This window comes from Streptococcus sp. DD13 (genome assembly GCF_001578875.1).
Classification (GTDB): Bacteria; Bacillota; Bacilli; order Lactobacillales; family Streptococcaceae; genus Streptococcus.
Window position 1 is genome coordinate 1 of sequence record NZ_KQ969509.1, and the last position, 47,235, is coordinate 47,235.

54 protein-coding genes, 4 tRNA genes and 2 pseudogenes are annotated in these 47,235 nt (G+C 42.3%); 1 reads left to right on the top strand and 59 read right to left on the bottom strand.

The features are described 5' to 3' along the window. Positions 1-200 precede the first annotated feature (200 nt). The 41 genes from rplQ to purD form a co-directional block, all read right to left on the bottom strand. Positions 201-587, bottom strand: coding sequence for a 50S ribosomal protein L17 (gene rplQ, locus STRDD13_RS07735; protein WP_000331493.1), 387 nt, complete (start codon positions 585-587; stop codon positions 201-203). Between the two features lie 14 nt (positions 588-601). Continuing rightward, positions 602-1,540, bottom strand: coding sequence for a DNA-directed RNA polymerase subunit alpha (locus tag STRDD13_RS07740; RefSeq protein WP_067103696.1), 939 nt, complete (start codon positions 1,538-1,540; stop codon positions 602-604). Between the two features lie 47 nt (positions 1,541-1,587). Continuing rightward, positions 1,588-1,971 (bottom strand): 30S ribosomal protein S11, encoded by a 384-nt coding sequence (gene rpsK / locus STRDD13_RS07745; RefSeq protein ID WP_067103698.1) that lies wholly within the window; start codon positions 1,969-1,971, stop codon positions 1,588-1,590. Positions 1,972-1,988: 17 nt separating this feature from the next. Further along, the gene (rpsM, locus tag STRDD13_RS07750; protein ID WP_067103700.1) at positions 1,989-2,354 is read right to left on the bottom strand and encodes a 30S ribosomal protein S13; all 366 of its coding nucleotides are present in this window, start codon (positions 2,352-2,354) and stop codon (positions 1,989-1,991) included. 17 nt (positions 2,355-2,371) lie between these two features. After that, positions 2,372-2,488, bottom strand: coding sequence for a 50S ribosomal protein L36 (gene rpmJ, locus STRDD13_RS08325; RefSeq protein ID WP_001808836.1), 117 nt, complete (start codon positions 2,486-2,488; stop codon positions 2,372-2,374). Between the two features lie 22 nt (positions 2,489-2,510). After that, positions 2,511-2,729, bottom strand: coding sequence for a translation initiation factor IF-1 (gene infA / locus STRDD13_RS07755; protein WP_002936627.1), 219 nt, complete (start codon positions 2,727-2,729; stop codon positions 2,511-2,513). Between the two features lie 122 nt (positions 2,730-2,851). Further along, complete coding sequence (locus tag STRDD13_RS07760; RefSeq protein WP_067103701.1) at positions 2,852-3,487, bottom strand: adenylate kinase; 636 nt, start codon at positions 3,485-3,487, stop codon at positions 2,852-2,854. A gap of 94 nt (positions 3,488-3,581) precedes the next feature. Beyond that, positions 3,582-4,892, bottom strand: coding sequence for a preprotein translocase subunit SecY (gene secY / locus STRDD13_RS07765; protein WP_067103703.1), 1,311 nt, complete (start codon positions 4,890-4,892; stop codon positions 3,582-3,584). A 13-nt stretch (positions 4,893-4,905) separates the two neighbouring features. Next, entirely contained in the window at positions 4,906-5,346 is a 441-nt protein-coding gene (gene rplO, locus STRDD13_RS07770) for a 50S ribosomal protein L15 (protein ID WP_067103705.1), read from the bottom strand. A gap of 131 nt (positions 5,347-5,477) precedes the next feature. Further along, on the bottom strand, positions 5,478-5,657 hold the full coding sequence (gene rpmD / locus STRDD13_RS07775; protein ID WP_000057245.1) for a 50S ribosomal protein L30: 180 nt from the start codon (positions 5,655-5,657) through the stop codon (positions 5,478-5,480). A gap of 13 nt (positions 5,658-5,670) precedes the next feature. Continuing rightward, a complete protein-coding gene (gene rpsE / locus STRDD13_RS07780) occupies positions 5,671-6,165 on the bottom strand; it encodes a 30S ribosomal protein S5 (protein ID WP_067103707.1) in 495 nt (164 codons plus the stop codon). A 17-nt stretch (positions 6,166-6,182) separates the two neighbouring features. Further along, positions 6,183-6,539 (bottom strand): 50S ribosomal protein L18, encoded by a 357-nt coding sequence (gene rplR / locus STRDD13_RS07785; RefSeq protein WP_067103708.1) that lies wholly within the window; start codon positions 6,537-6,539, stop codon positions 6,183-6,185. An 86-nt stretch (positions 6,540-6,625) separates the two neighbouring features. Further along, positions 6,626-7,162: a 50S ribosomal protein L6 gene (gene rplF, locus STRDD13_RS07790; protein ID WP_067103710.1), complete on the bottom strand. Its 537-nt coding sequence runs from the start codon at positions 7,160-7,162 to the stop codon at positions 6,626-6,628. A 303-nt stretch (positions 7,163-7,465) separates the two neighbouring features. Then, positions 7,466-7,864, bottom strand: a complete 399-nt coding sequence (rpsH, locus tag STRDD13_RS07795; protein WP_067103712.1) for a 30S ribosomal protein S8 — start codon at positions 7,862-7,864, stop codon at positions 7,466-7,468. A gap of 212 nt (positions 7,865-8,076) precedes the next feature. Then, positions 8,077-8,262, bottom strand: a complete 186-nt coding sequence (locus tag STRDD13_RS08330) for a type Z 30S ribosomal protein S14 (protein ID WP_001085699.1) — start codon at positions 8,260-8,262, stop codon at positions 8,077-8,079. A 14-nt stretch (positions 8,263-8,276) separates the two neighbouring features. Then, positions 8,277-8,819 (bottom strand): 50S ribosomal protein L5, encoded by a 543-nt coding sequence (gene rplE, locus STRDD13_RS07800; protein ID WP_067103713.1) that lies wholly within the window; start codon positions 8,817-8,819, stop codon positions 8,277-8,279. A gap of 23 nt (positions 8,820-8,842) precedes the next feature. Beyond that, positions 8,843-9,148 carry a 50S ribosomal protein L24 gene (gene rplX / locus STRDD13_RS07805; RefSeq protein ID WP_067103715.1) on the bottom strand — a complete coding sequence of 102 codons (306 nt, stop codon included), beginning with the start codon at positions 9,146-9,148 and terminating at the stop codon, positions 8,843-8,845. 71 nt (positions 9,149-9,219) lie between these two features. Next, positions 9,220-9,588 (bottom strand): 50S ribosomal protein L14, encoded by a 369-nt coding sequence (gene rplN / locus STRDD13_RS07810; RefSeq protein WP_067103717.1) that lies wholly within the window; start codon positions 9,586-9,588, stop codon positions 9,220-9,222. 24 nt (positions 9,589-9,612) lie between these two features. Further along, positions 9,613-9,873 carry a 30S ribosomal protein S17 gene (rpsQ, locus tag STRDD13_RS07815; RefSeq protein WP_000440801.1) on the bottom strand — a complete coding sequence of 87 codons (261 nt, stop codon included), beginning with the start codon at positions 9,871-9,873 and terminating at the stop codon, positions 9,613-9,615. Positions 9,874-9,896: 23 nt separating this feature from the next. Next, complete coding sequence (gene rpmC, locus STRDD13_RS07820) at positions 9,897-10,103, bottom strand: 50S ribosomal protein L29 (RefSeq protein ID WP_067103719.1); 207 nt, start codon at positions 10,101-10,103, stop codon at positions 9,897-9,899. Between the two features lie 9 nt (positions 10,104-10,112). Continuing rightward, on the bottom strand, positions 10,113-10,526 hold the full coding sequence (rplP, locus tag STRDD13_RS07825) for a 50S ribosomal protein L16 (protein ID WP_067103720.1): 414 nt from the start codon (positions 10,524-10,526) through the stop codon (positions 10,113-10,115). Between the two features lie 3 nt (positions 10,527-10,529). Then, complete coding sequence (gene rpsC / locus STRDD13_RS07830; protein ID WP_067103722.1) at positions 10,530-11,183, bottom strand: 30S ribosomal protein S3; 654 nt, start codon at positions 11,181-11,183, stop codon at positions 10,530-10,532. A 12-nt stretch (positions 11,184-11,195) separates the two neighbouring features. Then, the gene (gene rplV / locus STRDD13_RS07835; protein WP_067103724.1) at positions 11,196-11,540 is read right to left on the bottom strand and encodes a 50S ribosomal protein L22; all 345 of its coding nucleotides are present in this window, start codon (positions 11,538-11,540) and stop codon (positions 11,196-11,198) included. Between the two features lie 17 nt (positions 11,541-11,557). Further along, on the bottom strand, positions 11,558-11,839 hold the full coding sequence (gene rpsS, locus STRDD13_RS07840) for a 30S ribosomal protein S19 (protein ID WP_000533766.1): 282 nt from the start codon (positions 11,837-11,839) through the stop codon (positions 11,558-11,560). Positions 11,840-11,940: 101 nt separating this feature from the next. Then, the gene (gene rplB / locus STRDD13_RS07845; RefSeq protein WP_067103725.1) at positions 11,941-12,774 is read right to left on the bottom strand and encodes a 50S ribosomal protein L2; all 834 of its coding nucleotides are present in this window, start codon (positions 12,772-12,774) and stop codon (positions 11,941-11,943) included. 17 nt (positions 12,775-12,791) lie between these two features. Further along, positions 12,792-13,091 carry a 50S ribosomal protein L23 gene (locus STRDD13_RS07850; RefSeq protein WP_067103727.1) on the bottom strand — a complete coding sequence of 100 codons (300 nt, stop codon included), beginning with the start codon at positions 13,089-13,091 and terminating at the stop codon, positions 12,792-12,794. Further along, complete coding sequence (rplD, locus tag STRDD13_RS07855) at positions 13,091-13,714, bottom strand: 50S ribosomal protein L4 (RefSeq protein ID WP_067103729.1); 624 nt, start codon at positions 13,712-13,714, stop codon at positions 13,091-13,093. The genes STRDD13_RS07850 and rplD overlap by 1 nt, the downstream gene beginning before the upstream one ends. 24 nt (positions 13,715-13,738) lie before the next feature. Further along, a complete protein-coding gene (gene rplC, locus STRDD13_RS07860) occupies positions 13,739-14,365 on the bottom strand; it encodes a 50S ribosomal protein L3 (protein ID WP_067103731.1) in 627 nt (208 codons plus the stop codon). A gap of 60 nt (positions 14,366-14,425) precedes the next feature. Continuing rightward, positions 14,426-14,734, bottom strand: a complete 309-nt coding sequence (gene rpsJ / locus STRDD13_RS07865; RefSeq protein WP_067103733.1) for a 30S ribosomal protein S10 — start codon at positions 14,732-14,734, stop codon at positions 14,426-14,428. 621 nt (positions 14,735-15,355) lie between these two features. Continuing rightward, complete coding sequence (locus STRDD13_RS07875; RefSeq protein ID WP_067103736.1) at positions 15,356-16,930, bottom strand: glycosyltransferase family protein; 1,575 nt, start codon at positions 16,928-16,930, stop codon at positions 15,356-15,358. A 58-nt stretch (positions 16,931-16,988) separates the two neighbouring features. Continuing rightward, positions 16,989-18,236 (bottom strand): bifunctional folylpolyglutamate synthase/dihydrofolate synthase, encoded by a 1,248-nt coding sequence (locus tag STRDD13_RS07880; RefSeq protein WP_067103738.1) that lies wholly within the window; start codon positions 18,234-18,236, stop codon positions 16,989-16,991. 124 nt (positions 18,237-18,360) lie between these two features. Then, positions 18,361-19,287, bottom strand: a complete 927-nt coding sequence (locus tag STRDD13_RS07885) for a helix-turn-helix domain-containing protein (protein WP_067103740.1) — start codon at positions 19,285-19,287, stop codon at positions 18,361-18,363. Between the two features lie 158 nt (positions 19,288-19,445). Further along, positions 19,446-20,447, bottom strand: coding sequence for a Holliday junction branch migration DNA helicase RuvB (gene ruvB, locus STRDD13_RS07890; protein ID WP_067103742.1), 1,002 nt, complete (start codon positions 20,445-20,447; stop codon positions 19,446-19,448). A 255-nt stretch (positions 20,448-20,702) separates the two neighbouring features. Continuing rightward, positions 20,703-22,001: an adenylosuccinate lyase gene (purB, locus tag STRDD13_RS07895; RefSeq protein ID WP_067103743.1), complete on the bottom strand. Its 1,299-nt coding sequence runs from the start codon at positions 21,999-22,001 to the stop codon at positions 20,703-20,705. Positions 22,002-22,236: 235 nt separating this feature from the next. After that, complete coding sequence (locus STRDD13_RS07900; protein ID WP_067103745.1) at positions 22,237-22,476, bottom strand: hypothetical protein; 240 nt, start codon at positions 22,474-22,476, stop codon at positions 22,237-22,239. Next, positions 22,457-24,010: a DUF262 domain-containing protein gene (locus STRDD13_RS07905; protein WP_067103747.1), complete on the bottom strand. Its 1,554-nt coding sequence runs from the start codon at positions 24,008-24,010 to the stop codon at positions 22,457-22,459. The genes STRDD13_RS07900 and STRDD13_RS07905 overlap by 20 nt, the downstream gene beginning before the upstream one ends. Positions 24,011-24,048: 38 nt before the next feature. Beyond that, positions 24,049-24,282, bottom strand: a complete 234-nt coding sequence (locus STRDD13_RS07910) for a phosphoribosylaminoimidazole carboxylase (RefSeq protein WP_067103748.1) — start codon at positions 24,280-24,282, stop codon at positions 24,049-24,051. Between the two features lie 9 nt (positions 24,283-24,291). Beyond that, positions 24,292-25,242: a ketopantoate reductase family protein gene (locus tag STRDD13_RS07915; RefSeq protein ID WP_067103750.1), complete on the bottom strand. Its 951-nt coding sequence runs from the start codon at positions 25,240-25,242 to the stop codon at positions 24,292-24,294. Further along, on the bottom strand, positions 25,243-26,334 hold the full coding sequence (gene purK / locus STRDD13_RS07920) for a 5-(carboxyamino)imidazole ribonucleotide synthase (protein WP_067103752.1): 1,092 nt from the start codon (positions 26,332-26,334) through the stop codon (positions 25,243-25,245). Continuing rightward, complete coding sequence (gene purE / locus STRDD13_RS07925) at positions 26,321-26,809, bottom strand: 5-(carboxyamino)imidazole ribonucleotide mutase (protein ID WP_067103753.1); 489 nt, start codon at positions 26,807-26,809, stop codon at positions 26,321-26,323. The genes purK and purE overlap by 14 nt, the downstream gene beginning before the upstream one ends. Positions 26,810-27,158: 349 nt before the next feature. After that, positions 27,159-28,421, bottom strand: coding sequence for a phosphoribosylamine--glycine ligase (gene purD, locus STRDD13_RS07930; protein ID WP_067103756.1), 1,263 nt, complete (start codon positions 28,419-28,421; stop codon positions 27,159-27,161). A 303-nt stretch (positions 28,422-28,724) separates the two neighbouring features. Between purD and STRDD13_RS07935 the strand changes: the two genes are divergently transcribed. Then, positions 28,725-29,504: a CHAP domain-containing protein gene (locus tag STRDD13_RS07935; RefSeq protein WP_443031073.1), complete on the top strand. Its 780-nt coding sequence runs from the start codon at positions 28,725-28,727 to the stop codon at positions 29,502-29,504. Between the two features lie 157 nt (positions 29,505-29,661). Here STRDD13_RS07935 and purH read toward each other — a convergent pair whose 3' ends face one another. The 18 genes and pseudogenes from purH to STRDD13_RS08025 form a co-directional block, all read right to left on the bottom strand. Beyond that, positions 29,662-31,209 (bottom strand): bifunctional phosphoribosylaminoimidazolecarboxamide formyltransferase/IMP cyclohydrolase, encoded by a 1,548-nt coding sequence (purH, locus tag STRDD13_RS07940; protein ID WP_067103760.1) that lies wholly within the window; start codon positions 31,207-31,209, stop codon positions 29,662-29,664. Positions 31,210-31,517: 308 nt separating this feature from the next. After that, positions 31,518-32,063: pseudogene (gene purN / locus STRDD13_RS07945) on the bottom strand (phosphoribosylglycinamide formyltransferase); the annotation flags it as partial. A 184-nt stretch (positions 32,064-32,247) separates the two neighbouring features. Further along, positions 32,248-33,270: a phosphoribosylformylglycinamidine cyclo-ligase gene (gene purM / locus STRDD13_RS07950; RefSeq protein ID WP_067103762.1), complete on the bottom strand. Its 1,023-nt coding sequence runs from the start codon at positions 33,268-33,270 to the stop codon at positions 32,248-32,250. 244 nt (positions 33,271-33,514) lie between these two features. Then, positions 33,515-34,954 carry an amidophosphoribosyltransferase gene (gene purF, locus STRDD13_RS07955; RefSeq protein WP_067103764.1) on the bottom strand — a complete coding sequence of 480 codons (1,440 nt, stop codon included), beginning with the start codon at positions 34,952-34,954 and terminating at the stop codon, positions 33,515-33,517. Positions 34,955-35,109: 155 nt separating this feature from the next. Further along, positions 35,110-38,835, bottom strand: coding sequence for a phosphoribosylformylglycinamidine synthase (locus STRDD13_RS07960; RefSeq protein ID WP_067103766.1), 3,726 nt, complete (start codon positions 38,833-38,835; stop codon positions 35,110-35,112). Between the two features lie 63 nt (positions 38,836-38,898). Then, positions 38,899-39,606, bottom strand: coding sequence for a phosphoribosylaminoimidazolesuccinocarboxamide synthase (purC, locus tag STRDD13_RS07965; RefSeq protein WP_067103782.1), 708 nt, complete (start codon positions 39,604-39,606; stop codon positions 38,899-38,901). A gap of 201 nt (positions 39,607-39,807) precedes the next feature. Beyond that, positions 39,808-40,047: a phosphopantetheine-binding protein gene (locus STRDD13_RS07970; RefSeq protein WP_067103768.1), complete on the bottom strand. Its 240-nt coding sequence runs from the start codon at positions 40,045-40,047 to the stop codon at positions 39,808-39,810. After that, positions 40,047-41,048 carry a phosphate acyltransferase PlsX gene (plsX, locus tag STRDD13_RS07975; protein WP_067103770.1) on the bottom strand — a complete coding sequence of 334 codons (1,002 nt, stop codon included), beginning with the start codon at positions 41,046-41,048 and terminating at the stop codon, positions 40,047-40,049. Before plsX ends, STRDD13_RS07970 begins: the two co-directional genes overlap by 1 nt. Next, a complete protein-coding gene (gene recO, locus STRDD13_RS07980; RefSeq protein WP_067103772.1) occupies positions 41,029-41,817 on the bottom strand; it encodes a DNA repair protein RecO in 789 nt (262 codons plus the stop codon). Before recO ends, plsX begins: the two co-directional genes overlap by 20 nt. After that, the gene (locus tag STRDD13_RS07985; RefSeq protein ID WP_067103774.1) at positions 41,817-42,983 is read right to left on the bottom strand and encodes a pyridoxal phosphate-dependent aminotransferase; all 1,167 of its coding nucleotides are present in this window, start codon (positions 42,981-42,983) and stop codon (positions 41,817-41,819) included. Before STRDD13_RS07985 ends, recO begins: the two co-directional genes overlap by 1 nt. Before the next feature lie 110 nt (positions 42,984-43,093). Further along, a complete protein-coding gene (locus STRDD13_RS07990) occupies positions 43,094-44,050 on the bottom strand; it encodes a ribose-phosphate diphosphokinase (RefSeq protein ID WP_067103776.1) in 957 nt (318 codons plus the stop codon). Positions 44,051-44,139: 89 nt separating this feature from the next. Beyond that, positions 44,140-45,386 (bottom strand): annotated as a pseudogene (gene pcsB, locus STRDD13_RS07995) (peptidoglycan hydrolase PcsB). Between the two features lie 88 nt (positions 45,387-45,474). Next, complete coding sequence (gene mreD / locus STRDD13_RS09015; RefSeq protein WP_067103778.1) at positions 45,475-45,984, bottom strand: rod shape-determining protein MreD; 510 nt, start codon at positions 45,982-45,984, stop codon at positions 45,475-45,477. A gap of 1 nt (position 45,985) precedes the next feature. After that, positions 45,986-46,819 (bottom strand): rod shape-determining protein MreC, encoded by an 834-nt coding sequence (mreC, locus tag STRDD13_RS08005; protein ID WP_067103780.1) that lies wholly within the window; start codon positions 46,817-46,819, stop codon positions 45,986-45,988. A 56-nt stretch (positions 46,820-46,875) separates the two neighbouring features. Further along, positions 46,876-46,963, bottom strand: a tRNA-Ser gene (locus tag STRDD13_RS08010). A 14-nt stretch (positions 46,964-46,977) separates the two neighbouring features. Further along, positions 46,978-47,051 (bottom strand) — tRNA-Ile (locus STRDD13_RS08015). A gap of 28 nt (positions 47,052-47,079) precedes the next feature. Next, positions 47,080-47,150, bottom strand: a tRNA-Gly gene (locus STRDD13_RS08020). Between the two features lie 11 nt (positions 47,151-47,161). Then, positions 47,162-47,234 (bottom strand) — tRNA-Phe (locus tag STRDD13_RS08025). Position 47,235: the final 1 nt, after the last annotated feature.

The following is a 47,235-nucleotide window of genomic DNA, read 5'->3' on the forward strand; positions in this document are numbered from 1 at the left end:
TAGTTTTCCAGGCCAACAGGACATTTATGTCATGGTAATAAAAAAATACAATAGATTAGATAAATAGTTTCCTGCTACTGCTTATCTAATCTATTGTAAAAATATGATGAGTGTTACCGCCGAAAAAAATCGGCGGTAGACCAGAGCTAGACTAAGAGCGAGATGCTCCATCATCATAACACTCAACAAAATTGATGATTTTAAACTAATTCAATAATTGCCATTGGGGCAGCATCACCACGACGTGGTTCTGTTTTCAGAATACGTGTGTAACCACCATTGCGCTCTGCATAACGAGGTGCAATTTCAGAGAACAATTTTTGAAGGGCTGTAGTTGATGTGTATTTATCAGTAGCTTCATCATAGTTTTCTGATGCAATTTCGTTACGTACAAATGCTGCAGCTTGACGACGAGCGTGTAAATCGCCACGTTTACCAAGAGTAATCATTTTTTCAACAGTTTTACGGATTTCTTTTGCACGAGCTTCAGTAGTCACAATAGATTCGTTGATCAATAGATCAGTTGTCAAATCACGTAGCATTGCCTTACGTTGTGAGCTAGTGCGTCCTAGTTTACGATATGCCATTATTTCCTCCTATTTTATTTATCTTTTTTCAGACCCAAGCCTAAATCAGCCAATTTTACTTTGACCTCTTCTAAACTCTTGCGTCCAAGATTACGAACCTTCATCATTTCAGGCTCAGTTTTTTCAGTTAGATCTAACACCGTATTGATTCCAGCACGTTTCAAACAATTATATGAACGAACAGATAAATCTAATTCCTCAATTGTACGATCCAGCATTCTGTCATCAGATGAACTCTCAGACTCTTTCATTACTTCAGCAGATTTCGCCACTTCTGTAAGATCAGTAAATAGTCCTAAGTGTTCCATTAAAATACGAGCGGATAGTCCTAACGCATCCTCGGGAACAATCGTTCCGTTTGTCTTAATTTCAAGGGTTAATTTATCAAAACCATCATTGCTACCAACACGAGCTGGTTCAACTTGGTAATTAACCTTGCTAACCGGTGTATAGATAGAATCTACAGCCAATGTTCCTACTGGAGCACCATCTTTTTTGTTTCCTTCTGCAGGAACATACCCTCGCCCAGTATTTACAGTTAGAGTGGCTCTAAATACTGCACCTTCAGCGATAGTAAATAGGTAGTGATCTGGATTTACAATCTCAATGTCACTATCTGTTAAAATATCTCCGGCTTTTACTTCTGCTGGACCTGAAACTTCAAGTTCAACCGTTTTTTCACCTTCGACATAAGATTTTACAGCGATTCCTTTTACGTTAAGAATAATCTGCATAACGTCTTCGCGTACACCTGATACGGTATCAAATTCATGTAATACCCCATCAATTTTTATAGATGTCACAGCTGCACCTGGAAGAGACGCTAACAATACACGGCGTAGTGAATTGCCTAGAGTTGTACCATATCCCCTTTCAAGAGGCTCTACTACAAATCTACCAAAATCTTTATTTTCATCAATTTTTGTTATAGTTGGTTTTTCAAACTCAATCATGTATAGTTACTCCCTCTGAAACGAAAAGCAGTGTATTGCTATCACGATTATACACGGCGACGTTTTGGAGGACGAGCACCATTGTGCGGCACAGGAGTCACATCACGGATAGCAGTCACTTCTAGACCAGCTGCTGCAAGCGCGCGAATAGCTGATTCACGACCTGAACCTGGACCTTTAACTGTTACTTCAACTGATTTCAAACCGTGTTCTTGAGCTGATTTAGCAGCTGCTTCTGAAGCCATTTGAGCTGCAAATGGTGTTGATTTACGAGAACCTTTAAAGCCAAGCGCACCAGCAGAAGACCAAGCAAGAGCATTACCATGCACATCAGTAATCATAACAATAGTGTTATTAAATGTTGCGTGAATATGAGCAATACCAGATTCGATATTCTTTTTCACACGACGTTTACGTGTTGGTTTAGCCAATTTTTTTACCTCCTATTTTATTTTTTCTTACCTGCAATCGCAACAGCTTTACCTTTACGAGTGCGAGCATTGTTTTTAGTGTTTTGTCCACGGACAGGAAGTCCACGACGGTGACGAATCCCACGGTATGAACCGATTTCCATCAAACGTTTGATATTCAAGTTTACTTCGCGTCGAAGATCTCCTTCAACTTTGATTGCATCTACTTCACGACGGATAGCATCTTCTTGATCGCTTGTCAAATCTTTCACACGGACATCTTCTGAAATACCTGCAGCTGCAAGAATTTTCTTAGACGTTGCGAGACCGATACCGTAGATGTAAGTCAATGAAATCACTACACGTTTGTCATTTGGAATATCAACTCCAGCAATACGAGCCATGTTTTCTCCTTTCTATTTTATCCTTGACGTTGTTTGTGTTTTGGATTTGCCGGGCAAATTACCATAACACGACCATTACGACGAATTACTTTACAGTATTCGCAGATAGGTTTGACCGATGGTCTTACTTTCATTTTTTCCCTCCAAGTATTTCGACTATTTAAAGCGGTAAGTGATGCGTCCTCGAGTCAAGTCATATGGACTTAATTCCACAGTCACTCGATCACCAACCAAAATCCGAATGTAATTTTTACGGATTTTACCTGAGACAGTCGCAAGGACCTGATGGCCGTTTTCTAATTCGACTGTAAACATTGCGTTTGGCATCGTATCAACTACTTTACCCTCGATTTCAATCACATCTTCTTTTGCCATGCAAAAGCTTCCCTCCCTAAATTTCGATTTAATTTCCTCTGAATCAGAGGTAACAATTATAAGTCAGACTAGAGTATTTTACCACTTTCATCCATAAATTGCAAGCCTAGCGTTGCATTGATTTACAGACTCTTTAAATAGGCTTCCACTTCCCCGAAGACTGCATCAATCTCTTGATCGCCATTGATTTCATGAACCAAGCCAAGCTCTTGGTAATAATCAAGAATCGGTTGTCCTTGAGCGATATTAACTTCTAACCTACGTTGAACACTTTCCGGCTTATCATCTTCTCGCTGGTAATAGTCTTCTTCTTTATAATCAACAGGTGGATTAAAGATTTTATGAAAACTTTCTCCAGTTTCTTTGTGAATAATCCGGCCACTAAGTCGATCCAAGAGAATATCGGGGTTAACGGCAATATTGAGGACTCCATCCAGTTTCAACTGTAGCTCTTCCAGTGTCTTGCTTAAAGCATGAGCTTGTTCAAGAGTTCTAGGGTAGCCATCTAATAGAAAGCCGTTTTCTTTGATATCGTCTTGAGACAGTCGTTCTTTTACAATACCATTTGTAACTTCGTCTGGAACAAGATCTCCTTTATCCATAAATTCTTTTGCTAATTTCCCCATTTCTGTTTGATTAGAAATGGCCGCACGAAACATATCTCCGGTTGAAATATGTGACACACCGAAGGTTTCAACAATTTTGACTGCTTGCGTGCCTTTACCGGCTCCTGGCAAGCCCATGATAAGAAGGTTCATGGTGTACTCCTTTATTTTGTTTTCACATAAATTCACCAACAACTGGCAAACTTATCTGGAAACAAAATAGAAGGTTGACTAGGTCAACCTAATTCTATTTCGCCTTTTCCATAAATCCGATATACTTGCGTTTCAATAGGAATCCTTCCAATTGTTTTACACCTTCAATACTTGTCATAATGATAATGATCAAACTTGTCCCTAAGAAAGCTACACGACTACTTAAACCTAAGGTGTTTTGAGCTAAGATAGGGAGGAGGGCTACCGCTCCTAGGAAGAGGGAACCCACGGTTGACAAGCGACGCAAAAGATGAGAAATATATTTTTCTGTTCCATTTCCTGGTCGCACGCCATGGATATAAGCTCCACTTTTCTGCAGATTCTCAGCAGCTTTTTCTGGATTGATCTGGACAAAACTATAGAAGAATGTAAATAAGACAATTAGCAAGCCGTATACAAGAGCTCCTTCGGTTTTTGTATAATCAAAGTAAGCGCTAATGCTATTCAGCCAACCTATCGATCGGTTTTGGGTTGCTAAAAACTGAATTATAGAAGTAGGGATTGCTGTAATAGATCCCGCAAAGATAACCGGAATGACCCCAGCCGGGTTCAACTTGAGTGGTAAATAAGAGCTAGATGGCGCCCCTTGTGCACGTTTTGTGTATTGAATCGGAATTTTATACTCAGCCTGTTGAATATAGGTTGTGAGGTATACAATCACTAACACTGCGACAACAAGAGCTGCAGCGATAATATAGGACCGTGTCAATTGAGAAGAATCGACGTTTACAAAGTAGTCCTCATAGAACTCCTGAATTGTTCCTGGTAAGGATGCGACGATCCCCGCAAAAATAATCATGGAAGTTCCATTGCCATAACCCTTATCTGTAATCTGTTCGCCCAGCCAATTCACAATCATCGAACCCGTCGTAAGGATCGCTCCGATTACTAGATAAACTTTCCAGGTCAAAGGCGTCGTTGTCAAATTGAAACTTGACAATGTACTAAACCCAGCAGTAATTCCGATGGATTGAACAAACGCTAAAACCAATGAGATATAGCGGGTTGCTTGGTTGAGTTTTCGACGACCAACTTCTCCTTGTTTTCCCCACTCCACAAATTTGGGTAGGATATCCATTTGTAATAGTTGGACGATAATGGAGGCTGTAATATAAGGGCTGACACCTAAAGCAAAAACAGAAAAGTTACTTAAGGCATTCCCTGATACTAAGCTCAACATATTCAAAAAGGGAAGATCCTGCAGGTTTTTCAATGCAGCTGCATTGATGCCCGGTACAGTAATTTGAGTCCCAATTCGAAAGACTAAAACGATAAAAATTGTAAAAAGAATTTTCTTTCGAACATTTCTTACCTTTAGTGCGTCAAGTAATAATTTAAAAAACATAGACGGCCACCTCTTAGATGACTTCTACTGAGCCACCTTTAGCAGTGATTGCTTCTTCTGCTGTTTTAGAGAATTTCGCTGCTTTCACTGTTAATTTTTTCGTCAATTCGCCGTTACCAAGAATTTTAACACCTGACTTTTCAGCTTTCACGATACCAGCTTCAATCAAAACAACTGGTGTAACTTCAGCACCGTCTTCAAAGACGTTCAATTGATCAAGGTTTACAATAGCGTATTCTTTCGCGTTGATGTTTGTAAATCCACGTTTTGGAAGACGACGGAACAATGGAGTTTGTCCCCCCTCAAAACCTGGACGTACGCCACCACCGCTACGAGCTTTTTGACCTTTTTGTCCGCGTCCTGAAGTTTTACCATTACCTGATGATGTACCACGACCTACACGGTTACGAACTTTACGGGAACCTGTTGCAGGTTGTAATTCATGAAGTTTCATTTATTTTCTCCTTATGTGTAAAATGCTAGCGCCTGCTCATCCAGTAAGGACTCGATGGGCAAACTCGCCTATACAAATGCAGATGAAGTCGCAAAGTATTCTTTACGACTCATCTCTTATCAATGTGAAGCTTATGCTTCTTCGACAGTTACCAAGTGTGAAATAGCATTCACCATTCCACGGATAGCTGCATTGTCTTCTTTAACGACTGAGCTGTTCAATTTGCCAAGACCAAGGGCAACAACAGTTTTACGTTGCTCTGGCTTGCGACCGATTGGAGACTTCGTCAAAGTGATTTTAATTTGAGCCATGAGTTCTCCTTTCTTATGCCAAATCAGAAACTGAGATGCCACGAAGTGCCGCAACTTCCTCAGCGCGTTTCAGTTGTTTCAATCCTTCAACAGTTGCACGAACAATGTTGATAGGAGTGTTTGATCCAAGTGATTTTGAAGTCACATCTGCGATACCTGCCAATTCGATAACGGCACGAGTTGCACCCCCAGCAGCAACCCCAGCACCTTCTACAGCTGGTTTCAACAATACACGAGCTCCTGAAAATTCTGAGCGAACTTCATGAGGAATTGTTGTCCCAACCATTGGTACTTCAATAAGGTTCTTTTTAGCAGCTTCTACTGCTTTACGAATTGCTTCTGGAACTTCTTGAGCTTTACCGGTACCGAAACCTACACGACCATTGCGATCACCAACAACTACAAGAGCTGCAAAACGAAGACGACGTCCTCCTTTTACAACTTTTGTAACACGGTTGATGGCTACGACGCGTTCTTCAAATTCAACTGCATTATCTTTAAATGCCATTCTTAGTGTCCTCCCTATTAGAATTTCAATCCGTTTTCACGAGCTGATTCAGCCAATGCCTGCACACGTCCGTGATATAGATATCCACCGCGGTCGAACACCACTTCAGAAATACCTTTAGCAACTGCACGTTCTGCAACAAGTTTACCGACAACAACGGCTTGTTCTGTTTTTGTTCCCTTTGAAACTTCTTTATCAAGAGTAGAAGCGCTTGCGAGCGTTACACCCGCTACGTCATCAATCACTTGAGCGTAGATGCCTGTATTAGAACGGAAAATGTTCAAACGTGGGCGAGCAGCAGTTCCAGAGATTTTTCCGCGTACACGACGATGGCGTTTTTGACGGAGTTTGTTTTTATCTGGTTTTGAAATCACAATTTTCACCTCTTACTTTTAAATCTTGTCATTAGACAAATGATAAAGTAATAGCGATTCGTGGCCTGAACCACAAATACCAACTATTATTTACCTGTTTTACCTTCTTTGCGACGAACAAATTCACCAACGTAGCGAATCCCCTTACCTTTATACGGTTCTGGAGCACGCAAGCCACGAATATAGGCAGCTGTTTGTCCAACAACTTCTTTGTTGATTCCAGATACAACGATTTGAGTCGGTGTAGGAAGTTCAAAGGTAATTCCTTCTGGAGCTTCAACTTCATCTGGGTGTGATTTACCAACTGATAGAGTCAATTTGCTTCCAGCAAGTTGCGCACGGTATCCAACCCCGCGCATTTCAAGTTCTTTTTTGAACCCTTCAGAAACACCAACAACCATATTATTGAGGTTAGCACGAGTAGTTCCATGAATGGTTTTCATTTCTTTTGAATCGTTTGGACGGTGAAGGGTCACTTCGTTTCCGTCTACACGAATTTCAATATTTTTTGAGAACTCACGAGTCAGTTCTCCTTTAGGTCCTTTTACAGTTACAACATTGTTGTTGTTGGTAAGTTCAACACCAGCAGGCAACACGATAACTTTATTACCAATACGTGACATGTAGATTTTCTCCTGTTAAATTGTCAGGCCGTTTAGACGACCAGTTTTCACGGGGGGATTATGATACAAAGGACCTAGAAAGCAAAGTAAAAATAGGAAAATCGGTGACGGCTCGATGAGCCAAGACGATTTTATCTTTTTTACACAGCTTTCAGTCCGTGTTCAAATCAAGATACCTGATTGTGTACCATATTTGAGTTCGAGCTAAGAATTCGGTGAAAAAGATAAGTTTGTCTTGGAGCATCGCTCCTGCTACAAACTCCCTATTTTCACTGCATTCTTTTAACGCTCTCACATCATCAATTACCAAACGTAAGCGATAACCTCACCACCAACATTCTTTTGGCGTGCTTCTTTGTCTGTCAACAAGCCTTCAGAGGTTGAGATAATTGCGATTCCTAATCCGTTAAGGACTTTAGGAATATCTTCACGTTTTGAGTAGACACGAAGACCTGGTTTTGAAACACGTTTCAAGTTGGTGATTACTTTTTCACCATTTGGTCCGTATTTCAAGAAGACACGGATTACTCCTTGTTTGTCATCTTCGATAAACTCAACATTTTTCACAAATCCTTCGTTTTTAAGGATTGTAGCAATGCCTTTTTTAATATTTGATGCAGGCACTTCCAACACTTCATGATTCGCTTGATTTGCGTTACGAATACGTGTCAAAAAGTCTGCGATTGGGTCTGTCATAACCATATTCTTTTCTCCTCTTACTAGCAGTTTGCCCAATGCACTTGCTAGTTAATGATTGAGCTAGGCTCAGAAAGTTTTGATACATACAAACGAGATTATACTCATTTGAACACGAGCTACAACCCGGGCAAAAAAGAGAGATTTAATTAGGAGCAGCGCTCCTGTCCCGTATCTCCTATTTTTGCTGTGGTTGTGACGCTCTTTGTATCATAATATTACCAAGATGCTTTTGTTACACCAGGAATTTGTCCTTTGTAGGCTAACTCGCGGAAGCAAACACGGCACAGTTTGAACTTACGGTAAACTGAGTGTGGACGTCCACAACGTTCACAACGTGTATAAGCTTGAGTCGAGAATTTAGCTGGGCGTTTATTCTTAGCAATCATTGATTTTTTAGCCATTTATTCTCTCCCTATTATTTTGCAAAAGGCATTCCAAGGCCTGTAAGTAGCGCACGTGATTCTTCGTCTGTATTAGCAGTAGTAACAATTACGATATCCAAACCACGAGTCTTATCTACATCATCAAAGCTAATTTCAGGGAAGATCAATTGTTCTTTCACACCAAGTGTGTAGTTCCCACGACCGTCAAATGATTTTGTTGGAACACCGTGGAAGTCACGCACACGTGGAAGTGATACTGAAACCAATTTATCCAAGAATTCGTACATCCGTTCACCACGAAGGGTAACTTTAGCACCGATCGCAACACCTTCACGAAGACGGAAGCCGGCGATAGATTTCTTTGCCTTAGTAATCAGTGGTTTTTGTCCTGAAATTAATGCCAATTCTTCAGCAGCTTTTTCCAGATTTTTTGCGTTAGAGACAGCATCCCCAACACCCATGTTCAAAACAATCTTATCCACTTTTGGCACAGCCATTACAGATGAATAGTTGAATTGCTCTGTCAAGGCAGGAACAACTTCATTTAGGTATTTTTCTTTTAAACGATTAGCCATTATACTTCTCCTTTCCTTCGTGATTAGTCAAGCACTTCGCCTGATTTTTTGTTGTAGCGTACTTTTTTGCCATCTTCAAAACGGTAACCCACACGGCCAGCTACACCATTTTTATCCAAAACTTGAACGTTTGATGCATGGATTGGAGCTTCCTTTTCAACGATTGCCCCTTGAGGGTTTTCGTTGTTAGGTTTTTGATGTTTCTTGACAAGGTTAACCCCTTCAACGATAACTTTGTTTACTTTTGGCAATGCAACAAGAACTGTTGCTTCTACGCCTTTATCTTTACCAGTAATAACGCGAACTTTGTCGCCTTTTTTTACAAACATATTTTCTCCTATATTCTTACGCCTGAACAGGCACCCTTGCTTGCGCAAGGGGACTTTCGTTTGTGATTGAATTAAAGTACTTCTGGCGCTAATGAAACGATTTTCATGAAGCCACCTTCACGCAATTCACGGGCAACTGGGCCAAAGATACGTGTTCCGCGTGGCGTTTTGTCATCACGAATAATGACAGCAGCGTTTTCATCAAACTTAATGTATGAACCGTCTGGACGACGAGCACCTGATTTAGTACGTACGATAACAGCTTTAACAACGTCACCTTTTTTAACTGCACCACCAGGAGTAGCTTGTTTTACTGAAGCAACAATCACGTCACCGATGTTGGCGAATTTACGACCTGAACCACCCAAAACTTTGATTGTCAAAATTTCACGTGCGCCAGAGTTATCCGCAACTTTTAAACGAGTTTCTGATTGAATCATGCTTTATTCTCCTTTCTGGCTTAATTAAATGATAACAGCTTCTTCCACAACTTCTACAAGACGGAAACGTTTTGTAGCTGAAAGTGGGCGAGTTTCCATGATACGAACGATATCCCCTTCTTTGGCAACATTGTTTTCATCATGAGCTTTGTATTTTTTAGAGTAGTTAATACGTTTACCATAGACTGGGTGGTTCCGTTTCGTTTCAACTACAACTGTGATGGTTTTGTCCATTTTGTCAGACACGACACGCCCAACAAGAACTTTACGATTATTGCGTTCCATTGAAATTCTCCTTCCCTAGTCTATTAGTTGTTTTCAGATTGCACAGTTTTGATCCGCGCAATTTGTTTTTTCACTTCGTTCAAACGAGCAGTTTGCTCAAGTTGGCCTGCAGCAGCTTGAAAACGAAGATCAAACAATTCCTTTTTGAGTTCATTTTCGCGTTTTGCAAGTTCTTCCTGAGAAAGTCCACGAAGTTCTTTAACAAAATCTTTAATTTCTTGAAGTTTCATGTCTTCTCCTTATTCTGCTTCGCGTTTTACGAATTTCGTTTTAACTGGTAATTTGTGGCTAGCCAAGCGAAGCGCTTCACGAGCTACTTCTTCAGATACGCCAGCGATTTCAAACATCACTTTGCCACGTTTAACTGGTGCCACCCAACCTTCAGGTGCCCCTTTACCAGATCCCATACGTACCCCGATAGCTTTAGCGGTGTATGATTTGTGCGGGAAAATTTTAATCCATACTTTACCACCACGTTTCATATAACGTGTCATGGCAATACGGGCAGCTTCGATTTGACGGTTTGTAATCCAGTGGCTGGTTGTTGCTTGAAGACCGAATTCTCCAAATGTCACTTCCTTACCACCTTTAGCTTCACCGCGCATTTTTCCACGAAACTCACGACGGTGTTTAACACGTTTAGGTACTAACATGTGTTATTTACCTCCTTTTTTGTTTTTACGAGCTGGAAGAACTTCCCCACGGTAAATCCAAACTTTCACACCTAGTTTACCATAAGTAGTATCTGCTTCTTCCCAAGCATAATCAATATCTGCACGCAGTGTGTGCAACGGAACAGTTCCTTCAGAATACCCTTCTGCACGAGCGATATCTGCACCGTTCAAACGACCAGAAACCTGAGTTTTGATCCCTTTTGCACCGGCACGCATTGTACGTTGAATAGCTTGTTTTTGAGCACGACGGAAAGCAACCCGTTGTTCCAATTGACGAGCGATAGACTCCCCAACTAAATGAGCATCCAAATCTGGAGATTTGATCTCAATAATATTGATGTGTACTTGCTTACCTGTCAATTTGTTTAATTGTGCACGAAGCGCATCAACGTTGCTTCCGGATTTCCCGATTACCATACCTGGTTTCGCTGTATGAATTGAAACGATAACCTTATTCACGGCACGTTCAATTTCAATCGTTGATACAGATGCTTCAGCCAATTCTTTTTTGATGAAGTTGCGGATTTTCAAATCTTCATGAAGGTAATCCGCGTAATCTTTTTCAGCATACCATTTTGCATCCCAATCGCGGATGATGCCGACACGCATTCCAATTGGATGTACTTTTTGTCCCACGTTTTTACCTCCTTATTTTTCTTCCACAACTACAGTGATGTGCGCTGTGCGTTTGTTGATTGGCGATGCTGAACCTTTCGCACGAGGACGGAACCGTTTCATGGTTGGGCCTTCGTTTGCGAACGCTTCAGATACGACCAAGTTAGCCTTTTCCAAACCAAAATTATTTTCTGCATTGGCCACAGCTGAATTCAATACGTTCAGGATGATGCCAGCAGCTTTATTTGGCGTGAAAGTCAAGATTGCAATTGCGTCTGCTACACTTTTGCCACGGATATTATCCAAGACAAGACGTGATTTACGAGGTGAAACACGTACTGTGCGAGCAGTTGCTTTAGCTGAAGTAATTTCTGCCATTGTGTTTTCCTCCTAAATTATTTACGACGAGTTTTCTTGTCGTCTGCAGCATGACCTTTGTAAGTACGCGTTGGCGCAAATTCACCAAGTTTGTGACCTACCATGTCTTCTTGAATGTATACTGGTACATGTTTACGACCATCGTAGACTGCAATAGTATACCCGATGAAACTTGGGAAAATCGTTGAACGACGTGACCAAGTTTTGATTACTTTTTTCTTTTCGTCATTAGCTTGAGCTTCAACTTTTTTCATCAAATGCTCATCGACGAAAGGTCCTTTTTTAAGACTACGTCCCATTATGTAGTATTCTCCTTTAAAATAAGTACCACAACGGCTTGTGCTCGAACGAGCACTACCGAGTTGGCGGATGTTAAGCGATCAAGTCAAAAACTTTGATCTTATTTTTGGTTGCGACGACGAACGATAAGTTTGTCAGATTTCGCTTTCTTGTTACGGGTTTTAAGACCAAGCGCAGGTTTACCCCAAGGAGTAGATGGCGCTTTACGTCCTACCGGTGCTTTACCTTCACCACCACCGTGTGGGTGATCATTCGGGTTCATTACAGAACCACGAACAGTAGGGCGAACACCTTTCCAGCGGTTACGTCCAGCTTTACCAAGGTTCACAAGAGATTGTTGTTCATTTCCGACAACCCCAACAGTCGCCCGGCAAGTACCAAGGATCATGCGAACTTCGCCTGATTGAAGACGTACGAGAACATACTTCCCTTCTGCACCCAATACTTGAGCAGAAGCCCCTGCTGCACGAACCAATTCTCCGCCTTTTCCTGGTTTCAATTCAATGTTGTGCACCAAAGTACCAACTGGGATATTTGCTAGTGGCAATGCATTCCCCACTTTGATATCCGCTTCTGGTCCCGAAACGATGCGTTGTCCAATTTCTAGGCCTTTTGGCGCAAGAATATAGGCTTTCACACCATCCGTATAGTGAACAAGTGCGATGTTTGCTGTACGGTTTGGATCGTATTCGATCGTTTTTACAACTGCTTCAACATTGTCTTTTTGACGTTTGAAGTCGATGATACGATAGTGACGTTTATGTCCGCCACCTTGATGACGTACAGTGATACGACCGTTGTTGTTGCGACCCGCTTTGCTCTTAAGAGATACCAACAAACTCTTTTCAGGAGTACTTGTTGTGATTTCTTCAAAATCCAAAGAAGTCATGTTACGACGGCCATTTGTCGTTGGTTTATAAACTTTAATACCCACGTTTCTTCCTCCTTTGTTTATTCTGCGTCAGCTGAAGCGAACAACTCGATTGCTTTTGAATCAGCGGTTAAGGTTACAATCGCTTTTTTGACTTTGTTTGTGCGACCAACGTAACGTCCGACACGTTTTGCTTTTGGTTTCACATTGATTGTGTTTACGTTTGCTACTTTTACACCTTCAAAAGCTGCTTCAACAGCTTGTTTAATGAGGAGTTTATGTGCACGCGTGTCCACTTCAAATACATATTTACCTGCTTCAAGTTGGCCCATTGAGCTTTCTGTGATAACAGGTTTTTTGATAACGTCATACAAGTTCATTATGCAAGAACCTCCTCGATGTTAGAGATAGCTGCTTGAGTCACAAGAAGTTTGTCGCTATTTACGATATCCAAAACACTTGCAGTTGTTGCTGTTGCAACCTTAACGTTCGGAAGGTTACGAGCTGAAAGCTCAGCGAATTGATTTCCTTCTTCGATGATCACAAGCACTTTTGATTCAATACTCAAGGCTGAAAGAACCTTTGCGAATTCAGCAGTTTTTGGAGCTGAAAACTCAAGAGAATCAACTGCCACAAATTTGTTTTCCGCAACTTTTTCTGAATAAACAGACTTCAATGCAAGACGACGGACTTTTTGAGGCAATTTGTAGCCATAAGAACGTGGAGTTGGTCCGAAGACTACACCACCGCCACGCCATTGTGGAGAACGGATAGACCCTTGACGAGCGCGTCCAGTTCCTTTTTGGCGCCATGGTTTACGTCCACCACCACGAACTGCTGAGCGATTTTTCACCGCATGAGTTCCTTGACGAAGACTTGCACGTTGACTGATGATAACATCAAAAACAACAGATTCATTTGGCTCAATGCCAAAGATTGCATCATTAAGAACTACTTCTCCGGCTTCTTTACCAGTTTGGTCAAATAATTTAACGTTTGCCATTAGATATCAATCTCCTTTCTGTTGTTATTTCGCTGCTTTAACAGCTGATTTGATAGTGATAAGAGATTTCTTAGCACCTGGAACATTTCCTTTGATTAGGATAACGTTCTTTTCTGGAACCACTTGAACCACTTCCAAGTTTTGAATCGTTACGCGGTTGCCACCCATGCGACCCGCCAAGTGTTTGTTCTTGAACACACGGTTTGGTGCAACTGGTCCCATTGAACCAGGACGACGGTGGTAACGAGAACCGTGAGCCATAGGTCCACGTGATTGTCCATGGCGTTTGATAACCCCTTGGAAACCTTTCCCTTTGGTTGTTCCGGTAACGTCTACGATGTCTCCAGCTTCGAAAGTTTCGACAGTGATTTCTTGTCCGACTTCTAAGCCTTCAACGTTTTTGAATTCACGAATGAAGCGCTTAGGAGCCGTGTTTGCTTTAGCAGCATGGCCTTTGGCAGGTTTGTTACTCAATACTTCACGTTTGTCGTCAAAACCAACCTGAACAGCTTCATAACCATCTGTTTCGACAGTTTTCACTTGAAGCACAACGTTTGGAGTCGCTTCGATGACAGTTACAGGGATAAATTCACCTGATTCAGTGAAAATTTGAGTCATTCCCACTTTTTTCCCTAAGATTCCTTTTGTCATGAGAAAAAATTCCTTTTCTATAATTTTTAAAAGTTTTTAACGAGCGTTTTTGTGCTCAGATTACAATTTGATTTCTACGTTTACACCACTTGGTAAATCAAGTTTCATCAAAGCGTCAACTGTTTTTTGAGTTGGGTTGATGATGTCAATCAAGCGTTTGTGTGTACGCATTTCAAATTGTTCACGAGAATCTTTGTATTTGTGCGTTGCACGGATGATGGTGTAAAGGCTACGTTCTGTCGGAAGCGGAACTGGTCCTGCCACTTGAGCACCTGTACGTGTTGCAGTTTCTACAATCTTCTCTGCCGCTGTATCAAGCGTACGGTGTTCGTAAGCTTTCAAACGGATACGGATTTTTTTGCTTGCCATCTTTTTCTCCTTTTCGTCTATTTAAGATAATAGGCTAGCTCCACAAGAAAACCGACCTGCCGCTGCGTGGCAATGCAGCCGTGCGTGTCGCAACCTCTTGCATCAAAGCTAAAGCCGTTTTTTAACGGCACCATAGTAGTATAACAGAATCTTACCCCCTTTGCAAGCATTTTGGAAGTAAATTATCGTTTTAAACCATTGCCCCTTCGCACAGTTACTTTTTCGCTTGGATTTCTGAGCTGAGATGCGAACTCCAAGGATTGTGTGGATGGGGATGGGGATTGGTTTTTTAGACTATCCTCCTCTTGTTCTTGATAGAGGAGGCTCTAAGAGCAACTGTAATATGAAAGAAACTTTGGTCACCTCCTATAAAAAGACTCCTAATAATGCAGAAAAGAGGCTGGGACAAAAGTCCCAGCCTCTCAATTGTTTTTGGATTGTCGAGCAAGACGCAGTGGTTGAGTGGGGTCTACTAGGCTGATTTCATCCGCTTTTACAGCCCGACTCAACTGGGCGGAGGTGGGGCGACGAAATCGAATTCTAATGAATTCCCGATTTCTGTCCTACTCTCTTTTCTAACAAATATAAGAAGGGGCTCTTCGTCCCTTTTGATCTTTTTTGCTATTTCTTCTTATATAGTGTTAGGATTTGGGTGCCTGTTTGAACTTGCGTATAGTTTTCACGTATATTTTCCATCACATTAGTTGGCATAGAAACCTGCTTGTTGATTGCGATGTATTGAGCATTATTTTGCCCCAGATTATAGGCCACCAGAGTTTTATTTTGTTCAATATCTAAATAAGGTTCTGGGGTTATGACACGAGAAACAGATATTCGATTGGTTTTCAAATAAATCATAGCACTACTGTCCCACACATATATCCGACCATTTACTTGCTGATCTTGATTGATGACTTGTGCAATTTGTTCTCGTTCCTGAGTCAACTGACCATCAAGAATCGAACGACCAAGGCTGTACGCCGGCAACAAACACAAGGCGACTAGCGGGAGAAAATAGTGACTTCGCAAGTAACTCTTCCTCCTTGGCTCTAGATGTTGGGTGTCCGGTTGCGCCACTTTTTGAACCGCTAAAGTCATCCCTAACGGCAACAAGAGAAGCAGCTGGTTTAACTCAAAATAGCGCCCTCCTATCATAAAGAATAATTGAACGAGAAAAGCAATAAGGGCAATTGTCGTAATCTCTTCGTTTTTCTTTGTCCGAAAGTGACGAAACAGAGAAGTAACAAAGGTCTGCAACAACCCTGTCCCAGTCAGGCAAAGCAAAAGACTGACCAAGCTCCAGAAAATAGCCGACCGACCGAAATTCATCGCTAAAAATCCATAGACAATGGACTGAGGGATCAGAAAGGCAACAATTTGACTGTCTAAAATATAGTAACCAACGAGATAGCCAACTAGTAAAAAACCAAACAAACAAGCCAAAAATTGATAGAAGCCACGCGCTTTTCGTTTGTTTTTAAGATTATGACCAAGCAAATAGAAGCCTGCCACTAACCAAAACAAAATGGTACTCGGCTCAATCAAGCAACCGATAGCAAGGTAGAGGCCAAATCGAATAAAGGCTTCATCTTTTAGATGACCGTCAAAGTATTTGATTAAGAACCAAACGCTTGCAAGCAAGCAAGGTAAAGCAAAAACAGCCGCGTAAAACCCTCCAAAGGCGAGACTCCAAAGAAGCAAATAAAACCACATCAGGTAATTGCCCACTGTCTTTCTATCCCTTGCGTAGTAATTAGCGATTTTTGAATAGAAGAAACCACTCAAGGTAAGGACGACCAACTGAAGAAGAGCTAACCCAACCCGACTACCGAAGAAGGTCCCAAGATAAACCAAAAGATAATACAGGACTCCATCGGATCCAACAAAATTCAAATAAGGTGCCTGTCCAGAGTGCATCGCTAGACCCGCGTATAAATCTTGTGTTTGGGAATTGGTCGCAAAATTGATTAAGAAAGGATTGACCAAACTAAAGATGGTCAGTAGCAAACTCCATAAGAAGGACGCTCCTAATCGCCCGCCAACCGGACCAGACAAGCGTTTTGTCTGGTCTAGGGCTCGCTCTTCTGTGACGCGTCCATCTTGTTGTTCTTCATTCATTTGACGACTTCCACGAATTCGCTTCCCTCTATACCGGCGGGAGCGTCGTGTCCGCTCGAGATGGTGTTCATCAGTCATATCGTTCTCCTTTTTCCTATTTATTATACCAAATCAAAAAGACTCTGTCATATCTCACTTAAAGGACCTTTTCGAAAAGGTAAGGACGGATATCCGAGATGAAATAGAGAGAACCCGTGATCATCAACAAATCATCTGCTTTCGCTTGATTCTGCCACCAATGAAGATAGGAGCGATAATCTGGCTCATAGGGGATCCCATCGAAATCCTCGGATGTGATCACCCCCTCATGAGCGAAATTCGTAAGCACTAACTGACAAGCAGGGAGATTCTTTTGAAGATAGGCTACCATGTCTGTATAGTCTTTACGCTTCAATGCGGAAAAAAGAATCGTCACCTGTGATTTGTTCTGCGCTTTTACAAATTCAACCAGGCGCTCGATGGCCGGCAGATTGTGAGCTCCATCTATATAAATATCCGGCATCTGAGAAACTTGTTCCAATCGCCCAGGCCATGTCGTTTCCTGGAGGGAGACCCTTACTTGGTCCCAATCAATGACTTGTCGAGCATCATCTTGCCACAAGCAAAAGACTTCCAAAGCCACCGCCGCATTTTGCTCTTGATAGGCCCCTTTTAAGCCTAAAAAAGGGATTTCTTGCCGAAAGAGTGCATTGGTAAACACTCCTCGTTCCAGCTGAAAATCCGAACCATCACAAAAAGCCAGCGCTTCCATTTCCTGAGCCAAACCGAGACACACACGAAGACATTCCTCACCCATTGGACCAAGAACGACGGGGGTTTTTCGTTTGATAATTCCTGCTTTTTGGGCCGCAATCTCCGATAAGGTCGTCCCCAACATGTCCTGGTGATCCAAACCAACTGAAACGATACAAGACACGACCGGATCAATGACATTGGTTGTATCCAGGAGGCCTCCAATCCCGACCTCGATGACCGCAACGTCCAGGTGTGCTCGACTAAAATACAAAAACATGGTCAGTGTCATACTCTCAAAAAAGTTAAAGGGCTCATACCGTTCAGCTACTTTTTCTTCCAATTGCACCACTTCTTGTAGGATGTCATAAAACTCATCTGCTGGAATAGACCGTCCATTAATCGCAATTCGATCATAAACCGCTTCAAGATGCGGGGAAGTAAACGTCCCCACTCGATAGCCATGTCCTTGTAGGAGTTGCCTTAAAAAAGCCACTGTCGAACCTTTTCCATTGGTCCCTGCAACGTGAATAGCAGAAAAAGACCGCTCAGGATTTCCCAAGAGATCGAGGGCAAAGCGTATCTTTTCCATCTTATAGCGGTAGGTTTTCCCTTGTTTCGAAAACAGCCATTGGTCCAGTTTTTCGTTCATTATATACTTCCCCAACCCATAAATTTTTCCCAGTCAGTAGGTATTGCATCCATATGTCCCCTCCTTGTTTTATTGATGAAATAATTTTACCAATAGAACAAGGACTTGGTCTATGAAATAAATGTCACAAATCTTTTTTAGTATCTTTCTCCCAAACACTCTCGAGCAAAGCCTTTAAATGGGCATCTCCTAGCAGTTGGGTTAATTGGAGGGCGTCCTGGTAGCAGCGGTAGGCCTCCTCGTAATTGTCCTTCACTTTCAAATAGTAGGTCCATTTTAACTGCAGTAACACTGGTTTTTTCTGTAGGTCATGACTTTCTTCCATGATGTCCTCCACGACATCAAACAATTCTGGCAGTTTCTCCAATTTTAATTGAAAGCGTCCCATTTGGATAATCAAGTTGATCAGGAGATCCCTCAACACAAACACTTCTTCTAGGTCATAGTTGTCTCGCTGTTTGGGCAACTTTTCTGCTAAGTTTTCCAAATAAACCATGTTTTTCGACACATCGTTGGTTTGTTGCTGATGAGAAGTATCCAACCAGATGATGAAAAGCCGAATCACAATCAAGTCATTGATGGTATAAAATTCCTTCTCATAGATCTCGTAAAAATGACGATGGATGATTTCATTTCCATAAACGGCATCCTCGGTTCGCAGTATATCCAAACCAGATGAATAGGCATCAATGGCCATCTGTTCTTCCACTGGAAGATTATCATAATAGTCGTCGTAAATCTCTCTAAAAACTTGATCTTTCTTTTCAAGAAGCTCTTCGTTTCCATATGTCGGCCGACGCAACATATCATATTTTAACCGTCTATATGCCGACGGAAGCGCGACGTAATCTGGCATTAATTCATAGGTTGAGTAACCTAGCCGTTTCGCTATATAACTGATACTTTTCAAGGTAGGCTTAGAGCCGCCCGCTTCAATACGCGCTAGTTGCCTAGACGTTAACTCTTCTTCTGCAAGACAGAACTCTTCTCGTGTGAGCCCTTGTTCTTGCCGCAGCTGCTTGACCCTTAATCCAAATTCCTTTTCATTCATACGAATCCCTTTTTTTAGAAATAATTCTCATTATATCATATCTCAAGGTATTTTTGTATTTTTATTTTACAGTCTAGAATAAAGCAAAACATCTCCCTTTTCAGCTTTACTACCAGGGAGATGTCATAAATAAGTTTTTTTGATATTCAGAATATTGTTTATTTATTCTGATAAGGCAATCCCAGATGCTGATAAGCTTTCTCTGTCGCTACTCGCCCAGACCGCGTCCGAAGGATAAAGCCCTTTTGAATCAGATAGGGTTCGTACATATCCTCTACCGTTTCTCGCTCTTCAGAGATATTGACTGAAAGGGTGGCTAGGCCAACCGGACCACCACCATATAGCTCAATCATGGTCCGCAATATTTTTTGATCCACGTAATCGAGTCCTTCTTTGTCCACATCTAACATGGTTAGCGCTCGACCTGTGATCTGATCGTCGATTATTCCATCTCCAATAATCTGTGCAAAGTCCCGAACACGCTTCAATAATCGATTCGCAATACGAGGGGTTCCTCTAGACCTTCTCGCCAGCTCAAAAGCCGCTTCTTCTGTAATCTCTATTTCAAAGATATCCGCCGTTCGAAGGACGATTTCTGCCAAATCCTCTATCTCGTAATACTCCATGTGACCTGTGATCCCAAAACGAGCCCGCAAGGGGTTGGACAACATCCCGGCTCGGGTCGTCGCGCCAATCAAGGTAAAGGGAGGCAATTCTAAATGAACTGCTCGAGAAGCCTCTCCGGTCCCGATCATGATGTCAATATAGAAATCCTCCATCGCACTATACAAAACCTCCTCGATGGCCATCGGCATCCGGTGGATTTCATCAATAAAAAGGACATCTCCAGGTTCTAGATCATTTAAAATAGCTACAAGGTCTCCAGGTTTTTCAATGGCAGGACCAGATGTCTGCTTGAGATGAACCCCGAGCTCATTCGCGATAACAAAAGCCATGGTAGTTTTTCCTAGACCAGGCGGCCCAAACAAGAGCGTATGATCCATCGCTTCATCACGCAATTTAGCGGCTTCGATAAAAATTTTTAATTGATCTTTCACCTTATCTTGACCGATATACTCATCTAAGCGTTGGGGACGAAGCGTCCGCTCCACCATCTCCTCATCACCTAGTAGTTGGCTATCTAACATTCTTGAACTCATAGGATTATTTTACCATAAATTACACGAAACAAAACAATGAAAAAGAGAGTGGGACAGAAATCGGTCGTTCGTTAGAATTCGATTTGGTCGCCCCTCTTCCGCACAGTTGAGTCGGGCTGTAAAAGCGGATGAAATCAGCCTAGTAGAGCCCACTCAGCCACTGCGTCTTGCAGTTAGTCTTATCAAACATCAAAGGCTGGACAGTTTTTGCCCAGCCTCTTTCGTCTATTTTTCAAATTCCCTTTTTCATTACGATTAGTCACCCAAACCGATGCGTTCGAAGATTTCGTCGACCCGTTTGGTGTAGTAAACTGGGTTGAAGATTTCGTCGATTTCTTCTTGCGTGAGACGAGAAGTTACTTCTGGATCGGCTTCAAGAAGCGGTTTGAAGTCCACTTGGTTGTCCCAAGACTCAGCAGTCTTTGGTTGCACAAGGTCGTAAGCTTGCTCACGGGTCATCCCTTTTTCAATCAAGGTCAACATAGCTCGTTGGCTGAAGATCAAACCAAAAGTAGAGTTCATGTTGCGGATCATGTTTTCTGGGAAGACTGTCAAGTTCTTAACGATGTTTCCAAAACGATTGAGCATGTAGTCAATCAAGATGGTCGTATCTGGTGTGATAATCCGCTCAGCTGATGAATGGGAAATATCACGCTCATGCCAAAGAGCGACGTTTTCGTAGGCTGTCACCATGTGACCACGGATGACACGCGCCAGACCGGTCATGTTTTCAGAACCGATAGGGTTGCGTTTGTGAGGCATGGCTGAAGACCCTTTTTGCCCTTTAGCAAAGAACTCTTCCACTTCCCGTTGTTCTGATTTTTGAAGACCACGGATCTCAGTCGCCATCCGCTCGATAGAAGTTGCGATGCTCGCAAGAACTGCAAAGTACTCCGCATGAAGATCACGAGGAAGGACCTGTGTAGAGATTTCTTGAGCACGGATACCCAATTTATCGCAGACGTATTTTTCAACGAATGGTGGGATGTTGGCAAAGTTCCCAACCGCACCAGAAATCTTACCAGCTTCCACACCAGCAGCTGCGTGCTCGAAACGCTCGATGTTGCGTTTCATTTCGCTGTACCAAGTCGCTAATTTCAAACCAAAAGTAGTCGGCTCAGCGTGCACACCGTGGGTACGCCCCATCATGATCGTGAACTTGTGTTCACGCGCTTTGTCCGCAATGATGTTGAGGAAGTTTTCAAGGTCTTTGCGGATGATGTCGTTGGCTTGTTTGTAGAGGTACCCATAGGCCGTATCGACAACGTCAGTAGAAGTCAAACCATAGTGAACCCACTTACGTTCTTCACCAAGTGTCTCAGAAACCGCACGTGTGAAGGCCACCACATCGTGACGAGTCTCCTGCTCGATTTCCAAAATCCGGTCGATGTCAAAGTCCGCCTTTTCACGAATCAAAGCCACATCTTCCTTAGGGATTTCCCCCAACTCAGCCCATGCCTCGTCAGCCAAGATTTCCACCTCAAGCCAAGCACGGTATTTGTTTTCTTCAGTCCAAATGTTCGCCATCTCAGGGCGAGAGTAACGTTCGATCATTGTTTATGATACCAAGGACGACCAGAAAGCGACTGAAGTTTAGGAACCCAACGCAGGATGTTTACGTCCAAGTCCAAGGCGGGTTATCTATATTCAAAGCTTTCCATCAGGGTTCAAATTATTGGAACCTGGCGTCCTTTCCTTTCTAGTTTTCATTTTTCTAGTTTAAATTTTAAGGAAGTCCGTAGCCCGTATTTTTCTACAAAAGTATACTGTTCCTTCATTTCTTATTTAATTATTTAAATTTTTTAAATAATTTACGTATTTCACTGGTAGGAATCTCTACAACATCAGTAAACTCTCTCTCATAATATTTTGAATCGTATTGGACCGGTTCATCAAAATCTGTTTCAAATACAATTAATTGCCGTCCGTATAGTAAGGGAGTTCTCATGTTTTCAAGTATATGTTTTTTATAGTCTTCTTCAATTAATTTTGAATTTTTTATTTTTCTTTTATTTTTTTGTATAAACATCTACTGAACAGCCTGACATGTTCACCTCATGATCGATCCCTATTACAGGAAAATCTCCCTCAAGCATAAAACTATCTAAATCAAAAGTATCTGTGTATTTTTTAGCGTCTTTTTCACAATCTGCAATACCAACTATCACATATCCTTTTTTATTTGGGCTAACATTGTTAATAGCTGTCAAAGTTTTCAATATCTTATTAAGATTATCTATACTAAACGTTTTAGTTTGAAGATTATAAAAACCTATTTTAAAATCGTACAAGGTTTGCTCTGTTCTGGACTTATTTATAATCGTAACTGTTTGCCTCGTCCAGTCATCAATTGCTGGATCGCTTATTGCAGTAGCTTCAAAATTTGACTCTATAATACCATAGATTGATTTATAGGTTGATTCCATTTGGTTTTTAGGAATCTTATTTGCCAATTGAGAGTAGGATTTTAGGGACTTATACAACCCATAAGCATCATATTTATTTTTTGACTCTAAAACCATCAACCTATGAATAGTCAAGAATACCATTTCAAATTGAATCCCAATATCAGAAATTCCTTTGGGTGCTTTAATTATATCTCTGAAAGAAGATTTTGATGCAGCAAGCATCTCGTCAATACATGAAAGTACTCTTTCAAAGTGTTCTATGACTTTTTCTAAACCAATTCTATCAATACTTACTTGAATTTTATTTACTTCCTCTGGAATATCATCTGCTAATGGGTTTTTATTATATCCATAATACTTATTTAAAATGTTTGAATTAAACACCGGCCGCTCTGAATCTGACAACATATTTACAAGAATCATTGCAATAACTTCTTCATCTCTAGATTGTCTTAAATCAAAGCTATTAAAGATTTTATTTCGTATCCAAAAAGTATTATTAATTGTAATCGAATACGGTAAACGGTGGTTACTTAAACTAATTTTTGACATATCATTCAGTTTTAGAATAGATTCTGAATCATCTCCTCTAATTCTCTGAGATAGCCTTCTAACTAATTCAGCAAAATGTGTATTAACACCCACTTGTCTCAACTCTTGATTCGATAAATGACGACCAGTAGAGTTTATTCTTTTAAATACCTCCTCAATCTCATCATTTTCCAAACTAAACATAGATACAGGTAATGGGTAGTTGGCAATATTTCTACATACCTCTGAATCCAATATACCTGGATGACCGGCATTTTTTTGCTTAATTTTCTTTTTTTCTAACAAGGAAATAGTATCAGGCATTGTTTTTAGATTAAAGTATCCATCTTTTAACTCATATTTTTGTTCAATTAAGGAACATATTGCATCTAGTCGTTGCATGCCATCAATTATTTCATAATTTCCATCTTTATCAACAGCGAACAAAAACAGCGGAACTGGATACCCATGAGAAATTGTATCTATAAAGTTTCGCTTTTCTTCAATTGTCCAACACAATTTCCTTTGATACTGTCTATTTACTACTAATTTTTTTGAAATATATAGATTAAATATCTGACTTACAGTCATTGGCTTAATTGATAGCTCTGTATTATGTTTCATATTTTCACCATATCCTTAATTTATCCGAGTAACTCTTTTTAAATATATTCAAATTCTTCTTTCCCAATCCACACAGATGGGTAGTGATCCAGTGTATTCAAATCCGTATCCAGAGGCAGATCATAGATGGCTAAATAGTTTTCAGGATATCGTGCAACTAGCTCTTCATACTTAGCTTTCACTTTTTCGTGGTCGCTACTCGCATACAAGACTTCGACGACTGCTCCCGTCTTTTCTTTTTCAATAAATGCGTTGACAATGAGTTTAATCATAAAAACCTCCTAAATCGAAATGCCCTTCATATTTGCTTCCAGAATAGGTATCTTCACACCTAACTCCTGACCAGTCTGATAAACACTTTGACAACAATAGAAGATGTCCTGTTTATCATTGTGCAAGGTCATAATTTTGCGGGTCAGCTCATTTTTCGCAAACATGACTTTCATGGCCTTGCCGGCTATCCAAGCAGGAATTTTGTATGGCAATAGTTCTGCTTTGTAAAGCTTCAAATTCACGCCACGCGCTTCTACGACTTTCAAAGCTTCTCGAATGGCCTTGATAGCCAATGACAATTCCGATGAACTATTCATCAAGTTCAGAGCCAATTCTTCTGGGTTTTCCAAATTTCCTGAGCGAGCAGCTGTCGAAGTGACACCCGCATTAATCGCCATATGAATCCAAATCCACTCGACCATATCATAAGGTACTTCCCACTTCAAATCTGCAGAAGTCAATAAATCCGTCAGATCCTCATAGTTAGAAATGTGTGTTTTTTGCTCACCTTCTAGCATTAAATGGTCGAACAAAACACCATCCAAATGGTCCTCCTGCATGTGACCTCCAGCTGTTGGAAAAGCTAAAATATGGTCATAATCTCCTGCCCACTCTTGGACCTCTTTTCGAGTATCCCAGAAATTACAGAAGAAAACAAGGGTGCCTTTGATATTATTTTTTCGCAAGGTTTCCACAGCTTCTTTGACAAGCCCATGACGCACACTCAGAAAAATAAAATCATATTCCGAATCAGCTTCCGCCACATGAACCTCATAGGTATCATGCTTGTTCTCACCCTTGGAATGATAGCGACCATCTAGTAGATCAACCGACAACTCCTTCGGAGCTGTGCTTTTCTTACTCTCTCTCAATACGTGCTTTACTTGATGGCCTGCTTTTTGAAAGGCGTAGGCATAAGTAGTCCCGATGACTCCAAGTCCTAGAATCGCTATTTTCACTTAAAAATCAATCCCTTTCCCAAACTCTTCAACCTCATCCGGCGTATCACTAAACAAGGTTACATGCCCCATCTTGCGGTTGTGCTTCGCTTCTAGTTTACCATATAAGTGGAGGTGGGCGCTTGGATTTTCTGCGACATATGCTTCAGCAGCCTCGACATGTTGGCCGAGAACATTGAGCATGACAGCTGGCGCATGGAGGTGGATGGCTGGGAGTGGGGCTCCGAGAACACCCAAGATATGGGTGTCAAACTGTGAAAAGTCGCAGGCTTCAATCGAGTAGTGCCCAGAGTTGTGTGGTCGTGGTGCGATTTCATTGACGATGATGTCATCAGCAGTCGCAAACATTTCCACACAAAGCGTTCCAGACAAGTTGAGTTGCTCCGCGATTTTCACAGCCATGACTTTAGCTTTTTCAGCTAGACGATCAGAAATGCGAGCGGGCACGATAGTTTTTGAAAGAATGTTGTTGCGGTGGATATTTTCCTGAACGGGGAAAACTGTCACATCCTTGCCGTTCCCAGACACGATGACTGAAATTTCAAGGTCAAAGTTGACGAACTCTTCTAAGACACACTCGGCTGAATTAGCAAGGGAATTTGCCTCTTCCAAATCTGCTTCTGAGCGAATGACCTTTTGCCCATGCCCATCGTAGCCACCCGTCGCAGTCTTGAGGACATAGTATTTAGAAAGGTCAATATCTGCCAAATCTTGACTTGAAGTCACAACCTTGTAGGGTGCCACAGTGACTTGTGCCTTGTTGGAGAGGAAGTCCTTCTCAAAGATGCGATTTTGAGAAATGCGGAGCAGGTCGGTTCCTTGTGGGAGCTGACCTTCTTTGACAACAGCATCCAAACCGTCCGCATCGACATTTTCAAACTCATAAGTGAGAACATCACAGCGATCTGCCAACTGACGAAGAGCCTCTACGTCGTCGTAAGGGGCCACGATGATTTCCGCCACACGGGAGGCTGGGCAATCCGCTGCTGGGTCCAAGGCGATAACCTTGTGCCCCATGTAGATAGCTGAGATCGCCATCATCTGACCCAGCTGGCCACCACCAATGATGCCAATGGTTTTAGTTGAGCTCATTTGTAGACTCCTCTGCGATTTTTCCTTGTTCTTCTGCGAAATCCGCTAACGCTGTCGCAATAGCCTGGTCCTCTACTGAAAGAAGACGGAGGGCAAAGAGGGCTGCGTTAGTCGCACCTGCTTCACCGATCGCCATGGTTGCGACTGGTACCCCACCTGGCATCTGAACGATGGAATAAAGTGAATCCACACCGCTAAGAGCACGAGACTTGACGGGTACCCCGATGACTGGAAGGGTCGTTTTAGCAGCAACCATCCCTGGCAAGTGAGCTGCGCCACCCGCACCTGCGATGATGACCTTGATGCCACGGCTACGTGCTTCTTCTGCATGTCTGAACATGAGGTCAGGCGTCCGGTGCGCGGAAATAACTTTCTTTTCGTAAGCGACGCCGAAGTTGTCGAGGACTTCAGCGGTTTTTTGCATGGTTGCCCAGTCGGATTTTGAGCCCATGATGATGGAAATTACTGGTTTCATTTTTTCTCCTTTTTCTTCCTTTTTTGACAATCACCTTAGGTTGTGAGGGACGGCAGCAGCCACCAAAGGTGTCTCATGCCTAAATCGGAAGCCTTAAGTCTTCCGATTTCCCTAAACGATTGGCTTATTAGCCAATCGTTTTTTCACAACAGTGGTGATTGTCGCTCATTAGCTCGCTAACGCTCGCAAATCAAGCGACCATTATCAGATTGGCGACTTCGTCGCCTAAAATAGCATTGATATTCGAAAACTCGAAGAAAATCATAGAGTGACAAGGCAAAGCGACGAAGATAGAACTAAAGTTCATCAAGGAGCTTTAACACAGTCAATCGAAGGTTTTCGAAGAGTTTTATTTGTTAGCCTTGCTACCGATATCCTTTCGGTAGAAGAGGCCTTCTGTGTTTTGGTTGTTGAGTTCCTTGTAGATGATGTTTTGGCCATCTTTGACGGTGTCGGCTGTGGTGACCAGCATGTAGACGCGTCCGCCGTTTGAGAGGAGGTCTTGGCCATTTTCAGCGAATTTAGCACCGGCATAGTAGGTGATGATGTCACCATCCGTTTTGGCTGGAAGTTTGACACCCTTCTCATAAGCGAGCGGGTAACCGTTTGAGGCTACAACCACCCCAAGCGTCACACCCTTGTCCGTCCAAGTGATGGCTGGTTCTTTGCCATCTAAAATGTCTGTAATATTTTGTGCAAAGTCAGAGGTCAAGCGTGGCAAGATGATTTGCGTTTCAGGGTCGCCAAAGCGAGCGTTAAACTCGATGACTTTAGGGCCATCAGCTGTCAAGATAAGCCCCGCATAAAGGACACCCGTGTAAGGACGGCCTTCCTTGATCATGCCCTCAAGGACTGGCTTGACAATAGTGTCAACCGCTGTGTCCACCACGCTCTGTGGCAAGTGTGGCACTGGTGCATAAGCACCCATCCCACCGGTGTTTGGTCCCTTGTCGCCATCATAGGCCCGTTTGTGGTCCTGAGCCGTTGGCATGATGTAGAACTTGTCGCCATTGACAAAGGCAAAGAGAGAGAATTCTTCCCCATCCAGGAATTCCTCGATGACCACACGCGCACCTGAATCACCGAATTTATTGTCCAACAGCATCTCATGAGCAGCTTCGACCGCCTGCTCAACAGTTTCTGCTACGACAACCCCTTTCCCAAGAGCCAAGCCGTCTGCCTTGACAACGATGGGAGCGCCTTTTTCTTCAATGTAGGCCTTGGCCTCCTCAAAATCTGAAAAGGTTCCATAGGCTGCTGTCGGAACATCATATTTGACCATGATTTCCTTAGCAAAATCCTTAGACCACTCCAACTCAGAAGCCGCCTGTGTCGGACCAAAGGCTTTGAGTCCAGCCGCATTGAAATCATCCACAATACCAGCTGCTAGCGCATCATCTGGTCCGACAAAGGTCCACGCAAGCTCGTGGGCTTTTGCAAAGTCAATCAGCTTAGAATGTTCGGAAATTCCGATGTTGATCAAATCCAGACCATCTAATCGCATCCCGTCATTCCCAGGAGCCACAAAAACCTGCTCAACGCTTTTTGACTCCAACAACTTTTTAGCGATCGCATGCTCACGACCACCAGAACCAACAACCAAAAGTTTCATTTGAAAGATACCTCATTCTCAAATAAGACTGGGCAATTGCCCAATAACGACGCTTTTAGAAAACAAGTGTTTTCACGAATTATATATACCTAGTATAACATATTTGTTCGGAGATATGAAAGGATATTCTAGTTTGAAATCAAAAAAAGAGCCCCTAATGCACTACTCTTCAACAGATAAATATCCTTCTATTGTCCGTTTCTTTACCTCCTTTTTATCGAATTAATAAAGAGGAGGTGATATATGATAAAAAATTTGAGAAGTATTTTTCTAGTATTTCTAACCACAGGCATCGCTTGCTGGATGGGCCTTGTCCACACTCGTCCTGCTGACGCTCAAGTGATTGGCGATGATTACCCAAAAGAGTGGAAAACGGGAGGAAACGGAGTCGATCCTTGGAATATGTATTGGCGTCAGTGTACGTCTTTTGTAGCTTGGAGACTAAGTCATACAAATGGGTTTAGCCTGCCTTACGGTTATGGTAATGCGATTACTTGGGGAAGATACGCTACATCAAATGGGTATCTCGTGGATAAAAATCCTGCGGTCGGTGCTGTAGCTTGGTTTACAGCAGAAATTCCTGGTGTGAGCCCTCTTGGCCATGTTTCTTGGGTTGCCGATGTCAAAGGAGACTACGTGACACTGGAAGAGTACAACTATAATGCAGGCCAAGGTCCCGAAAAGTATTATTCCCGAACCATTCACAAAAGCCAAGTTAGTGGCTTTATTCATTTTAAAGATCTAGGCACTAAGCAAGAAATAAAAAGTCTTGCCTTAAAGGTTGGTGATACCGTATCCTTTACGAAGAGCTTCCAAGTGACATCTTATTCCGGATCCTATATAGCTAGCACAACACTAGCAGGAGGTACCCCCACTAGTCTCAACCTCATCGACCCTGGTCCCGTCTTTGAATCAACAGCAACAGGACAACGAAGCGGAGATCAAGTCCTCTATCCCGGAGAGTACTTCACAATACCAGGTCAGTTTAAAATACTAGCCATCGATCCTCCAACAAACGGGATCTTACTAAAAATCGGAAACCGAAACAGCTGGGTGACAGCTTCCGTTCTCAAAAAAGGATAAAAGAATAGAATAAAGTCCCCCTCAAACGTAAAAAGCGAACAAACTTAGTTTTCTGACGTCCAGAATTCGAGCTTGTTCGCTTTTCGTTTATCTATACATTTAAGAGTTTTGATCAATGAGATTTTCTAAAAGTAACATTTTTTGTCCCAATCTCTTCTTAGTGTCTAAAATGCCGTACACCCGTGAAAATCATGGTCAAGCCATACTTGTCTGCCGCTTCGATAGACTCTTGGTCCCGCACGGAGCCACCTGGTTGGATGATGGCTTTGATCCCTGCCTTAGCGATTTCTTCTACGTTATCCGCAAATGGGAAGAAGGCATCGGAAGCAAGGACAGCCCCGTCCAAACGGTCTTTGGCTTGGTCAATGGCGATGCGGACTGAAGCCACACGGTTGGTTTGACCAGGCCCGACACCAAGTGTCATGTGGTCGTTGGTCACAATGATCCCGTTTGATTTGACGTACTTGATGGCTTTCCAAGCAAACTCAAGGGCTGTCGCTTCTGTCTCTGTTGGTTGGCGTTTGGTCACCACTTGCCAGTCAGCTGGGCTTTCTTTGACCACGTCTTGGTTTTGAACCAGAAGACCACCAACAACACCCGTGTATTCTGCTTCCACTTCGCTGGCCTCTTGCGCGTCAAATGGCAAGGCTAGGATGCGCAAGTTTTTCTTCTTGGTTGTCAAGATTTCAAGCGCTTGGTCCGTGTAGCTTGGTGCGATGATGATTTCGAGGAAAACCCCGTGCATCTTCTTAGCTGTCGAAGCATCTACCTCACGGTTGAGAACCACAATTCCACCAAAAATGGAGACTGGGTCAGATTCATAAGCATAGTCCCAAGCCGTTTCGATATCGTCGGCTTGACCAATTCCACATGGGTTCATGTGTTTCAAAGCCACAACTGTTGGATGGTCTTTGAAGTCACGGATGATTCGGATAGCCGCATCCGCATCACGGATGTTGTTGAAGGACAATTCTTTTCCGTTCAACTGTTTAGCTGCCGCGATGGAGTAGTCCGTTGGCAAGGCTTTTTGGTAGAAGTCTGCATCTTGTTGCGGATTTTCCCCATAGCGCATAGGTTGCTTGAGGTCATAGGTCAAAGTGAGCTTTTCAGGTTTTTCTTCACCCACTTGAGCAGTGAAGTATTCTGCGATCAAAGCATCATAGGCTGCTGTGTGACGGAAGACTTTCGCTGCCAAACGTTGGCGAGTTTCGTAACTTGTTTCACCGTTTGCTGACAATTCCTCAAGTACCACAGCATAGTCAGCAGGGTCTACCACAACTGTCACGCTAGCGTGGTTCTTCGCTGCAGAACGAAGCATGGATGGCCCACCGATATCGATATTCTCCACCGCATCCGCATAGGTCACGTCTGGTTTGAGGATGGTTTCCTTGAAGGGGTAAAGGTTTACCACAACAAGGTCGATCAATTCGATATTATTGTCCTTAGCAGCCTCTAGGTGACTATCGAGATCACGACGAGCGAGGAGACCTCCGTGGATATTGGGGTGAAGGGTCTTGACACGGCCGTCCATCATTTCTGGAAAACCAGTCACATCATCGATGGCAATGGTGTCCACCCCAGCCTTGTCAAGGGCAACCTTGGTCCCACCTGTCGAGATAATGTCCCAACCGAGTTTTTTGAGTTCTTGGGCAAATTCAAGAATGCCCGCTTTGTCTGAAACACTAATCAGTGCGCGTTTAGTCATAATGAAGATACCAAGTCCGACAAGAAAGAGAATGAAAAAAGGAAATGAAACATAGACAATCGCGTCTAAGATTTATTTTCCTATTTTTCAAGCTTTCCTGACGGCTTTAATTCCTTTCGTTTTTTAAATTAGCTAGGTCTATTCCATTTCTTTCTGATGAGGTGAATAGAAACAATCACTACAACTCCCAGAACAATTGTCAATAAAAACCGTGCCCAATAGGGAAAATCCGGAACAGTATGACTGACAAGGATTCTTAACAGGATTACCAAGATAGCTAGTGCTAGCCATTCTAGCCATTTTTTCATTTTTCTCTCTACTCCTAAACTATCCAACACCTCTGGATACAACTTGTACTCTGCTTCATGGATACGGGTTTCAAAGGTATCGAGGGTATCATCAGCCAGTCGTGGGACGCGGACTTGTTTGATGACCTTACCGGTATCCACTCCGGAGTCCACCCAGTGAATGGTCACGCCAGATTGGGCAACACCTGCCTCCCAAGCGTCCTCAATGCCGTGGGCACCTGGAAACTCTGGGAGATAGGCCGGGTGAATATTGATGATACGACCCTCATAAGCTGCTAGCAAGGTCGGGCCGACAATTTTCATATAACCGGCCAAACAAACCAAGTCGATTTGGTGCTCATCCAAGAGTTTGACGATGGCTTCTTCATAGGCGGCTTTATTGTCAAATTCCTTGAGTTCAAAGGCATGGCTAGCCACACCAAGATTTTCAGCACGTTCAAGCACATAGGCATCACGATGGTCTGAAAAGACAAATTCTACTGGAAATTGTTCCGCAATCACTTGGAAGTTGGAGCCGTTGCCAGAAGCAAAAACAGCGATTTTCATATTCGATACAAAGGGACGTTTCGGCTAGCCGAACAGTTTCGTAGAAAAATAGGAAATCATTGCTGGGTGCTTGCACACAAAATGATTTCTCTTTTTTCCTAGAAAATGAGTCCCGTGTTCAGTTAGGCTTGCTAACTAAACACTCCTTTCTACAATTTCTCCGTATAAAATGGTGATAGCACCATTATTTAATCACTACACTTGCGCCATCTTTTTTCACTATCCGACCGATTTCATAGACAGGTTCATCCAGCAAGGCTTTGACGCGTTCCACATGTTCAGGTTTCACTGCCAGTACGAGTCCAATCCCCATGTTGAAAATTTCAAACATTTCTTCATGTTTGATTTCCCCATATTTTTCAAGGGCTTTGAAAATAGGAAGAACAGGTACTTGGCTTTCGTCGATTTCAGCAGCCAAGTCATCTGCAAACATACGAGGAATGTTTTCGATAAAACCACCACCAGTGATATGGGCAATCCCATTAACCAACTCTTCCTTGATAAGTGGCAAGACAGCCTTGACATAGATACGCGTTGGTTCCAGGAGAACTTCCTTGAGCTTTTTGCCTTCCAGTTCTGGGAGAACTTCTTCCCCTGTGTAGTCAGCAAAGACACGACGAACAAGGGAGTACCCATTGGAGTGAATCCCGCTGGAAGCCAATCCAAGAAGGACATCGTCTTCGGCTACTTTTGAACCGTCGATGATTTGAGATTTTTCTGCAACACCGACTGCAAAGCCAGCCAAGTCATAGTCGTCTTCACCGTACATACCAGGCATTTCAGCTGTTTCCCCACCGATAAGGGCTGCACCAGCCTGCACACAGCCTTCTGCCACACCAGCAACCACTTGTTCTAGTTTAGCTGGTTCATTTTTACCAGTTGCGACGTAGTCAAGGAAGTAAAGGGGCTCCGCACCTGCAGCAATGATGTCGTTAACACACATGGCCACACAGTCCTGACCGATGGTGTCGTGTTTGTCATACTTGATGGCCAACATGAGCTTGGTCCCAACACCATCTGTTCCTGAAATCAAAACAGGCTCTTTGACACCTGTTTTTGACAGGTCAAACATCCCACCGAAGCCACCAAGAGCTCCCATAACACCGGCACGCTCCGTACGCGCCACGTGTTTTTTGATCCGTTCAACCACTTCATAACCCGCTTCAACATCCACACCCGATTGAGCGTATGCATTTTTATTTGTCATTTTTTAATCCTTTTCTTTTTTGAGAAAGAGTGCGACGTATTTTTAGATAAACCATCTTTTTATCTAAAAATACTAGTCAGGTCTCTAGCTTTGGTCCCATAGGACAAAGCGTCTACTGACAAATGCTTTAGCTTTTAGTCAGTAGTGAGACGTGGAGCGTATGCATTTTTATTTGTCATTTGTTTATTCCTTTTTCTCTTCCTAAATCCTACTGATGATGGATCAGATTCACTTGTAAACATTCCTAATAAAAGGAGGTCTGCTCATTCAAGCTTTCCAAATAGCGTTCTTCGTAGTCATACAATGGCGTTGGGTATTTGCCATCAAAGTAAGCCACACAAAGACCACCGTTTGGTGCATCTGTATCAATTCCAATAGAATCAATCAAGCCATCGATTGACAAGTAGGTCAAGCTATCCGCACCGATAATCTCACAAGTTTCCTCTACTGTATGATTGGCTGCAATTAGCTCTTCGCGGCTCTGAATATCAATTCCGTAGAAACATGGGTAGGCCAGGGCTGGGCTACCGATGGCAACGTGGACCTCAGCCGCACCCGCTTCTCGCAAAAGTTGAACGATCCGGCGTGAGGTGGTGCCACGGACGATGGAGTCGTCAATCATAACCACACGTTTTCCTTTCACGACACCGGATACGGCAGAGAGCTTCATCCGAACCCCTTGCTCCCGCAATTCCTGAGTCGGTTGGATAAAGGTCCGTTGGACATACTGATTCTTGATCAAGCCCATTTCGTTTGGTAAACCGGATTCTTCCGCAAATCCCATAGCTGCACTAAGTGATGAATTAGGCACACCAACGACAATATCTGCCTGGTTCTTAAATTCTCGAGCCAACTGGGCCCCCATCCGCTTGCGAGCCGTATGGACATTGACTCCTTGGATATTGGAGTCGGGACGAGCAAAGTAGATATACTCCATTGAACAAACAGCTAATTGTGTGTCCGTTGTATAGGTATCGTAAGTGATGCCCTTATCATCAATGATCACCACTTCCCCAGGATTTACATCGCGAATCCACTCTGCTCCAACCACTTCAAAAGCACAGGTTTCAGACGAAACCACAATGGCACCGTTGACCATTTTCCCAATCGACAGAGGACGAAAGCCATTTGGATCCAAGGCTGCAATAAGCTTGTCCTCAAGCATGAGGAGGTAAGCAAATCCACCTTTAACAGTGTTTAGGGCTTCTTTGACCTTCCCCATAAAGGAAGGGTTATGACTCCGACGAATCAAGTGGGCCAAAATTTCTGAGTCAGAGGTCGAGCTAAAGATGGCTCCATTGCTTTCCAACTCACGTCTGAGCGTTTCCGCGTTCGTCAAGTTCCCATTATGGGCTAGCCCAAATTGTGTATCATGAAAACGGAAGAGGAAGGGTTGGATATTGTCCACAGACGCTTCACCAGCCGTTGCATAGCGAACATGGCCAATCGCACCTGTCCCTGTCAACTTATCCAAGTTGGCTGGGTTGCGGAAAACTTCTGAGAGCAGTCCCATATCACGATGACGCTTCAATTGCCCCGCATCATTTGAGAGAATTCCTGCTCCCTCTTGACCACGGTGTTGGAGACTGTGAAGTCCGAAATAAGTTAATTTGGCAGCATCCGGGTGACCCCAGATACCAAAAACACCACATTCTTCATTAAGAGATTTAACTTCGTATGTCATTTTTTATACCTTTTATTTTTGATATTTTCCTAATGTTATGCAAACGAAAAACTGCTCCTATCCTCTCATTCCACTAATGTGAACTCAAGTTTGCAAGCTCTTTAGAACTACTGCTACATTGAAAAATATCATTACTGAGTGCGCTTGGCGCTCTATTATTTTCCAGTAAAGTATTGAACCGCTGACGCAAAGAGGAGTTGGTCTTTATTTCCTGGAATATTTTGGAAGAGGCCGTCTTCGAAACGTTCGGAATGACCCATCTTCCCAATGATTTGACCATTCTTACTTGTGATACCTTCGATAGCATTCACAGATCCGTTAGGATTGTATTTTGAATCGATGCTTGGTTTACCTTCGAAGTCCACATATTGGCTAAAGATTTGACCATTGTCACGAAGCTCTGCGAATTCCTCAGCTGTCACGACAAATTTCCCTTCCCCGTGCGATACTGGGATGGCATGGATGTCACCAACTGCTACTCCGGCAAGCCATGGTGAGTTGGTATTGGCAATCCGTGTCTCCACCATCTTGGCCACGTGTTGGTTGGCATCATTATAAAAGAGAGTTGGACTCGTGCTACTTGCATCTTCAAAGTTACCGTATGGAAGAAGACCTGATTTAACAAGGGCTTGGAATCCGTTACAGATACCAATGATCAAACCACCACGCGCGATGAAGGCATCAATGGCTGCACGTACTTTTTCATTGAGCAAGATGTTCACGATAAATTTCGCAGACCCATCTGGTTCATCCGCTGCTGAGAAGCCACCTGCAAAGAAGATGATGTTAGCTTTTTCGATGTTGTCGACCATAGTGTCAACAGACTTGGCAATCGCTTCTTCGTTGAGTGTGACAAATGGCACCAAGTTGACCTTTGCACCTTCTTTTTCAAAGGCCTTAGCGGAATCGTATTCCGAGTTAGTACCTGGGAATACTGGGATGTAAACTACTGGCGTTTCAACGGTTTCTTTGGCCTTGATGACAGCATCTGATGCCACTGCAGGTACTTCTTCCAACTCAGTTGCTTGTACAAATTCAGTTGGGTAAACCTCTTCCAATTTCCCTTGGAAGGCCCTGTCAAGTTTGTGTCCATCAAGCCTTACACCATTGACAACAAGTGTAAAGTCTACGCTTGTTTGTCCAAGCTTGGCAACACCTGAAATCTCTTCCGGAGATGTGAAGACGAATCCACCCAATTGAGCTGTCAAGCTAGTGTCAAGGTCAGCTAATTCAACGTTAGCTCCGATATGGTTCCCAAAGGTAGCAAGGACAAGAGATTCAACGACACCACCATATTTGACAGCTGATGCAGATGTGACTTTATGGTCAGCTTGGATCGCTTCAAATTGAGCAAAGTTAGACTTGATAAGATCGAAGTCAATTTCTTGTGCCAAAGCTTGACCAGGAATGTAGTAAATATTTTCACCCGCAGCTTTGAATTCTGGAGAAAGAACCTTACGGCTATCTGCAGTTGTGACACCAAAAGCAACCAAGGTTGGTGGTACTGTTAATTCTTCAAAGGTTCCAGACATAGAGTCTTTCCCACCGATAGATGGCAAACCAAGTTGAATCTGAGCTTCAATAGAACCAAGAAGAGCAGCTACTGGTTGACCAAAACGCTCTGCTTGTTTATCCATACGCTCGAAGTATTCTTGATAAGAGAAACGAGCCTTAGACCAGTTGCTACCTGTAGCCACCAAACGAGCGGTTGCTTCGATGACGGCATAGGCTGCCCCGTGATAAGGAGACCATTCAGCAATATAAGGGTTAAATCCTTGCGCCATAACAGAAGCAGTTGTTGTCACGCCATGTTGGACTGGCAATTTCTGTACAGAAGCTTCAGTTGGTGTGATTTGGTAGCGACCACCGAGTGGGTGATTGACTGTTGAACGACCAACGGAACTATCAAAGATAGTTTGTAACCCTTTTTGGCTGGCATGGTTCAGGTCAGCCAAGACTTCAAGCGTATCCGCTTCAAGGGTTGCAGCAGATGTTTGACGTTCTTCTGGAAGCTTGACATCCTTGTCAACCACCTTAGCATCGACAACCACACGCACACCGTTTGTATCCAGGAAAGAACGTTCCAAATCAACGATGGTTTCACCATTCCAGTGCATGACAAGATTTGGTTTTTCAGTCACTGTCGCAACGACGACAGCATCAATATTTTCTTTGTGACATGCTGCAACGAAAGCCTCTACATCTTCTGGACGAACGACAACCGCCATCCGTTCTTGAGATTCGGAGATGGCAATTTCTGTCCCGTTCAAACCTTGGTATTTCAATGGCACTTTGTCTAGATCAATTTCAAGACCATCTGCCAATTCACCGATCGCTACACAGACGCCACCAGCACCAAAGTCATTTGATTTCTTGATGAGACGGGTCACATCCCCATTGCGGAAAAGACGTTGAATCTTGCGTTCTTCGATAGCATTCCCTTTTTGAACCTCAGCACCAGCTGTTTCAACAGATTCAACCGTTTGAACTTTAGAAGAACCTGTCGCACCACCGACACCGTCACGTCCCGTTTTCCCACCAAGCAAGATAATCACATCACCTGCTTCAGGTTTCTCACGGACCACATTTTCCTTAGGCGCTGCACCAACAACGGCACCTAGCTCCATCCGTTTGGCCACAAAGCCTGGGTGGAAGTATTCACGAACATAAGTTGTTGCCAAACCAATTTGGTTACCGTATGAAGAATAACCGTGAGCCGCCGTTTTAGAAATCACTTGTTGTGGCAATTTACCAGCACGAGTTTCGGCAATTGGTATTGTAATATCACCAGCACCTGAGATACGCATGGCTTGGTAAACGTAGGAACGCCCTGACAATGGGTCACGAATGGCACCACCGATACAAGTAGCCGCTCCACCAAATGGTTCAATCTCCGTTGGGTGGTTGTGGGTTTCATTCTTGAACATGAGAAGCCATGGTTCTTTGACCCCGTTTACATCCACTTCAATCTCAACTGAGCAGGCATTAATTTCATCAGACACTTCCATGTCATCCAAACGACCATTGGCACGCTCATAACGCCCAAAAATAGTCGCCATATCCATCAAGGTTTGAGGCTTTTCTGTACGTCCCAACTCATCACGCATGGCAATATATTTGTCATAAGTCGCTTGCAATTGTTTTTCAAATTTAGAAGCTGAGAAGTCGATGGTTTTCAACTCAGTTTCGAAAGTTGTGTGACGGCAGTGGTCGGACCAATAAGTATCCAACACCTTCAATTCCGTCTCAGTTGGTACACGTCCAATGGATTTGAAGTAATCTTGAATAAAGAGCAGGTCATCCACTTCCATGGCCATCCCTTGCTCGGCCTTGTAGCGAGCAAAATCTTCTGCCGTATAGCTTTCAAAGAAATCCAAGTTTGGAATGGTCTTGTCAGACTCAGAAAAATCTTGCTTGGCAATGCCAACAGTGATATCTTTGAAACGAGAATCCACTGGGTTGAGCAAGTAGTTTTTAACCGCCTCTAACTCATCTACCGCAATGTCCTTATTAACCAGATACAATTGCGCTGTATTCACTGTTACATCATTTGAACTACCAAGCAAAAGCAAAGCTTCTTGTGAAGAGGCGGCACGTTGGTCAAATTGACCAGGCAAACTTTCGATAGCAAAGAAAGCATACTTCTCAAGATCAGCCTGAACCGCAGCCTCGTCCAAAACAGTATCCGTCACTTGCTCAGAGAAGATGTGTTTTTCCGCACGCGCAAACAAGTCTTCTTGCAAACCAAAGACATCGTAAACCTGAACAATACGAAGATCCTTCAAGGTTCTCAACTGAAGATTATGCTGTAATTCTTTTACTAAAGAGTGAGATTTCACACGAAAATCAGCTTTTTTCTCAACGAAAATACGTTTATCCATTTTATTTCCTTTATCTCTATTCAAACATGCCATTGAAGACGAAGTTTTCCCGTTTCAAAAAGATCACTTCAAACTTTGCAATTTTTCTAAAACAACCTTATAGACATCTGTCAATTCCCCCAGACCCCGACGGAAAACGTCTTTGTCCAGATGTTGGCCATCCGCATCCCAGAGTCGACAGTTATCTGGTGAAAACTCATCTGCCAAGATAATCTTCTCATCCTTGTCAAAACCGAATTCCAGCTTGAAGTCAATCAAACGAAGTCCGATTTGCGCAAACCATTCTTTCAGCAATTCATTGATACGACGCGTTTCTTCCTTGATATAAGCAATTTGCTCATCATTGGCAATCTCCAAAAACTTCACATGCTCATCATTGATAAAGGGATCATCCAGGTCATCATTTTTATAGTAAAATTCGACGATCGGCTGCTCTAAATCAATTCCCTCTTCAACGCCAAACCGTTTTGAGAAAGACCCTGCTGTTACATTCCGAAGAACCACTTCCAATGGGATAATGGTAACTTTTTTATTGAGTTGCTCTGTGTCAGATATCTTTTTAATAAAGTGCGTCGCCACGCCATTGGCATTCAAACGCTCAAAAATCAGAGAAGAAATTGCGTTATTGAGCACACCCTTGCCTACGATTTGCTCCTTTTTCACTCCATTAAATGCAGTTGCCTGGTCCTTGTAAACGGATATAATCGTATCCTTGTCTTCCGTCGTGTAAATGTCTTTTGCTTTTCCTGAATATACCAAAGCTTTTTTCATCATGTCCACCATTCCTTTATTGGATTATATGAATTTATACTTCATTTTATCATACAACATTCGTTAACTCAAGGAGAACTCTATTAAATTTCGTATAAACACCCTGTTATTATCATTAATTTCCGAACAATATAGTTGGACTTTCCATTTGATTTTCAGAAAAAGAATAAACCACCAGAAAAATCTGATGGTTCATTCCATTTATTGTTTATTTTCGACAATATAATCCACAACATTATGCAACGTCGCAAAAGAATCAATGGCATCATCGGGAATCGTAATATTAAATTCCTCTTCAGCAGTCACCACAAATTCCATTAATTCTACAGAATCTGTCGCCAACTCATCTAGAATAGACATGGTACCTGTGACTTCAAAATCCTGTCCCTTGAGTTCCTTTAATATTTTTTCAATTTTTGCAAATACAGTTTCTCTTTTCATTATTCATCTCCTTCTGTTTGAAAATAATCGACCGACTTTTGAACCACATCCGTCTCCAGCATCAAGCGAACTTGACGAATGGCATTGAAGATGGCAGAGTCATCGCTAGACCCATGTGCTTTCACGACAGGCGCTTTAAGACCAAATAAAACAGCCCCCCCAGCTTCTGAATAATCCATTGACTGCTTTAAACTTCTAAAACTCTTACGCAAGAATAAATAGCCCAGTTTACTTCTCAAGCCACCACCTTCAATTGCCGTTTTTAATTGGCCCAATAAAGAAATAGCCGTTCCTTCCATCGTCTTTAAAACCGCATTTCCAGTAAAGCCGTCCGTGACAACCACATCAGCCACTCCATTTAAGAGCTCCCGCGCTTCTACATTCCCTACAAAATGAATGGAAGCATCATTACTTAAAAGGTCATAGGCAGCCTTGCGAATAGGGTCTCCTTTACTGGCTTCTGTCCCGTTATTTAAGAGCCCAATCCGAGGTGTCTGAAGTCCTCGAACATGTTGTGCATAAAAGGATCCTAAAATCGCATACTGATGAAGCTGTTTGGCAGAATTTTCAGCATTTGCTCCCAAATCCAACATATCAAATCCTAGACCATTCGCTGTTGGAATAGAAGACATTAATCCTGGACGTTCAATATTTTTGATTCTACCAACAATAAAGATGCCTGCTGCAAGAAGGGCTCCTGTATTTCCAGCTGAAAGCATGGCATCCACCTCGCCATCCTTTACTGCATGGGCTGCTAACACCATCGAAGCATCTTTTTTCTTCCGTATCGACCGTACAGGTTCATCATCCGAATGAATCTTTTCTGTCGTATGGACAATTTCGACACGATCGCTATCCTTTAGGAGGGGACGAATCTTTTCCTCATCACCATAAAGACGTATGACAATATCTGAATAGGTTGCAATGGCCCGATTCACTCCTTCAATAATAGCCTGAGGAGCGTGGTCTCCTCCCATGGCATCAACTGCGATTTTCTTCATTTTTTTCTCCTTTTTCCTTCAACAAGCCTCCCCAATCAGCTAAACTATCAATGAACTGTTTGGCTTTTAAATGGATTCCAACGTACTCATCATAAAGTTGATCAATAGTCTTTCTCAACCCTTGCTTTACTTCTCGGTTCAATTGGATCACGTTTATCTCCTGTACAGATACATTTTGAAAGCGATCCAAAAGGTAGATAATATTGGGATTAACATGTAAACGATGGGGATCGTTCGAATAATGATCCGGACAAAGTACCCCTCCAAGTTTCAAAGATAAGTCAAACGGTAGTCCAATCCGATGACAGTATAGACATTCATGAAAATTAAAGGAAACCCCAAACCGTTGCAATAATTGGATTTCAACAATATTTGTCACAATTTCATAATCCATACCATCCTCTATTAACTTCAAAGAGGTCTCTAAAAACTGAAACAACATGGGATCATACTGTTTATCCTGTATACTCGCATCCGCCAATGACAAGATATAACTCACATAACTCAATTTAAATAGGTCATCATTAATGTTTTTAAAAGTATGGATGACTTGAATATCGTCGATATAGGATAAACCTTCGTTGTTAATTTTTACCTGATAGTCCGCCAAGACCAAGGGCTGAATCCCTGATTGAAAGCGCGAATTGCGCACATGTTTCACGAAAAACATTCGCTTTCCAGCCTGCTCAGTGAAAATTTTCACCAATTTATCATCTTCCCGATAATCCCGATTGTATAAGACTAATCCCTTCGTCTGGATTCGTTCCATTACCGCCTCATAAACACTGCAAGTCTTCTCATTGCCTCTTGAATCGTTTCCATACTAGCTGCATAAGAAACTCGAACATAGCCCTCACCGTATTTTCCAAAAGCAGCCCCTGGGATAAAGGCAACAGCTTGTTGTTGTGCAAAATCTTGTAAAAATTCAAATGAGTTTTGATTGTAGCCTTCAGGGATTCTCGCAAAAATGTAAAAGGCTCCGTCTGGTTTAATAATTGAAAAACCTAACTTCGTCATTTGCTCCAAAATATAATCACGACGTTCTCGATATTCTTCTCGCATTGGAAGTGCATCGTCTTTCCCGTTGGCCAAGGCCTCCACACCAGCATATTGGACAAGCGTTGTAGCGGCTGTCACCAGGTATTGGTGACTCTTCACAATTTGTGCAATGATTTCCTTTGAGGATAAAATAAAACCTAAGCGCCATCCAGTCATCGCATGAGACTTCGACAAACTTTGGACCAAAATCGTTTGGGTTGGTAAAAACTCAGCAATAGAAGTATGGTCTTCATCTGTATAGGTTAATTCAGAGTATACTTCATCTGAAACGACAAAAATAGGATATTTCTCAATCACTTTTGCAAATGCCGCAATTTGTTCGCGAGAATAGGTAACTCCTGTAGGATTGGCAGGATAGTTTAAAATGACCGCCTTCAACGAACTGCCCGCTTCTTGAATCCCCTCTTCCAAGGCCTCCGGTGTCAACACAAATTGATTATCCGTCGTATCAATTTCGATGATTTCAGCCCCCACCATATTGACAATCGGCTCGTAACCGGGATAGGCCGGAGCTGGTAGCAATACCGTATCTCCAGGCTCTAAAATCGCAATTAGAGAAGCAGAGAGCGCTTCAGTTGCCCCAATCGTCACCAAAATTTCATCCTCAGCCTGATAAGAAACCCGATACTTTTCCTTCATAAAGCTTGCTGTCGCTTGACGCAACTCAAGTAAACCTGCCATTCCAGTATAATGACTTTTCCCATCATCAATGGCCTTCTTTGCGGCTTCTTGTACATGTTCAGGAGTTGAAAAATCTGGCTCCCCCAAGGTTAACTTTAAGACACCCGGAATATCCGAAATGGACTGATCAAACTCACGAATCATGGAAATCTTAATTTTATCTAAGTGTTTGTTAAAGCGATGACTTATATCCATACGAACCCACTTCCCCTATCTAATATATAGTTACCATTATAATATAATTTTAGGATTTTGAAAAACGATAAAAAAGGCATGCTCGCTTCCAGCATACCTTATATACCATCTTAGGATTCAAATAAAGGGGACAAGGGGCGCTTTTCATGAATTCGGATAATGGCTTCTGCCAACAATTCTGCAATTGAAATTTGCGTTATCTTGTCAATCAAACGGTCTTCAGGAATTTCAATTGTATCTAAGACAATCAAACTCTTAATAGCCGACTGTTGGATATTGTCCATTGCAGGTCCTGATAAAACTGGATGAGTACAAGATGCGTAAACTTCTACAGCTCCAGCCTCTGCCAAAGCATCTGCTGCATGGCAAATTGTTCCTGCAGTGTCGATCATATCATCTATCAGAATGCAGGTTTTGCCTTCTACATTCCCAATGATATTCATAACTTCAGAGGTATTCATCTTATCAACTGATCGGCGCTTATCGATAATAGCAATTGGAGTTTTCAAAAATTGGGCCAATTTACGAGCTCGCGTTACCCCCCCATGGTCCGGTGAAACAACAACATACTCGTCTCCTTTCATCCCTCTCCGTTCAAAATAATCCGCTAACAGAGGGGCTCCCATCAAATGATCGACAGGGATATCAAAGAAGCCTTGAATCTGAGCCGCATGCAAATCAATGGTCAAGACACGGTCCACACCAGCAACTTGAAGCATATTGGCCACTAGTTTAGACGTTATTGGCTCACGTGCACGAGCTTTACGGTCCTGACGAGCATATCCATAGTAAGGAATTACAACATTGACAGAAGCCGCTGAGGCACGTTTCAGCGCATCTACCATAATCAAGATTTCCATCAAGTTATCATTGACAGGTGAACTTGTCGATTGAAGGATATAGACATGGCTTCCGCGAATCGATTCTTCAATATTTACTTGAATTTCACCGTCAGAAAACTGACGAACTGTTGACTTTCCTAAGGAAAGACCAATCTTATTTGCAACTTTTTCAGCCAACTCCCTGTTTGAGGAAAGAGCAAAAAGCTTTAAATCAGAAAAACCCATGATTGCCTCCTAATTTTTCTACTCTATTATTCTATCCTTTTTTTACCATTATTTCAATCAAAAAAGGACAGAATAGCCTGTCCTAATGATTATTGATAAATGTAGTAAACTCCGCCACCCCAGATAGGATTATTTGGATTAAATGAACCACGGAAGTTCCCAACATAACGATTTCCGTTATAGTTTGATTCCATAACTTGAATTTCGGATCCAGATACAGCTGTTACATATGCAACGTGTCCATATCCTCCACCATCATTTGGCCAAACAGCGATGGCTCCAACTCGTGGAGTTGATCCAATCGTGTGACCAGCAGCTTGTGCACTTGCACCCCATTGGTTCGCATTTCCCCAATAGTTTCCAACCCAAGGAGCAACCTGTTTAACTCCCCAAGTACACTCACCAATTGGATAGGTATTCCCAGAAGTTGATGTTTGTACTGTTTTTGTTACAGTCTTTGCTTGTTGAGAAGAGGATGAATTCGCACTTGTCGTTGTCGAAGATGAAGTGTTGCTTGCAGTATTTGTTGCAGAGGATGTTGTAGAAGAAGCTGTAGGAGTCACTGTTTGACTTGGTAAAGCAACTTCCTGACTTTGCTTCGCAGCTAAGCTTTGCTGTTGTGCTTGGTAAGCCGCTTGTTCTTCAGCAGCCTTTTTAGCTGCAGCTTCTGCTGCCGCTTTTTGTTCTAACAGTTTTGTTTTTCAGATTGAACCGTTGTTTTTTCAGCTTCAAGATTCAACTGAGCAACCTTCAAAGCAGCTTGTTGTGTTGTCAATTCCTTAGCAGATGCAGCTAATTTTTCTTTGTTATTCCAAACTGTATTAATCGCTTCTTGGTTCTCTTGTTGTTTCTTCGCTAATTTTTCCTTGTCAGCCTTTTGTTTTTCAAGCATTTCATTATTAGCAGAAACAATTTCACGCATAGCGTTGACACGAGATACAGCATCTACAATGTCCTTTGAATCCAAGATAGTGCTAATATAGCTAGTTGCACTTCCATCTGTTTGTGCACTACGTGCTTGTTCTGCTAATGCTTGATCACGAGCCACAATATCTTCTGAAAGGGTCGAAATCTCTTTCGCTAGCTCTTTAGATTCTTTTGTTAATTTCTCGTTTTCAGTTTCCAACTCTTTTTGTTGAGTTGAAATCGCATCAACTTTCTTTTGCAAAGCTTCTACTTCTGCTTGTGCTTTGTCCTGTTGACTTTGAATTTGAGAAATTTGCTGATCTTTCTGCTGGATCTGTGTATCTGTATCGTCAGCCGTAACTATCACGCCAGCTACATTCGGTAAGATAATAGACGCAATCATTAGCGAGGCTACTAATTTTTTCTTCATTGAATACTCTCTCCTAGTAATTTTTTAACTATTCTAGTGTAACAAAAAAATTGCGCACGAATGTTACGCAATTATTACAAGTTTATTACTAATTTAAGCGATTCAGTCCTCTTTTTATCAAGGGATAAAGAAACAAAATAAGAATCATATTAAACAGTAAGGTTGGGATTAAATGATTTATGGAAAAAAGAATGACAGATAGATTTGTTAAACCAAATAAACGAGCCAAACCGTAACTAACTATTTCAAATAAGAAAATCAAGACGATAAAAACCGTTAACATACTCAGTCTCGTATACCGAATAGCTTGGAAAAAATAATAAATCAAATAGGTCAAAAATGGAAACAAACAAACTGCGATACCTAAGGCATTATAAAAATAGATATCATACACAAATCCAATAAAAATACTTAAAAAGAATGTATAGACACTGGAATCTATCTGAGAATAAACCAATAAAAATAGGATCGTCTGAAAACAAGATATAGATAAAAAGAAGGGGAGAATATTCGACAAAAGTGTTGAAATTTGCAAATCTCCAATAAATAAAAGAAAAAGAAAGATAAGACTACTGAGACGTATATACCGTTTGTTCATACTATTTTTTTACAACCAATACAGAATAAATTGTTGATAAATCAGCTTGGGGTTTCACATAGACGGTGCTAGACATATCATTCGCATTTTTTTCAACCTTCATGACTTGTCCAACAGCTAAATTGGCTGTTATTTTTGAATCCAAATCGCTTGTAACCACCTGATTGCCCACTTGTACGGAATCCGAGTTTAGTTGACTAACAATAAATGCCTTCAAATCCGAATCATATCCTGATAAAATTCCATAAACAACTGTTGAATCCTTAGACAAAAGTTTTACTGATAGCTTAAAGCCTGTTTGATTAGAATTGGAGAATAAGCGAACTGTAGAACTAGTAGAAAAAACCTGATCAATATACCCAATCACTCCGTTGTTTGCAACGACGAGTCCATTTTCTTTCACATCTTCCTGACTTCCCATATCAATAGTTAATTCATCTAGCCAGGCGTTTGAGGTCCGATCAATAACCGTTGCAGCGGAAAAGTCAACAGTCGGTTGTCCTTTCTTGAATTCCAAATTTGACTTCAAGTTCTCATTTTCACTTTTTAAAGTTGCTAGTTCTGCCTCCTGGTTCTCTAAGGCACTTAAACTATTTTTAAGAGAAATATTCTCTCGATAAGCTTTTGTTAAATCCGAAACTGATTGAATATTTGATGATATCCATCGATTCGAAACAGAAAAAGGCCTACTGATAAAACTAATGGACTGATGAACGATATTATTAATAACAGGAATAGAAAAACCCTTATTCACAGTCAAAAAAAGCATTGAAAATGAAAAAACAAGAAAGACAGAAACGATGATAATCAAACGAGAAAAACGATTATATTTCATTGGGCCCTCAAATTAATTAAAAAAAAGAGATTTCCAAAAAGTAAATCTCAAACAAACGGAGAATAAGGGATTCGAACCCTTGCGCCAGTTACCCGACCTAACGATTTAGCAAACCGTCCTCTTCAGCCTCTTGAGTAATTCTCCAATATATTCCAAAATGGGCACGAGTGGAATCGAACCACCGACCTCACGCTTATCAGGCGTGCGCTCTAACCATCTGAGCTACGCGCCCAAGACCAACTTGGGTTGATAATTAAAAAAGCGGGTGACGAGAATCGAACTCGCGACAACAGCTTGGAAGGCTGTAGTTTTACCACTAAACTACACCCGCTTATTAAAAAATGGCGCGAGACGGAATCGAACCGCCGACACATGGAGCTTCAATCCATTGCTCTACCAACTGAGCTACCGAGCCG

Bases quoted from the DNA above. Each gene is read 5' to 3' on its own strand.
- STRDD13_RS07960 (WP_067103766.1), bottom strand. From the start codon at position 38,835: ATGGATAAACGTATTTTCGTTGAGAAAAAAGCTGATTTTCGTGTGAAA.
- rplX (WP_067103715.1), bottom strand. From the start codon at position 9,148: ATGTTTGTAAAAAAAGGCGACAAAGTTCGCGTTATTACTGGTAAAGAT.
- rplF (WP_067103710.1), bottom strand. From the start codon at position 7,162: ATGTCACGTATTGGTAATAAAGTTATCGTGTTGCCTGCTGGTGTTGAA.
- STRDD13_RS07910 (WP_067103748.1), bottom strand. From the start codon at position 24,282: ATGATTAAACTCATTGTCAACGCATTTATTGAAAAAGAAAAGACGGGA.
- purB (WP_067103743.1), bottom strand. From the start codon at position 22,001: ATGATCGAACGTTACTCTCGCCCTGAGATGGCGAACATTTGGACTGAA.
- STRDD13_RS07905 (WP_067103747.1), bottom strand. From the start codon at position 24,010: ATGAAACATAATACAGAGCTATCAATTAAGCCAATGACTGTAAGTCAG.
- rplD (WP_067103729.1), bottom strand. From the start codon at position 13,714: ATGGCAAACGTTAAATTATTTGACCAAACTGGTAAAGAAGCCGGAGAA.
- rplV (WP_067103724.1), bottom strand. From the start codon at position 11,540: ATGGCAGAAATTACTTCAGCTAAAGCAACTGCTCGCACAGTACGTGTT.
- STRDD13_RS07850 (WP_067103727.1), bottom strand. From the start codon at position 13,091: ATGAACTTGTATGACGTTATCAAAAAACCTGTTATCACAGAAAGCTCA.
- rpsE (WP_067103707.1), bottom strand. From the start codon at position 6,165: ATGGCATTTAAAGATAATGCAGTTGAATTTGAAGAACGCGTCGTAGCC.
- STRDD13_RS07900 (WP_067103745.1), bottom strand. From the start codon at position 22,476: ATGTTTATACAAAAAAATAAAAGAAAAATAAAAAATTCAAAATTAATT.
- ruvB (WP_067103742.1), bottom strand. From the start codon at position 20,447: ATGAGTTCAAGAATGTTAGATAGCCAACTACTAGGTGATGAGGAGATG.
- recO (WP_067103772.1), bottom strand. From the start codon at position 41,817: ATGGAACGAATCCAGACGAAGGGATTAGTCTTATACAATCGGGATTAT.
- rpsS (WP_000533766.1), bottom strand. From the start codon at position 11,839: ATGGGACGTAGTCTTAAAAAAGGACCTTTCGTCGATGAGCATTTGATG.
- purK (WP_067103752.1), bottom strand. From the start codon at position 26,334: ATGAGCTCAACTAAAACCATTGGCATCATTGGTGGTGGCCAGCTGGGT.
- STRDD13_RS07880 (WP_067103738.1), bottom strand. From the start codon at position 18,236: ATGAACGAAAAACTGGACCAATGGCTGTTTTCGAAACAAGGGAAAACC.
- rplP (WP_067103720.1), bottom strand. From the start codon at position 10,526: ATGTTAGTACCTAAACGTGTTAAACACCGTCGTGAGTTTCGTGGAAAA.
- STRDD13_RS07885 (WP_067103740.1), bottom strand. From the start codon at position 19,287: ATGAATGAAAAGGAATTTGGATTAAGGGTCAAGCAGCTGCGGCAAGAA.
- rplN (WP_067103717.1), bottom strand. From the start codon at position 9,588: ATGATTCAATCAGAAACTCGTTTAAAAGTTGCGGATAACTCTGGCGCA.
- purD (WP_067103756.1), bottom strand. From the start codon at position 28,421: ATGAAACTTTTGGTTGTTGGTTCTGGTGGTCGTGAGCATGCGATCGCT.
- STRDD13_RS07935 (WP_443031073.1), top strand. From the start codon at position 28,725: ATGGGCCTTGTCCACACTCGTCCTGCTGACGCTCAAGTGATTGGCGAT.
- rplE (WP_067103713.1), bottom strand. From the start codon at position 8,819: ATGGCTAATCGTTTAAAAGAAAAATACCTAAATGAAGTTGTTCCTGCC.
- STRDD13_RS07985 (WP_067103774.1), bottom strand. From the start codon at position 42,983: ATGGATATAAGTCATCGCTTTAACAAACACTTAGATAAAATTAAGATT.
- rpmD (WP_000057245.1), bottom strand. From the start codon at position 5,657: ATGGCTCAAATTAAAATCACTTTGACGAAGTCTCCAATCGGTCGCAAG.
- rpsJ (WP_067103733.1), bottom strand. From the start codon at position 14,734: ATGGCAAGCAAAAAAATCCGTATCCGTTTGAAAGCTTACGAACACCGT.
- plsX (WP_067103770.1), bottom strand. From the start codon at position 41,048: ATGAAGAAAATCGCAGTTGATGCCATGGGAGGAGACCACGCTCCTCAG.
- STRDD13_RS07740 (WP_067103696.1), bottom strand. From the start codon at position 1,540: ATGATTGAGTTTGAAAAACCAACTATAACAAAAATTGATGAAAATAAA.
- rpsQ (WP_000440801.1), bottom strand. From the start codon at position 9,873: ATGGAACGCAATAATCGTAAAGTTCTTGTTGGGCGTGTCGTGTCTGAC.
- purF (WP_067103764.1), bottom strand. From the start codon at position 34,954: ATGACATACGAAGTTAAATCTCTTAATGAAGAATGTGGTGTTTTTGGT.
- rpsM (WP_067103700.1), bottom strand. From the start codon at position 2,354: ATGGCTCGTATTGCTGGAGTTGATATTCCAAATGACAAACGTGTAGTG.
- rplQ (WP_000331493.1), bottom strand. From the start codon at position 587: ATGGCATATCGTAAACTAGGACGCACTAGCTCACAACGTAAGGCAATG.
- infA (WP_002936627.1), bottom strand. From the start codon at position 2,729: ATGGCAAAAGAAGATGTGATTGAAATCGAGGGTAAAGTAGTTGATACG.
- secY (WP_067103703.1), bottom strand. From the start codon at position 4,892: ATGTTTTTTAAATTATTACTTGACGCACTAAAGGTAAGAAATGTTCGA.
- purM (WP_067103762.1), bottom strand. From the start codon at position 33,270: ATGACAAATAAAAATGCATACGCTCAATCGGGTGTGGATGTTGAAGCG.
- rplC (WP_067103731.1), bottom strand. From the start codon at position 14,365: ATGACAAAAGGAATCTTAGGGAAAAAAGTGGGAATGACTCAAATTTTC.
- mreC (WP_067103780.1), bottom strand. From the start codon at position 46,819: ATGAAATATAATCGTTTTTCTCGTTTGATTATCATCGTTTCTGTCTTT.
- STRDD13_RS07970 (WP_067103768.1), bottom strand. From the start codon at position 40,047: ATGAAAAGAGAAACTGTATTTGCAAAAATTGAAAAAATATTAAAGGAA.
- rpmC (WP_067103719.1), bottom strand. From the start codon at position 10,103: ATGAAACTTCAAGAAATTAAAGATTTTGTTAAAGAACTTCGTGGACTT.
- STRDD13_RS07760 (WP_067103701.1), bottom strand. From the start codon at position 3,487: ATGAACCTTCTTATCATGGGCTTGCCAGGAGCCGGTAAAGGCACGCAA.
- mreD (WP_067103778.1), bottom strand. From the start codon at position 45,984: ATGAACAAACGGTATATACGTCTCAGTAGTCTTATCTTTCTTTTTCTT.
- STRDD13_RS08330 (WP_001085699.1), bottom strand. From the start codon at position 8,262: ATGGCTAAAAAATCAATGATTGCTAAGAATAAACGCCCAGCTAAATTC.
- STRDD13_RS07990 (WP_067103776.1), bottom strand. From the start codon at position 44,050: ATGGGTTTTTCTGATTTAAAGCTTTTTGCTCTTTCCTCAAACAGGGAG.
- rplO (WP_067103705.1), bottom strand. From the start codon at position 5,346: ATGAAACTTCATGAATTACAACCTGCAACAGGTTCCCGTAAAGTTCGT.
- purC (WP_067103782.1), bottom strand. From the start codon at position 39,606: ATGAAAAAAGCTTTGGTATATTCAGGAAAAGCAAAAGACATTTACACG.
- purH (WP_067103760.1), bottom strand. From the start codon at position 31,209: ATGACTAAACGCGCACTGATTAGTGTTTCAGACAAAGCGGGCATTCTT.
- STRDD13_RS07875 (WP_067103736.1), bottom strand. From the start codon at position 16,930: ATGACTGATGAACACCATCTCGAGCGGACACGACGCTCCCGCCGGTAT.
- rpsH (WP_067103712.1), bottom strand. From the start codon at position 7,864: ATGGTTATGACAGACCCAATCGCAGACTTTTTGACACGTATTCGTAAC.
- rpmJ (WP_001808836.1), bottom strand. From the start codon at position 2,488: ATGAAAGTAAGACCATCGGTCAAACCTATCTGCGAATACTGTAAAGTA.
- purE (WP_067103753.1), bottom strand. From the start codon at position 26,809: ATGAAACCAGTAATTTCCATCATCATGGGCTCAAAATCCGACTGGGCA.